Origin of the sequence: Streptomyces sp. NBC_01446 (genome assembly GCF_026340095.1) — a bacterium.
In the GTDB taxonomy this organism is placed as follows: Bacteria; Actinomycetota; Actinomycetes; order Streptomycetales; family Streptomycetaceae; genus Streptomyces; species Streptomyces aureus.
The window spans coordinates 7,354,242-7,410,742 of the sequence record NZ_JAPEPO010000001.1 but is presented as its reverse complement, the minus strand read 5'-3'; the positions used below and the strand labels follow the sequence as shown (position 1 = coordinate 7,410,742).

The 56,501-nt window shown below is 72.3% G+C and carries 52 protein-coding genes (2 of these 52 cut by a window edge); 25 read left to right on the top strand and 27 right to left on the bottom strand.

What is annotated here, in order from left to right:
• Window positions 1-1,249, top strand: partial view of an MFS transporter gene (locus OG456_RS33430; RefSeq protein WP_266567589.1) — the 3' portion only. 143 nt of this gene lie to the left of the window's left edge; only the last 1,249 of its 1,392 coding nucleotides appear in the window; the start codon falls outside the window, past its left edge; the stop codon is at window positions 1,247-1,249.
• Between the two features lie 95 nt (window positions 1,250-1,344).
• On the opposite strand, the gene OG456_RS33425 is transcribed toward OG456_RS33430, so the two are convergent.
• The 4 genes from OG456_RS33425 to lnt all read right to left on the bottom strand — a co-directional run bounded on the left by OG456_RS33425 (window position 1,345) and on the right by lnt (window position 6,314).
• Window positions 1,345-3,288 (bottom strand): helix-turn-helix domain-containing protein, encoded by a 1,944-nt coding sequence (locus OG456_RS33425; protein WP_266567587.1) that lies wholly within the window; start codon window positions 3,286-3,288, stop codon window positions 1,345-1,347.
• 90 nt (window positions 3,289-3,378) lie between these two features.
• Window positions 3,379-4,170, bottom strand: a complete 792-nt coding sequence (locus OG456_RS33420; RefSeq protein ID WP_266567585.1) for a 3-hydroxybutyrate dehydrogenase — start codon at window positions 4,168-4,170, stop codon at window positions 3,379-3,381.
• 55 nt (window positions 4,171-4,225) lie between these two features.
• A complete protein-coding gene (locus tag OG456_RS33415) occupies window positions 4,226-4,705 on the bottom strand; it encodes an NUDIX domain-containing protein (protein WP_266567583.1) in 480 nt (159 codons plus the stop codon).
• A 10-nt stretch (window positions 4,706-4,715) separates the two neighbouring features.
• Window positions 4,716-6,314, bottom strand: coding sequence for an apolipoprotein N-acyltransferase (lnt, locus tag OG456_RS33410; protein WP_266567581.1), 1,599 nt, complete (start codon window positions 6,312-6,314; stop codon window positions 4,716-4,718).
• 225 nt (window positions 6,315-6,539) lie between these two features.
• On the opposite strand from lnt, the gene OG456_RS33405 reads away from it, so the two are divergent.
• Entirely contained in the window at window positions 6,540-7,610 is a 1,071-nt protein-coding gene (locus OG456_RS33405; protein WP_266567579.1) for an O-antigen ligase, read from the top strand.
• A gap of 15 nt (window positions 7,611-7,625) precedes the next feature.
• Here OG456_RS33405 and OG456_RS33400 read toward each other — a convergent pair whose 3' ends face one another.
• Window positions 7,626-8,180: a hypothetical protein gene (locus tag OG456_RS33400; protein WP_266567577.1), complete on the bottom strand. Its 555-nt coding sequence runs from the start codon at window positions 8,178-8,180 to the stop codon at window positions 7,626-7,628.
• 105 nt (window positions 8,181-8,285) lie between these two features.
• Window positions 8,286-9,074, bottom strand: a complete 789-nt coding sequence (locus OG456_RS33395; RefSeq protein WP_266567575.1) for a glutamate racemase — start codon at window positions 9,072-9,074, stop codon at window positions 8,286-8,288.
• Between the two features lie 58 nt (window positions 9,075-9,132).
• Here OG456_RS33395 and OG456_RS33390 point away from each other — a divergent pair, with 58 nt between their 5' ends.
• A complete protein-coding gene (locus OG456_RS33390; RefSeq protein ID WP_266567573.1) occupies window positions 9,133-10,308 on the top strand; it encodes a glycosyltransferase in 1,176 nt (391 codons plus the stop codon).
• Between the two features lie 12 nt (window positions 10,309-10,320).
• On the opposite strand, the gene OG456_RS33385 is transcribed toward OG456_RS33390, so the two are convergent.
• Window positions 10,321-11,622: a TerD family protein gene (locus OG456_RS33385; RefSeq protein WP_266567566.1), complete on the bottom strand. Its 1,302-nt coding sequence runs from the start codon at window positions 11,620-11,622 to the stop codon at window positions 10,321-10,323.
• Between the two features lie 260 nt (window positions 11,623-11,882).
• On the opposite strand from OG456_RS33385, the gene OG456_RS33380 reads away from it, so the two are divergent.
• From OG456_RS33380 to OG456_RS33365, 4 genes are all read left to right on the top strand, one after another.
• Entirely contained in the window at window positions 11,883-12,323 is a 441-nt protein-coding gene (locus OG456_RS33380) for a DUF6643 family protein (protein ID WP_100598554.1), read from the top strand.
• Window positions 12,324-12,368: 45 nt separating this feature from the next.
• A complete protein-coding gene (locus OG456_RS33375) occupies window positions 12,369-13,193 on the top strand; it encodes an MOSC domain-containing protein (RefSeq protein WP_266567561.1) in 825 nt (274 codons plus the stop codon).
• Between the two features lie 184 nt (window positions 13,194-13,377).
• Window positions 13,378-13,983: a hypothetical protein gene (locus tag OG456_RS33370; protein ID WP_266567559.1), complete on the top strand. Its 606-nt coding sequence runs from the start codon at window positions 13,378-13,380 to the stop codon at window positions 13,981-13,983.
• A 115-nt stretch (window positions 13,984-14,098) separates the two neighbouring features.
• On the top strand, window positions 14,099-16,507 hold the full coding sequence (locus tag OG456_RS33365) for a right-handed parallel beta-helix repeat-containing protein (RefSeq protein WP_266567557.1): 2,409 nt from the start codon (window positions 14,099-14,101) through the stop codon (window positions 16,505-16,507).
• On the opposite strand, the gene OG456_RS33360 is transcribed toward OG456_RS33365, so the two are convergent.
• Window positions 16,477-18,816 (bottom strand): hypothetical protein, encoded by a 2,340-nt coding sequence (locus tag OG456_RS33360; RefSeq protein ID WP_266567555.1) that lies wholly within the window; start codon window positions 18,814-18,816, stop codon window positions 16,477-16,479. The genes OG456_RS33365 and OG456_RS33360 overlap by 31 nt on opposite strands.
• Window positions 18,817-19,032: 216 nt before the next feature.
• Here OG456_RS33360 and OG456_RS33355 point away from each other — a divergent pair, with 216 nt between their 5' ends.
• Together OG456_RS33355 and OG456_RS33350 are read left to right on the top strand one after the other, a co-directional pair.
• On the top strand, window positions 19,033-19,860 hold the full coding sequence (locus OG456_RS33355) for a DeoR/GlpR family DNA-binding transcription regulator (RefSeq protein ID WP_116500454.1): 828 nt from the start codon (window positions 19,033-19,035) through the stop codon (window positions 19,858-19,860).
• A gap of 66 nt (window positions 19,861-19,926) precedes the next feature.
• On the top strand, window positions 19,927-20,424 hold the full coding sequence (locus OG456_RS33350) for an SRPBCC family protein (RefSeq protein ID WP_266567552.1): 498 nt from the start codon (window positions 19,927-19,929) through the stop codon (window positions 20,422-20,424).
• Window positions 20,425-20,439: 15 nt separating this feature from the next.
• Here the strand turns inward: OG456_RS33350 and OG456_RS33345 are convergent, their stop codons facing one another.
• Entirely contained in the window at window positions 20,440-21,597 is a 1,158-nt protein-coding gene (locus OG456_RS33345) for a PLP-dependent cysteine synthase family protein (RefSeq protein ID WP_323136370.1), read from the bottom strand.
• Between the two features lie 306 nt (window positions 21,598-21,903).
• Here OG456_RS33345 and OG456_RS33340 point away from each other — a divergent pair, with 306 nt between their 5' ends.
• Both OG456_RS33340 and OG456_RS33335 read left to right on the top strand, forming a co-directional pair.
• A complete protein-coding gene (locus OG456_RS33340) occupies window positions 21,904-22,248 on the top strand; it encodes a hypothetical protein (RefSeq protein WP_116500449.1) in 345 nt (114 codons plus the stop codon).
• A 212-nt stretch (window positions 22,249-22,460) separates the two neighbouring features.
• A complete protein-coding gene (locus OG456_RS33335) occupies window positions 22,461-22,964 on the top strand; it encodes an ATP-binding protein (RefSeq protein ID WP_266567549.1) in 504 nt (167 codons plus the stop codon).
• Between the two features lie 35 nt (window positions 22,965-22,999).
• On the opposite strand, the gene OG456_RS33330 is transcribed toward OG456_RS33335, so the two are convergent.
• The 3 genes from OG456_RS33330 to OG456_RS33320 are packed head-to-tail and all read right to left on the bottom strand — an operon-like array spanning window position 23,000 to window position 26,633.
• Window positions 23,000-25,561: an ABC transporter permease gene (locus tag OG456_RS33330; RefSeq protein ID WP_266569514.1), complete on the bottom strand. Its 2,562-nt coding sequence runs from the start codon at window positions 25,559-25,561 to the stop codon at window positions 23,000-23,002.
• Window positions 25,562-25,566: 5 nt separating this feature from the next.
• The gene (locus OG456_RS33325) at window positions 25,567-26,355 is read right to left on the bottom strand and encodes an ABC transporter ATP-binding protein (RefSeq protein WP_266567546.1); all 789 of its coding nucleotides are present in this window, start codon (window positions 26,353-26,355) and stop codon (window positions 25,567-25,569) included.
• Window positions 26,352-26,633 (bottom strand): SHOCT domain-containing protein, encoded by a 282-nt coding sequence (locus OG456_RS33320; protein WP_266567544.1) that lies wholly within the window; start codon window positions 26,631-26,633, stop codon window positions 26,352-26,354. Before OG456_RS33320 ends, OG456_RS33325 begins: the two co-directional genes overlap by 4 nt.
• A 182-nt stretch (window positions 26,634-26,815) precedes the next feature.
• On the opposite strand from OG456_RS33320, the gene OG456_RS33315 reads away from it, so the two are divergent.
• From OG456_RS33315 to OG456_RS33305, 3 genes are read left to right on the top strand one after another with little or no spacing between them, the layout of a single operon-like run.
• On the top strand, window positions 26,816-27,376 hold the full coding sequence (locus OG456_RS33315; protein WP_266567542.1) for a TetR/AcrR family transcriptional regulator: 561 nt from the start codon (window positions 26,816-26,818) through the stop codon (window positions 27,374-27,376).
• Window positions 27,377-27,395: 19 nt separating this feature from the next.
• Window positions 27,396-27,980, top strand: a complete 585-nt coding sequence (locus tag OG456_RS33310; protein ID WP_266567540.1) for a DUF4865 family protein — start codon at window positions 27,396-27,398, stop codon at window positions 27,978-27,980.
• Entirely contained in the window at window positions 27,977-28,897 is a 921-nt protein-coding gene (locus OG456_RS33305; protein WP_266567538.1) for a phosphotriesterase, read from the top strand. Before OG456_RS33310 ends, OG456_RS33305 begins: the two co-directional genes overlap by 4 nt.
• A 9-nt stretch (window positions 28,898-28,906) precedes the next feature.
• Here the strand turns inward: OG456_RS33305 and OG456_RS33300 are convergent, their stop codons facing one another.
• The 4 genes from OG456_RS33300 to OG456_RS33285 all read right to left on the bottom strand — a co-directional run bounded on the left by OG456_RS33300 (window position 28,907) and on the right by OG456_RS33285 (window position 33,032).
• Window positions 28,907-29,497 (bottom strand): DUF1097 domain-containing protein, encoded by a 591-nt coding sequence (locus tag OG456_RS33300; RefSeq protein WP_266567536.1) that lies wholly within the window; start codon window positions 29,495-29,497, stop codon window positions 28,907-28,909.
• Between the two features lie 84 nt (window positions 29,498-29,581).
• A complete protein-coding gene (locus OG456_RS33295) occupies window positions 29,582-30,832 on the bottom strand; it encodes an amidohydrolase family protein (RefSeq protein WP_266567534.1) in 1,251 nt (416 codons plus the stop codon).
• 107 nt (window positions 30,833-30,939) lie between these two features.
• Window positions 30,940-32,004, bottom strand: a complete 1,065-nt coding sequence (locus tag OG456_RS33290; protein ID WP_266567532.1) for an acetamidase/formamidase family protein — start codon at window positions 32,002-32,004, stop codon at window positions 30,940-30,942.
• Complete coding sequence (locus OG456_RS33285) at window positions 32,001-33,032, bottom strand: carbamate kinase (protein ID WP_266567530.1); 1,032 nt, start codon at window positions 33,030-33,032, stop codon at window positions 32,001-32,003. Before OG456_RS33285 ends, OG456_RS33290 begins: the two co-directional genes overlap by 4 nt.
• 171 nt (window positions 33,033-33,203) lie before the next feature.
• Between OG456_RS33285 and OG456_RS33280 the strand changes: the two genes are divergently transcribed.
• The 4 genes from OG456_RS33280 (at window position 33,204) to OG456_RS33265 (ending at window position 38,913) form a co-directional block, all read left to right on the top strand.
• Window positions 33,204-34,820, top strand: a complete 1,617-nt coding sequence (locus OG456_RS33280; RefSeq protein ID WP_266567528.1) for a PucR family transcriptional regulator — start codon at window positions 33,204-33,206, stop codon at window positions 34,818-34,820.
• A gap of 132 nt (window positions 34,821-34,952) precedes the next feature.
• Window positions 34,953-36,551, top strand: a complete 1,599-nt coding sequence (gene fdrA, locus OG456_RS33275; protein WP_266567526.1) for an acyl-CoA synthetase FdrA — start codon at window positions 34,953-34,955, stop codon at window positions 36,549-36,551.
• Window positions 36,548-37,981: a DUF1116 domain-containing protein gene (locus OG456_RS33270; protein WP_266567524.1), complete on the top strand. Its 1,434-nt coding sequence runs from the start codon at window positions 36,548-36,550 to the stop codon at window positions 37,979-37,981. The genes fdrA and OG456_RS33270 overlap by 4 nt, the downstream gene beginning before the upstream one ends.
• 104 nt (window positions 37,982-38,085) lie before the next feature.
• Complete coding sequence (locus OG456_RS33265; protein ID WP_266567523.1) at window positions 38,086-38,913, top strand: DUF2877 domain-containing protein; 828 nt, start codon at window positions 38,086-38,088, stop codon at window positions 38,911-38,913.
• Here OG456_RS33265 and OG456_RS33260 read toward each other — a convergent pair.
• The 5 genes from OG456_RS33260 to OG456_RS33240 form a co-directional block, all read right to left on the bottom strand.
• Window positions 38,898-39,392 carry a levansucrase gene (locus OG456_RS33260; RefSeq protein ID WP_266567521.1) on the bottom strand — a complete coding sequence of 165 codons (495 nt, stop codon included), beginning with the start codon at window positions 39,390-39,392 and terminating at the stop codon, window positions 38,898-38,900. The genes OG456_RS33265 and OG456_RS33260 overlap by 16 nt on opposite strands.
• 63 nt (window positions 39,393-39,455) lie before the next feature.
• Window positions 39,456-40,718, bottom strand: a complete 1,263-nt coding sequence (locus OG456_RS33255; RefSeq protein ID WP_266567519.1) for an ROK family protein — start codon at window positions 40,716-40,718, stop codon at window positions 39,456-39,458.
• A 69-nt stretch (window positions 40,719-40,787) separates the two neighbouring features.
• Window positions 40,788-41,504 carry an alpha-ketoglutarate-dependent dioxygenase AlkB gene (locus OG456_RS33250; protein ID WP_266567518.1) on the bottom strand — a complete coding sequence of 239 codons (717 nt, stop codon included), beginning with the start codon at window positions 41,502-41,504 and terminating at the stop codon, window positions 40,788-40,790.
• Window positions 41,505-41,585: 81 nt separating this feature from the next.
• On the bottom strand, window positions 41,586-42,437 hold the full coding sequence (locus tag OG456_RS33245; RefSeq protein WP_266567517.1) for a class II fructose-bisphosphate aldolase: 852 nt from the start codon (window positions 42,435-42,437) through the stop codon (window positions 41,586-41,588).
• A 39-nt stretch (window positions 42,438-42,476) separates the two neighbouring features.
• Window positions 42,477-43,361 (bottom strand): SIS domain-containing protein, encoded by an 885-nt coding sequence (locus tag OG456_RS33240; protein ID WP_266567510.1) that lies wholly within the window; start codon window positions 43,359-43,361, stop codon window positions 42,477-42,479.
• 179 nt (window positions 43,362-43,540) lie between these two features.
• On the opposite strand from OG456_RS33240, the gene OG456_RS33235 reads away from it, so the two are divergent.
• From OG456_RS33235 to OG456_RS33225, 3 genes are all read left to right on the top strand, one after another.
• Complete coding sequence (locus tag OG456_RS33235) at window positions 43,541-44,320, top strand: DeoR/GlpR family DNA-binding transcription regulator (protein ID WP_266567508.1); 780 nt, start codon at window positions 43,541-43,543, stop codon at window positions 44,318-44,320.
• Between the two features lie 152 nt (window positions 44,321-44,472).
• Window positions 44,473-45,690 (top strand): MFS transporter, encoded by a 1,218-nt coding sequence (locus OG456_RS33230; RefSeq protein ID WP_266567506.1) that lies wholly within the window; start codon window positions 44,473-44,475, stop codon window positions 45,688-45,690.
• Between the two features lie 64 nt (window positions 45,691-45,754).
• Window positions 45,755-46,492 carry a maleylpyruvate isomerase family mycothiol-dependent enzyme gene (locus OG456_RS33225; protein WP_266567504.1) on the top strand — a complete coding sequence of 246 codons (738 nt, stop codon included), beginning with the start codon at window positions 45,755-45,757 and terminating at the stop codon, window positions 46,490-46,492.
• 25 nt (window positions 46,493-46,517) lie between these two features.
• On the opposite strand, the gene OG456_RS33220 is transcribed toward OG456_RS33225, so the two are convergent.
• On the bottom strand, window positions 46,518-46,922 hold the full coding sequence (locus tag OG456_RS33220) for a MarR family winged helix-turn-helix transcriptional regulator (RefSeq protein ID WP_266567502.1): 405 nt from the start codon (window positions 46,920-46,922) through the stop codon (window positions 46,518-46,520).
• A gap of 87 nt (window positions 46,923-47,009) precedes the next feature.
• On the opposite strand from OG456_RS33220, the gene OG456_RS33215 reads away from it, so the two are divergent.
• Window positions 47,010-48,551, top strand: a complete 1,542-nt coding sequence (locus OG456_RS33215) for an MFS transporter (RefSeq protein ID WP_266567500.1) — start codon at window positions 47,010-47,012, stop codon at window positions 48,549-48,551.
• Window positions 48,552-48,663: 112 nt separating this feature from the next.
• Here OG456_RS33215 and OG456_RS33210 read toward each other — a convergent pair whose 3' ends face one another.
• From OG456_RS33210 to OG456_RS33200, 3 genes are all read right to left on the bottom strand, one after another.
• Window positions 48,664-49,329, bottom strand: a complete 666-nt coding sequence (locus OG456_RS33210) for a response regulator transcription factor (RefSeq protein ID WP_266567498.1) — start codon at window positions 49,327-49,329, stop codon at window positions 48,664-48,666.
• A complete protein-coding gene (locus OG456_RS33205) occupies window positions 49,326-50,618 on the bottom strand; it encodes a sensor histidine kinase (RefSeq protein ID WP_266567496.1) in 1,293 nt (430 codons plus the stop codon). The genes OG456_RS33210 and OG456_RS33205 overlap by 4 nt, the downstream gene beginning before the upstream one ends.
• Before the next feature lie 142 nt (window positions 50,619-50,760).
• Window positions 50,761-51,495: a TetR/AcrR family transcriptional regulator gene (locus OG456_RS33200; protein ID WP_266567494.1), complete on the bottom strand. Its 735-nt coding sequence runs from the start codon at window positions 51,493-51,495 to the stop codon at window positions 50,761-50,763.
• 264 nt (window positions 51,496-51,759) lie between these two features.
• On the opposite strand from OG456_RS33200, the gene OG456_RS33195 reads away from it, so the two are divergent.
• Window positions 51,760-52,242 (top strand): nitroreductase family deazaflavin-dependent oxidoreductase, encoded by a 483-nt coding sequence (locus OG456_RS33195; RefSeq protein ID WP_266567492.1) that lies wholly within the window; start codon window positions 51,760-51,762, stop codon window positions 52,240-52,242.
• Here the strand turns inward: OG456_RS33195 and OG456_RS33190 are convergent.
• Complete coding sequence (locus tag OG456_RS33190; RefSeq protein ID WP_266569513.1) at window positions 52,226-53,440, bottom strand: geranylgeranyl reductase family protein; 1,215 nt, start codon at window positions 53,438-53,440, stop codon at window positions 52,226-52,228. The two genes, OG456_RS33195 and OG456_RS33190, sit on opposite strands and share 17 nt — an antisense overlap.
• 298 nt (window positions 53,441-53,738) lie before the next feature.
• Between OG456_RS33190 and OG456_RS33185 the strand changes: the two genes are divergently transcribed.
• Together OG456_RS33185 and OG456_RS33180 are read left to right on the top strand one after the other, a co-directional pair.
• Window positions 53,739-55,097: a dipeptidase gene (locus tag OG456_RS33185; protein ID WP_266567490.1), complete on the top strand. Its 1,359-nt coding sequence runs from the start codon at window positions 53,739-53,741 to the stop codon at window positions 55,095-55,097.
• 95 nt (window positions 55,098-55,192) lie between these two features.
• Window positions 55,193-55,930 (top strand): MBL fold metallo-hydrolase, encoded by a 738-nt coding sequence (locus OG456_RS33180; protein WP_266567488.1) that lies wholly within the window; start codon window positions 55,193-55,195, stop codon window positions 55,928-55,930.
• Between the two features lie 16 nt (window positions 55,931-55,946).
• On the opposite strand, the gene OG456_RS33175 is transcribed toward OG456_RS33180, so the two are convergent.
• Window positions 55,947-56,501: the 3' portion of an NUDIX domain-containing protein gene (locus OG456_RS33175; RefSeq protein WP_266567486.1), read on the bottom strand. It continues 486 nt past the right edge of the window; the window shows 555 of its 1,041 coding nt (coding positions 487-1,041); the start codon falls outside the window, past its right edge; it ends in the stop codon at window positions 55,947-55,949.

Below are 56,501 nucleotides of genomic sequence, written 5' to 3'. Positions count from 1 at the left end.
CCCCAACACCGACCCGCTCGTCGGCACGCTCCTCTCGTTCCTGACGTACGCTGTCGGATTCGCGGCGCGGCCGCTCGGCGCGCTCGTCTTCGGGCACTACGGCGACCGGATCGGCCGCAAGAAGCTGCTGGTCCTGAGCCTGCTCATGATGGGCTCGGCGACGTTCGCGATCGGCCTCCTGCCGACGTACGCCACGGTCGGCGTGGCCGCTCCCGTACTGCTCACCGTCCTGCGCCTGATCCAGGGCTTCGCGCTCGGCGGCGAGTGGGGCGGCGCCGTGCTCCTCGTCTCCGAGCACGGGGACGCCAAGCGGCGCGGTTTCTGGGCCTCCTGGCCACAGACCGGAGCGCCCGCGGGACAACTGCTCGCCACCGGCGTGCTCTCCTTGCTGACCGCGCTCATCTCCGACTCCGCCTTCACCGCGTGGGGCTGGCGCATCCCGTTCCTGCTGTCCGGCGTCCTCGTCATGGTCGGACTGTGGATACGTCTGTCCGTCGATGAGTCACCTGTCTTCAAGGAGGCGCTGGCCCGGGCCGAGGCACGCAAGGCCGCATCGGGCGACGCGAGCGAGAAGACGCCGCTCGTCGACGTGCTGCGCCACCACTGGCGCGACGTCCTCGTCGCCATCGGCGCCCGCATGGCCGAGAACATCAGCTACTACGTCATCACCGCCTTCATCCTCGTGTACGCCACCACGTCGGCCGGTGTCTCCAAGCAGACCGCGCTGAACGCCGTACTCATCGCCTCCGCCGTACACTTCGCGGTCATCCCGGCCTGGGGCGCGCTCTCCGACCGGGTCGGACGCAGGCCCGTCTATCTGCTCGGGGCCGCGGGCGTGGGCCTGTGGATGTTCCCGTTCTTCTCGCTCATCGACACCGGGGGCTTCGGGAACCTGATCCTCGCCGTGACCGTGGGCCTCGTCCTGCACGGGGCGATGTACGCACCGCAGGCGGCCTTCTTCTCCGAGATGTTCGCGACGCGGATGCGCTACTCGGGCGCCTCGATCGGCGCGCAGTTCGCCTCGGTCGCCGCCGGAGCGCCCGCGCCGCTCATCGCCACTGCGCTCTTCGTGGACTACGGCAACTCCACCCCGATCGCTCTGTACGTGATCGCCGCCGCCGTCCTGACGCTGATCGCGGTGGGCGTCGCGAAAGAGACCAGGCATCGCGACCTGGCCCAGATCGACGAGGACGACGCCGCCGGCGAGAAGTCGGCCGCGGCCCGAACGGCGGACGCCCACACCGCCTGACCCGGCCACCGCTCCCCCGGCCCCCGTACGCACCCCGCGTGCGGGGGCCTTGCCGTCACACGACACACTGAGCACCGCGACCCGCGACCCGCCCGTCAGCCCGATATCGTCCCGGCCAACCGGTGCAGCCGCAGCGCGAGTTGGATCTCCAGGGCACGCGCGGGCGACTGCCAGTCCGGGCCGAGCAGGCGCCCTATTCGCTCCAGGCGTTGCGCCACCGTGTTCACGTGCACGTGCAGCGCGTCCTTGGTGCGGGCCGGGCTCATGCCCGAGGCGAAGTACGCGTCGAGCGTGCGCACGAGGTCGGTCCCCCTGCGCCGGTCGTACGTCACGACCTCTCCCATGGTGCGTTCGACGAACCCGGAGATGTCCCGGCTCTCCGCGAGGAGCAGACCGAGGAAGCCGAAGTCCTCCGCGGCCGCGCCCTCCCCCACTCTGCCGAGCAGGCGCAGGGCGTCCAGGCAGCGCTGCCCCTCCGCGTAGGCCGCGGCGACGGTGTCGGTGCGGTCGGCCAGGTCCTCCACGGGGGCCGACGCGCCGACCGTCACCTGCTCGTGGACCGCGGAGGACAGGTGCTTGGCGGTGCGGCGGGCGAGGTCGGAGGCCCGGTCCGAGGCGCTCAGGGGAAGCAGCAGGACCGTTCCCCCGTCGCGCGCGGCGGCGAGCCCGTGCCGAGTGGCGGCGAGGTGGGACGCGGCGGACCACAGGCGGCGCCGTGCGGCGGCCTCATGTTCGGCGTCGGCGCCCTGGGTCTCCAGGCGCGCGGCCAGGACCACATGCGTGGCGTCCAGGTCGGCGTGCAGCCGCGCGGCGCGCTCCCGCAGCAGTCGCGGGTCCCGGTCCCGCGCGTCGAGCAGATCGTCCAACAGCTCTCCCCGCACGCGCTGTTCGGCCTCGGAGGCGGAGCGCCGGGCGAGCAACAGGAGCGAGGTGACCATGGCGGCGCGCTCCAGGGTGCGCTGGTCGACGGGGTCGAGCCCCGGGTGGCCGCGCAGCACGAGCGCGCCGAGGAGCTCGCCGCCCGCCGCGACGGCGGCGACCCAGTCGTCCCCGTCCCGCACCGCGTGCCCGTCGGCACGCGAAGCGTCGAGGGGTTTGTCGGGGGCGGTGACCGCGTCGGCGAACTCCACCGTCCCGTCGAGGACTTGGGACACGGCGGCCGCCACGTCGTGGACGCCGCCGCCCCGCAGGACGAGTTCGGCGAGGCGGTCGTGGACGTCGGACGCGCGCTCGATGACGTCGCCACGGTCCCGGATGATCTCGTTGGCGTGCTCCAGCTCGCCGAGCGCCTCCCGGGTCTCGGAGAGCAGGTTCGCGGTGTCGATGGCGGCCGCGGCGAGCGCCGCGAACGAGCCGAGCAGCGCGATCTGCTCCCGCTCGAAGACCCGGGCACGCCGGTCCGCGGCGAACAGCACGCCGATGACATGGGGGCCGAGCATCAGTGGCACGCCCAGGATCGCGACGAGACCCTCGTCATGGACACCCGTGTCGATGGTGCGCGTGTGCTTGAAACGGACGTCCTGGGCGTAGTCCGCGGTGACGTAGGGCCGGGCGGTCTGGGCGACGAGTCCGCCGAGCCCCTCGCCCATGCCGAGCCTGAGCTGCTGGAAGCGCGCGGCGACGGAGCCCTCGGTGACGCGCATGTAGGTGTCGCCCCTGGCCGGGTCGTTCAGCGTCAGATAGGCGACGTCCGTGCCGAGGAGGGAGCGGGCGCGCTGCACGATGGCCTGGAGGACGGCGCCCAGGTCGCGCAGGCCCGCGAGATCGTGCGCGGTCTCGAAGAGCGCGGACAGCTCCGCCTCGCGGCGGCGCCTGCCTTCGAGGTCGGCACGGACGCGCAGGGCGAGCCCCTTGGCGTGTTCGAGGGCGTCGATCCGCCCCGGTGGTTCGCCCTCGGCGCGGGCGACCAGCACGGGCTGTTCGTAGGCGTCGGCGGACGCGCCCCGGGCGAGGAGCTCGAGGAACGGCGCCTCGGCACTCGATGCGGGGCGTTCAGAGCCTGCGGGGCCTGACGGGGACTGTGCTGGATCGTGCGACATGCTCAACAGGATTACCCGTCGTACGGCCGGCCCCGCCAGCCCTGTGGACAACTCAACTGATCAGACAATCGCCGTCACCCGCGAGGGTGATCAGTGTGCGGTCCAGCCGCCGTCCAGGACGAGCGACGTCCCGGTGATGAAGGAGGCCCGCGGGCTGCACAGATACGCGACCGCCTCGGCGACCTCGTCGGGTTCGATGAGTCGCTTGAGCGCGCTGTCCTGGAGCATGACCTCGGCGAGGACCCGCTCCTCGGGGATGCCGTGGGCGGCGGCCTGGTCGGCGATCTGCTTCTCGACCAGCGGCGTGCGGACGTAGGCGGGGTTCACACAGTTCGAGGTGACGCCGTGCGGAGCGCCTTCGAGCGCGGCGGTCTTGGAGAGCCCTTCGAGGCCGTGCTTGGCGGCGACGTACGCGGACTTGAACGCGGACGCGCGCAGGCCGTGGACCGAGGAGAGGTTCACGATGCGCCCCCAGCCCTGCTCGTACATGTGCGGCAGGGCGCCGCGGATCAGGCGGAAGGGTGCCTCCAGCATCACCGTCAGGACGGTGTGGAAGACGTCGGGCGGGAACTCCTCGATGGGGCGCACCAGTTGGATGCCCGCGTTGTTGACCAGGATGTCGGCGCCCGCGGCGCACTCCTCGGCCGCGTCCAGGTCGGTGAGGTCGAGGACGCGCGATTCGATGCCGCCGGGGGTGGCGCCGGCCTGCTCGGCCAGCGCGTCGAGGCCCTCCCGGTCCCGGTCGACCGCTCTCACCTTGGCCCCGGCCGCGGCGAGCCGCAGCGCGCAGGCGCGGCCGATGCCGCCTGCGGCGCCGGTGACGAGTGCGATGCGGCCGCCGAGATCGAGCGGCGCGGTGAGGGGTGCGTTGGGCGCGGTCATGCCCCGCACCCTAGGCAGCGCTCGCGCCCCGCCCGATGTGGTCAGCACCCATACTTCAGCGCTCGGACATGGTCTCGAACCATGTCGGCCCGTCGGAGGCCGCCTGCTTGATCCGGAGCAGGCAGAAGTCGCCCAGGGGCGGCAGCGAGTCCAGCTCGAACCAACTCACTTCGAGGGACTCGTCGTCGTTCACGCGCGCCTCGCCGCCGGTCGCCCGGCAGCGGAAGGAGATGTCGGTGAACTGGCACCGGTCCCCGTTCGGGTACCTCACCGGCTTGAGGGTCTTCACCAGGACGACCCGCTCGGGCACGCACTCGACGCCCGTCTCCTCGTACACCTCGCGTACGGCGGCTTCGGCGGGCTGCTCCCCCGGCTCCGGGATTCCGGCCAGGACCGCCCACTTCCCGGTGTCGGCGCGGCGCCCGAGAAGGACCCTGCCGTCGTCGTCGAAGACGACGGCGCTGACGCCGGGCAGCACCAGGAGCTGGTGGCCGACGCTGGCCCGGATCTTGCGGATGAAGTCTGGAGTAGCCATGCCTGCGACCCTATCCGGCGGCGGACACGCTCCGGCGGGAGCGCACCACGGCCCAGCCGAGACCGCCCACGCCGATGGCCACGAGCAGCAGCTCCGGCCATCCGCCCAGTCGGGTGGCAAGGGTCAGCGAGGTCCGCTTCGGCACGTCGGCGACCAGGGTGTCGGCGACGAACATGCCGGTGTGCTGGGCGACGGATCCGTCGGGCCTGATGATCGCGCTGACGCCGCTCGTCACCGGCACCATCACGGCGCGGCCGTGCTCGACGGCGCGCACCCGGTCCATGGCGAGCTGCTGGTAGGTCATCTGGCTGCGGTCGAAGGTGGCGTTGTTGCTGGGCACGGAGAGGATCTGTGCGCCCGCCTCCACCTGGTCTCGCACGACGGAGTCGAACGCGGCCTCGTAGCAGGTCACCGGACCGATCCTGGTGCCCGCCATGTCGAAGACGACCGGCTTCTTGCCGGCCACGAAGCTGCCCGCGCGGTCGACGTCCTTGCTGAAGATGCGGAAGAAGCTCCGGTAGGGCATGAACTCGCCGAACGGCTGGAGCTGCCGCTTGTCGTAGACGGCGCCGGGGCCCGTCTTCGGGTCCCAGAGGATCTGCCGGTTGCGGGGCGTGCCGTCCTTGGCGGTGACGACCGCGCCGACGGAGATGGGAGCGCCGACGGCCTTGGCCGCCTTGTCGATCTCGGCGTACGCGTCGGCGTTGACGTAGGGGTCGATGTCGGAGGAGTTCTCGGGCCACAGCACGAGGTCGGGCTTCTTGACCTGGCCCGCCTCGATCTTCGTGGCGAGCTTCATCGTCTCCCGTACGTGGTAGTCGAGCACGGCCCGGCGCTGGGAGTTGAAGTCGAGGCCCATACGCGGCACGTTGCCCTGGATGACGGCCACGCGCGCGGTGCCTTCCTCTGCCGCGGTGGAGACGAGGGGCGCCGCGACGGCTCCCGCGATGACGGGCGCGAGGGTGAACGCGGCGGCGACGGCCACGCCGCGGTCACGTACACCGCGTACGTCCTTGAGGCGCAGCGCGAGAGCGGCGAGGCCGAAGCCGCACAGGACGACCGCGAAGCCCAGGAGCGGGGTGCCGCCCAGTGAGGCGAGCGGCAGGAACAAGCCACTGGGCTGACCGAACGCGACCTTGCCCCAGGGGAAGCCTCCGAACGGGAAGCGGGCCCGCAGCGCCTCGTCCGCGATCCACACGCCGGCGGCCCACAGCGGCCACAGCGGCAGCCGTGAGACATAGGCGATGCCGAGTCCGGCCAGGGCCATGACGAGCGATTCCGCGAGGGCGAGGGCCAGCCACGGCAGCGGCCCGACGTCGACGCCGGTCCACGACAGGAGCGGCACGAGGAAGCCGAGGCTCATGAGGAAGCCGAGGCCGAAACCCGCGCGCATCCGCCGCCCGTGAACGGACGCTCCGAAGAGCGCGAGAGCCAGGGGCGCGAGCCACCACAGTTCACGGGGCGGGAAGCCGACGTACAGCAGCACTCCGGAGAGCACCGCGGCGGCGGCCGGAGCGATCCGTCGGGACAGGCGGGCCCGGCGCGAGGCGGGCGCCGACTGCGGATCGAGCTGTTCCGGCTCGTCTACGGAGGTTGCGGTGGCGGTCACTCGGGGAGTGTACGGCGGGTCAGCTGCCGGGCGACACGGCGGTCTGCGGGGGTCGCGGCGACCACGCGGACCACCCCGTGCAGCATCGTTCCTGCGCAACCCGTGCACAAACTGGTGCATCAGCCGTTACGGTGTGCCCCGAGTCCCCGAGGAACGGCCGTATCCGGCCATGGCGCTCGGGGCCCGTCACAGTCGGGGGGCGACGGGGTGGTGGGGACCACGGGTATGCCGTCGACGGCCGGTCCGTCGGCGGAGTACGAGCGGCGCAATGTCGCCGACGCGGCGGGCATCTTCGCGCTCGGGGCGTGCGCCGTCTGGTCGCTGATCACCGCGACCGCCCGCGCGGGCAGGCCTGAGGGCGTGCTCCTGGCGGTGCTCGCCGTGGCTGCGGGCTATGCGTGCGGCCGGATCTCCGGCGCGCTGCTGCCCGTGGCGGCGCCCTGCGCGGCGGCTTTGGCGGGACTCGGGCTCGCGCTCGCGTCCCCGCACGCGGTGCCCGCGCCCGACACGGGCGCTCCGCTCGGCCGCACCGGCGCGACGGCCGCGCTCCTGGCGCTGTCCACCGGGGCGGCGTGCTGTGCGGGCTGGGCGGCGCGGCGCCCGCCCGTGCGCGCGGCCCTGTTCCTGCTGGCGGGCGGCACGGTCGCGGCTGCCGCCGCCGTCGGGTCGATCGCCGGTGTCACCGCGTGCACGGGAGTGCTGCTGTGCTCCCTCGCCTCGGTGAGGATGCGGCACCACAGGGGCCTCGGCCTCGCCGGCCTCGGCGTCATGACGGGGCTGGTGACCGGACTCTCCCTGGCACTGCTGAGGGGCGTACTGCCCTCGGGGCTCTCGGCTTCCCTGGAGGGGCAGCTCTCGCAGCACCGGATCCTGCTGTGGCAGGACGCGCTGCGCCAGGCCGAGTCCGATCCGGGCCTCGGCGTGGGCCCCGGCCGTTTCGGGGAGCTCAGCCCCACGGTCGGCGAGACGCTGCTGCCCGACGGCAAGCCGCACTCCGCCCCGCTCCAGCAGGCCGCCGAGCAGGGACTCGTAGGCGTCTGCCTGCTGGCCGCGGTGTTCTGCTGGCTCCTGTACGTCCTGTGGCGGTCGGCGCGCTCCACGCCTGTGGTCCTGACGGCGGGCGCGGCACTGACCGCTCTCGCCGGTCTGGCGACCCTCGGCAATGCCCTGAGTTTCACCACCGTCACCGCGGGCGCGGGCCTGCTCGCGGGGGTGGCGACGGCGAGACCCTGGGGCGACGAGCCCTTGGACAGCGCTACGGCCGCCCCGGTACGTGTCCGGGGCGGCCGTGTGTAAGTGTGCGGGGTGCCGTCAGGCGGCGGGGCCGACAGAGGTCGGCTTGAGCCGGTCGTGGATGGCGCGCACCGCGGACTCGGCGTTGTCCACGGTCACCGTGAACTTCCTGCCGTCGCCCATGATCACCACGATGCCCTCACCGCGCCGGACGATGACGGCCGTGCCCTGCTCGGGGCGCCAGCGGTATCCCCAGCCGCCCCACTGGCGGGGCGTGACACGGGGTTCGAACTCGGCTCCCACCACATGGGCGAGCAGGATGCGGCGGCGTGGCACTCCTATGTGGCCGCACCGCACTTCCAGGTAGTCCTTGTCGACCTTCACGGCCACATGGACGAAGGCAAGGGTGCCGAACAGGATCAGAAGACCCGCGGCGATGCAGCCGACCACCGACATCACCAGCGCGGCGACACCGGAAGTCCACTGGGATACCACGGCGAGCTCGATGCCGAGCGCCACACACGCGGCGCCGCCCAGCGCTGCCAGCCACTGCACGCGATTGTGTGCACGGCCTGTCCAGATCTCGGGGGCGACGGAGGACGCGCGCCGCTCACTACCGGAGTGGTCCCTCATGGAACTGAGACTACTCATGTTCCGCAGCGAAGGCACTGTGCCGCGGAGAGTGATTGCGCACGGCCCCGGGACGCCGGGGCCGTGCCCGAAATCCGGGCGCCGCCGTCACTGTGCGTGGATGACGGCGGCCTGGAGCAGCCGGCCCTCCGCGTAGGCGAGCGCGGCGGGCGGCAGTGCGGACGTGCGGCCGCTGAGGATGACGGTGAGGGCGCCCTGCGCACCGCTCTCGGCGTCGGGCCCCGCCCCGATCCTGCGCAGTGCCTGCGCGGCGACGGCGCCGGCGCTGCCATGCAGGACGAGCGGCGGCATGCCCGGCTGCTGGACGGCGGCGCGGATGCGTTCCGCCACGAGTTCGTAATGGGTGCAGCCCAGGACCACGGCCCTTACATTGGTCGGGGTGAGCGCAGCGGCGGCCGCGATCGTCCTGTCGATGGCGTCCTCGTCCGCGTGCTGCACGGCGTCGGCGAGGCCCGGGCAGGGCACCTCGGTGACCTCGACCCCGTCCGCGAAGTCCCGGATCAGTCCCCGCTGGTAGGGGCTTCCGGTGGTGGCGGGAGTGGCCCAGATGGCGACGGGTCCGGTGCCGGCGGCGGCCGGCTTGATCGCGGGGACCGTACCGATGACCGGGATGCCGGGTTCGAGGCGGGCCCGCAGGGCCGGCAGGGCATGGACCGAGGCGGTGTTGCAGGCCACGATCAGCGCCTCGGGACGGTGCTCCGCGGCGGCCTCGGCGACGGCCAGGGCCCGCTCGGTGACGTCCCGCACGCTGCGCGGCCCCCAGGGCATCCCGTCGGGGTCGGAGGACAGGACGAGATCGGCGTCGGGCCGCAGGCGCCGTACCGCGGCAGCGGCCGCGATGAGTCCGATTCCCGAGTCCATCAGCGCGATCTTCACCCGGAAACCATAGACGATGCCCCTCACACCAAGGGTGCGGTGGGGCAGACTGCGGCGGATGGACGCCGTTGTGTGGATCACCGCAGCATCACTGGCCGCGTGGGTGTGGCTGCTGGTCGGACAGGGCTTCTTCTGGCGCACGGATCTGCGTCTGCCCCCGCGCACGGACCCTTCGGAGTGGCCGTCGGTGTGTGTCGTCGTCCCCGCGCGGGACGAGGCGGCCGTGCTTGGGGAGAGCCTGCCCTCGCTCCTCGCGCAGGACTATCCGGGGCGCGCCGAGATCTTCCTGATCGACGACGGCAGCACGGACGGCACCGGATCCCTGGCCGGGGAGCTGGCCCTGCGGCACGGCGGGCTGCCGCTCACGGTCGACTCGCCGGGCGAACCGCCGGCGGGCTGGACCGGCAAGCTGTGGGCGGTGCGGCACGGTATCGGCCTGGCACGCGCGCGTGACCCCGAGTTCCTGCTTCTCACCGACGCCGACATCGCGCATGAGCCTGGCAGCCTGAGGGAACTGGTGGCCGCGGCCCGTACAGGCGGGTTCGACCTCGTCTCGCTGATGGCGCGCCTGCGCGTGGAGAGCGTGTGGGAGCGGCTCGTCGTCCCGGCCTTCGTGTACTTCTTCGCCCAGCTGTACCCGTTCCGCTGGATCGCGCGGAAGGGCTCGCGCACGGCGGCCGCGGCCGGCGGCTGCGTGCTGCTGAGCGCCGAAGCCGCCGACCGCGCCGCGATCCCCGACTCGATCCGGCACGCCGTCATCGACGACGTCGCGCTCGCCCGGGCGGTGAAGGGCTCCGGGGGTCACATCTGGCTGGGCCTCGCCGACCGCGTCGACAGCGTGCGCCCCTACCCGCGGCTCGGCGACCTGTGGCGCATGGTGTCCCGCAGCGCCTACGCCCAGCTCCGGCACAACCCGCTGCTCCTCGCCGGGACCGTGGCCGGGCTTGCGCTCGTCTACCTGGCGCCACCGGTCGCGCTCGTCGCCGGACTCGCCACAGGCCATGGGCTCACCGCGCTGCTCGGCGGGCTCGCCTGGCTGCTGATGACAGCGACGTACCTCCCGATGCTGCGTTACTACGCGCTATCGCCCTGGCTGGCGCCGCTGTTGCCGGGTACCGCGTTCCTGTATCTCCTCATGACGGTCGACTCCGCCGTGCAGCACTACAGGGGACGGGGTGCGGCCTGGAAGGGGCGAACGTATTCCAGGCCTGACCCCGCGCCGGAGCGGCAGTAGCCGATGGGGCGGCTACTTTCTGCCGGGCGTCCAGTTCATGCCCCACCCGTAGGCGTAGTCGACGGTGCGCTGCGGGCTCACGCCGCGCTCGGGAACGAGGTAGCGGGCCTCGCGCTGCACGGTCAGGTCGCTGCCCGTATTGGTGATCAGCGCGAGCGCGCACACCGTCGACGGGACCGTGCACTCGTCCAGGGAGAAGTCGACGGCCGCACCGAACTGGGGCTGGAGCGTGACGGTCGCGTGCAGGTCGGCGAAGCTGCGGGCGCCTTCGTAGATGGTGACGAAGATGAGGACGCGCCGCAGTTCGTTCTTGTGGTCGAGGTTGATCGTCAGGTTCTCGCCGCTGGAGACGGCACCCGTGCGGTCGTCGCCGTCGAGGTGGATGTACGGCGGGCGGTTCAGAGCTCCGAAGGCGTTACCCAGTGCCTGGACGACACCCTTGCGGCCGTCGGTGAGTTCGTAGAGGGCGCACAGGTCCAGGTCGAGGTCCGCGTGCTGCGCGACGGCTCGGCCCAGCTTGCTGCCCCACCCCTTGAACTGCTTGCGCACCTCCCAGTTGAGGTTCACGCGCATCGCGCCCGATGTACCGCCCTGCTTGGCCAGGGAGACGGACGGCGCCGCCTTGGTGAGCGTCACCTTGGTCAGGCGGACGGGCTGCTGCGGGGGTGCGGCCGGGGGCGGCGGCGCGGTCACTGGGGTCGCGACCGGCGCTGCGGGGGCGGGCGTGACCTCGGGCTTGGGTGCGGGCGTGGGTGCAGGTGCGGGTGCAGGTGTCGGCGCGGGTGTCTGGGGTTCGTCGACCGTGATCCCGTAGTCGCCGGCCAGGCCCGCCAGACCGGTGCCGTACCCCTGGCCGACGGCGCGGAACTTCCAGGCGCCCTGGCGACGGTAGAGCTCACCGAGGACGAAGGCGGTCTCCACGCTCGCGTCGGCGCTGTCGTAGCGCGCGATCTCGGCGCCGTCCGCCGCGTCGAGGACTCTGATGTACAGCCCGGGGACCTGCCCGAACGAGCCGCCGTCCGCCGACGCGGCGAGCACCACGTTCTCGATCGCGGGCTCCACGCGCGCGAGGTCGACCGAGATCGTGTCGGTCACCTGGCCGTCCGCGCTCCTCTTGCCCTCGTGACGTACGGCCCCCGAGGCGTGCGCCGGCTGGTTGTAAAAGACGAAGTCCGCGTCCGACCGGACCTTTCCGGCGACGAGCAACAGCGCGGAGGCGTCCGCGTCGGGCACCCCCGCGCCTGAACGCCACCCCAATTCGATCCGCACGGCCGGCGCCGGCACGACGACATTCGAACCTTTAGACATTGGCATGTCCGCCCCCAACAGAGATCTCCGGCTTCCTGGTCAACCTATTCCCCGCGACCGAAAGCGGCACAGGGACACGCGTTCGATGATCACTGGCCAACCGCCGGTAACCCACCGAGAACATGCCATTACACGATCCGAACGCTCAACGACGACCGATTTTGCCAAGTTCGCTCGCATTGGGGATCTCAAGTCACTGCCGACACGCAAAACAACCCTCTTATCGGTCTCCCCAACCAGCACATCGTGGGCTTAACTTATGTGCCATGACCTCCCCCCGCTCCACCTATGGCGGCGGTTACTACTCCGCGCCGTCCTTCCCGGACACTCCGATCTACGACTCCCTCGTCGCAGAGCGGGGCACACCCCAGATCGCCCCGATCCGGGTTCCTGCCATGTACGACACCGGCAGTCATCTGCCCGCGCTCCCGTCCGCGCTTCCCGCGCTGCCGGCCGCGCCCTCCGCACCCATGCCCCAGTACGGTTACGCGACCCCGCAGCAGGCGCCTCTCCAGCACGCGCCGGCGCCGTACATCCCGCAGCAGGCCTCCGGGCCCCGCGGCTACGCAGGCATGCAGCAGCCGCAACAACAGCAGCAGCAGCGCCCGGCGCCCGGCACCGGCTACGAGGCCATGCGCCCCGCGGCACCCCGCCCTGCCGCGCCCTACGAGGATCCGTACAACCGTCAGCAGTACCGCGGTTATTGATCTCCCGGAGATGGGGCTGTCCGTGCCTGCTGGCAGGATGGCCCCATGCCGAATGCCTCGCTTCGTTCGATCCACATCCACCCACTGAAGTCGGTTCGGGGGCACGCGCCGCGCGAGGCGGCCGTGGAACCGTGGGGTCTTGCAGGAGACCGCCGGTGGGTGCTCATCGATACCTCGGGCAAGGTCGTCACCCAGCGCCAGCACCCGCGTCTCGCGCTCACTTCGGCCGAGACCCCGGACGGCGACGGTCTGCGTATGTCGGCCCCCGGCCGCACGCCCCTGACCGTGCCGGTGCCCCGGCCCGCCGGGACGACCACGGTGAACATCTTCGGCGACAAGGTCGAGGCCGTGCTCGCCGACGACGCGGCGCACGCCTGGTGGAGCGCGTACCTGGAGGCCGACGTGCGGCTCCTCCACCTCGACGACCCGGCGACTCGACGCCCCATCGACCCCGAGTACGCCAAGTCCGGCGAGACGGTCAGCTTCGCCGACGGGTATCCGCTGCTGCTCACCACCCTGTCCTCCCTGGACGCCCTCAACTCCCTCATCGCGCAGGGTGATCACGCGGACGAGGGCCCGCTGCCCATGAACCGCTTCCGGCCGAACGTCGTGGTGGACGGCTCCGCGCCCTGGGCGGAGGACGACTGGTCACGCATCGCGATCGGCGCCGTCACGTTCCGTATCACCAAGAAGTGCGGCCGCTGCGTGGTGACCACCACGAACCAGTCGACTTCGGAGCGTGGCAAGGAGCCGCTGCGGACTCTCGCCCGCCACCGCCGCTTCGGTGACCAGCTGTGTTTCGGGACGAACCTGGTCCCGGAGACGACCGGGACGGTCCGGATCGGTGACGCGATCACGATCCTGGCCTGACGCCTGGCCTGACTCCTGGCCGCGCGGGGAACCCCGCGCCGGATCACGGTCGTTGGAGCACAATGGAAAGGCGGGGACAGGCGGAGAGCTTCGTCGAGTGGGGTGATTTCGCTCTCTCTTCGCCTCACCTGCGCGTGAGCCGTGCCGTTCACGGTTAAGACGGACGCGGAAGGGGGTGCTGGCTGTGCGGGCAATCGCCGGACTCTGGCGGTGGCGGCACAATCCGCTGCGCCGCGCGACCGACCTCGCCGAGGCCTGGGTCGCGCTGGTGGCGGCGCTGCTCATCGTCGTTGTCGCACCGATCATCGGCGTCGCGACGGGATCCCTGGCACAGGGCGCCTTGATGCAGTCGGTCCAGGAACAGCACAAGAACCGCCGGGAAGTTCCCGCCACGGTCGTCCGGAAGCTGGCTCAGCCGCCGCTGGACTCCGACCCCGAGACATCCACGGCGAGAGACGCGCACAGCAGGGTCGTCGCCAACTGGAAGGCACCCGACGGCGCCCACCGCACGGGCCGCGTCCTGTCGAGCCTCACGACCCCGCATCCGGGCGACCGGTTCATGCTGTGGGTCGACGGCACGGGTCAGGTCGTGGGCCGCCCGCTGGACAACGCGACGGCGACAACTCACGCCGCGCTGGCCGGATTCGGGACCGCGGCGGCCACGGCGGGGCTCGTCGAGGGCGCCCGGCGCCTGATCGTGTGGCGCATGGTCCGCCGCCGGTACGACCGTTGGGAACGCGCCTGGGACAAGGCGGGCCCGGACTGGGGCAGGACAGGGACCGGCAGCTGAGCGGCCTTCCGCTCCGGTCAACTCAGCGGCTGCGCGCACGCTACGGTTGACCCACCTTCGCCGCGGGGATCGCAGCGAGGACCCGCGTACGACGAGGTGGGGGCACGGCAAAGCCATGGCACAGGGCACGGTCCAGGTGACGCACACCGGCACGTCGCGGTGGCGGCGCCGCACTGGGGAGTACGCATCGCTCGCCGCGGCCCTGGAGGCCGCGGGTGACGGCGACGTGCTGACCGTGGCGTCGGGCACGTACAGAGAGAACCTCGTCGTGGAGCGCGCGGTGACGCTGCGTGGTCCGGAGGGCTCGCCCGGGTCCGTGCGGATCGCGCCGGTCGACGGGGTGCCGCTCACGGTGCGCGCGTCCGCGACCGTCCTCGATCTGCATGTCGAGGGGCAGGACTCGGCGGCCCCCGCACTCCTGGTGGAGGAAGGCGCTCCCGAGCTCTGCGATCTGCGCATCGTCACGCGCTCCGCCGCCGGCATAGAGGTGCGGGGCGGCGCGCGGCCCACCGTGCGCCGCTGCACCGTCGACAACCCCGGAGGGATCGGCATCGCCGTACTCGACGGCGGGGGCGGTGTCTTCGAGGAGTGCGAGGTCGTCTCGGCGGGCCAGGCCGGAGTGGCCGTACGCGGTGGCGCGCACCCTCGGCTGGAGCGCTGCCGGGTGCATCACGCGTCGGGTTCCGGACTGTCCGTCACCGGCGAGCACAGCGGCCTGGAGGCCGTCGGCTGCGAGGTGTACGAGGTCAAGGGCACCGGCGTGCAGATCACGGGGCGCGCCACCGCGCACCTCACGGACTGCGATGTGCACCGCACCACGGCGGACGGCGTCACGCTCGACACGGACGCGGTGCTCACCCTCGCCGACTGCCGTATCCACGACGTCCCGGAGAACGCGATCGATCTGCGCTCCCGGTCGGTCCTGACGCTGACGCGCTCGACGGTCCGCCGGTTCGGGCGCAACGGCCTGTCCGTGTGGGACCCGGGCACGCGCGTGGACGCCAACCAGTGCGAGATCCACGACAGCACGGGCGACTACCCGGCGGTGTGGGTGAGCGACGGCGCGACCGTCGTGCTCGACGCGTGCCGGGTGCACGACGTGCCGGACGCGCTGTTCGTCCTGGACCGGGGCTCTCGCGTGGACGTCGTCGACAGCGATCTCTCCCAAGTCCGCAACACGGCCGTGTCGGTGAGCGACGGCGCCACGGCCCAGCTGGACGACTGCCGGATCCGGGAGGCCGCGACGGGTGCCTGGTTCCGTGATCACGGGAGCGGCGGCACCCTCGCCAACTGCACGGTGGACGCCGTGCAGACCGGCGTGATCGTCACCAAGGGCGCCGACCCGACGATCGAACGCTGCACGGTCACCTCCCCTGCCGAGGCCGGCTTCTATGTGTCGGCCGGGGGCCGGGGCAGCTTCCACGGCTGCCGTGTCACGGGCAGTGAGGGCTACGGCTTCCACATCATCGACGGCTGCCGTACGACCCTCAAGAAGTGCCGTACGGAACGGTGTTCGCGCGGGGGTTACGAATTCGCCGAGGACGGCCCCGTGGTCGAGGACTGCACCAGCGACGAGAGCGGCGGGGTGCGCTCCGCCGGGCAGGCCGCCGCTCCGGCGCCGGGCGTCCAGAAGGCCACGCAGACCGTGGGGCTGCTCAGCGCGCTGCCCGACCAGCGTGCCGTGGCGCCCGACACCCAGACACCGGCCACGACCCGTACGTCGACGGATGTCCTCGGTGAACTCGACACCCTGGTGGGCCTGGAGAGCGTCAAGCGCGAGGTGCGTGCCCTCACGGACATGATCGAGGTCGGCCGTCGCCGGCAGCAGGCGGGTCTCAAGGCGGCTTCCGTCAGGCGCCACTTGGTGTTCACGGGCTCCCCCGGCACCGGCAAGACGACCGTGGCACGCCTGTACGGGGAGATCCTCGCCTCGCTGGGCGTCCTGGAGAAGGGCCATCTCGTCGAGGTGTCCCGGGTCGACCTGGTCGGCGAGCACATCGGCTCGACCGCCATCCGCACGCAAGAGGCCTTTCAACGGGCCACCGGGGGCGTGCTGTTCATCGACGAGGCGTACGCCCTGTCACCCGAGGACTCCGGCCGCGACTTCGGGCGTGAGGCGATCGACACGCTGGTGAAGCTGATGGAGGACCAGCGCGACTCCGTCGTGGTGATCGTCGCGGGCTACACCTCCGAGATGGAGCGTTTCCTCTCGGTCAACCCCGGTGTGGCGTCCCGTTTCTCACGGACCATCACGTTCTCCGACTACCTGCCCGAGGAGCTGCTGCGGATCGTGGAGCAGCAGGCCGACGAGCACGAGTACCGGCTCGGCGAAGGCGCGTCCGAAGCACTTCTGAAGCACTTCACCGCGCTCCCGAAGGGGCCCGCGTTCGGCAACGGCCGCACGGCGCGGCAGACCTTCGAGTCGATGGTGGAGCGCCACGCGGGCCGGGTCGCCCAGCTCGCCGAACCGAGCACGGACGACCTGACCCTGCTCTACGAGGACGACTTGCCCGAGCTGCCCTGAGGCGCTGCGGGCTCGCCGTCCGGGCGTGGCCCAGGGACCTCGGGGCGCAGCCTGGCGAGGAGGCGGGCCCGTTCCTCGGCGAAGACGGGGTCGGCCTGGTAGTCGGAGTGGCCCAGGATCGGTGCGGGCAGCGGGTGTTGCTCGGTACGGCCGTAGGCGAGCGGGTCCTTCAGAGCCGGGTGGTCGACCTGGGGGCCGTCCTCGCCGGGCAGCCGGACGGGTCCGCCGATCGGGTCGGTGGTGCGGTGCAGGTTGCGCCAGCAGTCGACCTGGCGATGCAGGGCGCCGAGCGCGGCGGGACCGAAGTGGGCCGGGAACCAGCGCCCGTAGAGCCGCTCCAGAGGCGAGCCGTAGGTGAGCAGGGCGACGCGTCGGCGGACGGTGGGATGCAGCTGCCATGCGGCCGCGGCGGCGAGGACGCTGCCCTGGGAGTGTCCCGACAGGACGAGGCGGCCGCCCGTGGCGCGGGTCCAGGTGGCCATGCGCCAGGTCAGGTCGGGCACGGCGCGCTCGGCGTAACAGGGCGGCGCGAAGGGGTGCGCGGCGCGCGGCCAGAACGTGCCGACGTCCCACAGGATGCCGATCGTTCGGCGGGCCGACGCGTCGCGGTAGGCGCGCCTTCCCCAGGTGACGAAGAGTATGAAGCCGAGTCCGATGAGCCAGGAGCCCATCGCCTGCGCGGTCTGCGCGGCGCCTTCCACGATGTCGTACGTGCCCTGTGCGGCCTGGCCCGGGACCTGATGGGTCGCCCACGCGCCGATGAGCGCTCCCGCGCCGAGGAGGAGCGTCACCGTCGAGACCGCGCCGATGATCATGGGCGCCTGGTCGGTGAGGGCGGCACGCGCGCGCGTGCCCGCGATGGCGCTGGTGCGGGCGGCGTCCTCGGGCTCCCCCGGGTAGTCGGTCGCGACAGTGGCCGTCTCACGGCGCTTGAGCCGGATGGTGCGCTGGGCAAGTACGGCGCACACCACGGCGACGACGATCAGCAGGGGCGGGATCACGGAGGCCTGCCAGGACAGCAGGACGGGTGGTCCTTCGATGGTGCCGTCGGCTCCCGGCGTGCCGGAGCCGTCCAGCCAGTCGGCGACGCGCTGGGAGACTCCCCCGGACATCACACCGCCCAGGGCGCAGGCGAGCATCGCGGTCGCGGGTCCGCCGAGGCCGCGCAGGGCCGCACGGGAGTCGCGGGCGCGGCGGTGGATGGCGCGGGCGACCACGGCGAGTGCCACGACCACCGCGCCCTGGACGAGGACGATCCCGCCGAACGTCGCGTCTCCGGGCAGGCGCCCGTGCGACCGCCACTCGGGGCGTGACCAGCCCGCGTACAGGAACGTGAGCAGCAGGAGGGCCAGGGCGGATGCGGGCAGGAGGCGGACGACGGTCCGGTCGAGGGTGCGGTCGACGGTGTTCTCGCTGCGGCCCCTGCGGCACACCACCCAGACGACGATGCCGGTGCCCACGACGAGCGCGCCGTCGAGGATCCGGCCGAGCACGTCGAGGAGCGCGGGGCCGCCGCTCCCGCGGTCGAAGCGGGCGGCCGAGGTTCCGACGGCGGCCGCCACCGTGAGCAGGCCCGCGGCGGTGTGCGCGGCGCGCAGCCGGGCGACAAGACGGCGGCCGTACCAGAACCCCGGCCGGCCCAGCGCGTTGGTCGGGGCCTCCTCCTCCGGGTCGGGCTGGTGGGGCAGCGGCTGCTGGGACTCGTACGCGCCCCAGGTGCGGTGGGAGAGGTACCAGAGGAGGCCGACGAGGGCGGCCGGGACGGCCGCGGTGAGGGCGAGGCGGCGGCCGGGCTGGCTCCACCAGCCGCCGTGTCCGTGCGCGTCGACCGACAGGAAGCCCAGCCAGGAACGTCCCTCGCCGCACGCGTGCGTGCCGGCGCACTGCCAGGCCACCAGATCGAGCGCCACCTCGCAGGCGGCGGCGACCAGGAGGACGGTGAGGCTGAGCCCCACGAGGCGCACCAGAAGGCCGTAGGCGCGCACGGTCCGCGTGCGGCGGTGGGCGTTGGGACGCATCCAGTGGGCGAGGTTGACCACCATGAACGGCAGGAGCAACAGCCATAAGGCGCGCGAGCCGTTGCCGGACGTGAGGTTGCACCAGACGTACGCCTCCGGGACGGGCTTGCCCCGGTAGTCGTCGGGGCGTTCCTCCGCGTCGGCGTCGTCGGCGCGGCGGTACACCGCGGCCGTGTCATCGCCGGAGACCCGGACCGTGCGCGGGTCGCCCAGCATCGCCTCGGGGGTGGTGCCCCCTACGCCGTGGACCAGAAGTTCGAGGGCGGTCTCGTCCGCCGTGTCCCGCTCCACCGTTCAGCATCCCCCGATTGACGTGCGCGTGTGGTGCCGGAATCAGAATCCCCGCTCACGACCGCGCTACGCATCCCTCATCACCGAATCTCCTCCATCCGTGCGACCGCGCGTCATACGGCGGGCGCGAGCGGGCAGTGGCACGGCTGTCGGCGGCGCGTGCGAGGATGTGGCGACCATGGACGGCTGTGCCGAGGCGAAGGGATCCGACAGGACGTGAGCGAGAATCAGAACCTGCTCGCGGAGCAGCGCCGGGCCCTGATCCTCGACGAGGTCAGGCGCCGTGGGGGCGTCAGGGTCAACGAGCTCACTCGTAAGCTGGGCGTCTCCGACATGACGGTCCGCCGTGATCTCGACGCGCTCGCCCGGCAGGGTGTCCTGGAGAAGGTGCACGGCGGCGCGGTCCCCGTGGTCGAGGCGAGCACGCACGAGCCGGGCTTCGAGGCGAAGTCGGGTCTGGAGCTCAGCGCCAAGGAGGACATCGCGCGGACCGCCGCCGCCCTGGCGGTGCCGGGCACGGCCATCGCGCTGTCCGGCGGCACCACGACGTACGCGCTGGCCCACCACCTCCTCGAAGTGCCGGACCTGACCGTGGTGACCAACTCGGTACGGGTGGCGGACGTGTTCCACGGCGCCCAGCGCTCGTCGGGACAGCGGCAGGGCGCGGCGACCGTCGTCCTCACGGGCGGCGTGCGGACCCCCTCGGACTCGCTCGTGGGGCCCGTCGCGGACCAGGCCATCGCGGCGCTCCACTTCGACGTGCTGTTCCTCGGCGTGCACGGCATATCGCTGGAAGCCGGCCTGTCGACGCCGAACCTGGCGGAGGCGGAGACGAACCGGCGCCTCGTGCAGTCCGCACGCCGGGTCGTCGTGGTCGCCGACCACACCAAGTGGGGCACGGTGGGCCTGAGTTCGTTCGCCTCGCTCGACCAGGTGGACACGCTCGTCACCGACGCGGGGCTGCCCGCGGACGCGCGCGCGGAGATCTCCGAGGAGCTGCGGCTCGTCATCGCGGGCGAGCCCGGAACAGGTACAGACATCTGACGGTTCGCCAGCTATGGTGACCCCTGCCCGGCCAACCGCCCGATTCCGCTTGGGGGCTGAACGTCCATGGCACGCCGACTGAAGCCCGTAGGGCTTGAGTTCACCGAGTCCGCGCCGCTGCGCCTGGTCTTCGCCCGAGAGGTGTCCGCGCCTCCGCAGGCGGTGTTCAGGGCGCTCTCCGAAGACGTGGCAGGCTGGCCCGAGTGGTTCTCCGCCGTGACGCTCGCCCGCCCGACGGACGACGGGGCGGGGCGCGAGGTACGGCTCAGGGGCGGTACGCGCATGCGGGAGACCATCCTTGCGGCCGACCCCGACGCGGTGTACGCGTACCGGGTGGACGAGACCAACGCGCCGGGGATACGCGCCCTGGTCGAGGAGTGGCGGCTCACGCCGTCGGGCATCGGCGGGACGCGGGTGCAGTGGACGTTCGCCGCGGACGGGGTCGCCGCGTTCCGGGTGGGCCTGCGCCTCGGCCGGGCCGGACTCGGCCGCGCGTTCCGTGACGCGGTGGCCGCGCTCGACCGCAGGATCGCGGCGAACTCCCGGGATTCCAGGGCGAGTTGACAGCAGCCCGGGTCCTCAGTCGGCGCTCGGCCAGACTCCCGTCGCGAGCAGCGTCTCGATGGCCCGCGTGTACGGCGCGATGTCCAGGCCCTGGTGGGCCAGCCACTGGTCGGAGTAGTACTTGTCGAGGTAACGGTCCCCCGGGTCGCACAGCAGCGTGACGACGCTGCCGGTCCTGCCCTCGGCCACCATCTCGGCGACGATCTTCAGCGCGCTCCACAGGCCCGTACCGGTCGAGCCGCCCGCCTTGCGGCCGATGGCCCCCTCCAGGGCGCGCACGGCGGCGACGCTCGCCGCGTCCGGCACCTTCATCATGCGGTCGATCGCGCCGGGCACGAAGCTCGGCTCCATGCGGGGCCTGCCGATGCCCTCGATGCGGGAGCCGCAGTCGCAGGTGACGTCCGGGTCCCCGGTCGTCCAGCCCTCGAAGAAACAGGAGTTCTCCGGGTCCGCGACGCAGATGCGGGTGTCGTGCTGCATGTAGTGGACGTATCGGGCGATGGTCGCGGAGGTGCCTCCGGTGCCGGCGGTGGCGACGATCCAGGTGGGCTCCGGGTAGCGCTCCAGCTCCAGCTGCCGGTAGATCGACTCCGCGATGTTGTTGTTGCCGCGCCAGTCCGTGGCCCGCTCCGCGTACGTGAACTGGTCCATGTAGTGCCCGCCCGTGTCGACCGCGAGCGCCGCCGACTCCTCGTACATCGTGCGCGAGTCGTCGACGAAGTGGCACCGGCCGCCGTGGAATTCGATCAGGCGGATCTTCTCGGGGCTGGTGGTGCGCGGCATCACGGCGATGAAGGGCACCCCGATGAGCTTCGCGAAGTAGGCCTCGGAGACGGCGGTCGAGCCGCTGGACGCCTCGATGACGGGGCGGCCGGGCCGGATCCATCCGTTGCACAGGCCGTAGAGGAACAGCGAGCGGGCGAGCCGGTGCTTGAGGCTTCCCGTGATGTGCGTCGACTCGTCCTTCAGATAGAGGTCGATGCCCCACTCCTCGGGGAGCGGGAAACGCAGGAGGTGGGTGTCGGCCGACCGGTTGGCGTCGGCCTGCACCTTTCGTACGGCGTCTTTGAGCCAGCTTCGGTACGCGGCGTCCGTGTGGTCAACGTCCAGCGTGGCCACGGGGTCCGGCCCTTGGGGGGTCCCGGCTGACTGGTCCTGCTGGGGGGTGCTCACCGCATGGCTCCTTGGCGTCGTTCCGAGCGTCGGTCCGACGCCGTCCACACCCGGCCGTCGCCTTTACGACCGGTCGGACGCCCCGATCATAAACACCTTCCACACGCTTCTCACCTGCATAAACACCCCTTTGAGCAACTCAAAGGAACGCCTGCCCCAGGACAGGAACAGGCGTGCGGAGGAACAAAGGCGTGAGTCGGCCCTTCCCCTGCCGGGCGCACTGCCTCACGCACTGGTGCGGATGCCCTCGTGCGGGCAGACTGCACCGCGGGGCCGGTGAGAGCTCACACCAAGGGGGCGGACGACATGGCGGAGCCGGAGTTCACGGCGACGGGTGTGCGCATAGGGCGACTCCTTCGCTCGCTCACCAGGGCGGGCGAGGTCCGCATCAAGGGCGGCCGCCTGGAACTGCTCACCAGCTACGGCAGCGAGATCGACAGCGCGCCACTCCAGGAAGTCCGCGCAGGCAAGGCCTGGTTCGCGCCCGGCGACCGGGCCCTCGCCGATGTCGGCGGTAGGCGCTACCTGCTGAAACTCGGCGCCGATCATGAACCCGGCGACGCGGTGCCCCGTCTCGTCGGCGAGAGCGGGCCGCCCACGACGCGTCGGTTCCTCGAGGCGGTGCGTAGGGCGCGCGGCCGGCTGACGTAGCCGGCCGCGTACTTGGGGGACGGCGTGCGCGAGTTGCAGGCTCGCACCCCCTGAGTCACTCTGGTCACACATCACTACTCAGGGTTTACCGGCGATAACGCTGCGAACCAGCCCGCCGGACACGCAGCAGGCGGGTCTCGGCTGTCTACGCGGCCCACTGCTGGATCGGTACTCCGCCTTCTTCCGGACCTTCAATTCGGGGAGTCGCAGCCGTGATCACCCACCCAAGCAGGCATTGCACGGTGGAGCTCCAAGCCCTGCCGTCGCGGATCCGCCAGGTCCGCAGAATCGTATCGGCGCAGTTGCGCTACTGGCATCTGGACCCGCTGATAGACGAGGCGATGCTCGGCGTGACCGAGTTGCTGACCAACGTCCACCGGCACGCGGGTCCCGACAAGATGTGCACCGTCGAGATCGAGCTGCTGCTCGACCGCCTCACGGTGTCGGTGCACGACCACGACCCGCACCTGCCGCAACCGTGCGAGGCCGACCCGCTCGCGACCTGCGGCCGGGGCCTCGCCCTGGTCGCCGCGGTCAGCGAGAGCTGGGGCGCGCGGCCGCAGGGCGAGCACGGCAAGGTCGTGTGGTTCACGCTCCCCGCGCCGTCGGCGCCGCTGCCCGAGTACCGGGTGGGGGACGCCTTCCCCGAGCTGGACTCCCCGGTGGACCGCCGCGTGGCCCGACATGCTCCCGCCCGGTCGGCCGTTGTCGGCTGACCGGGCGGTGACCACCTCTTACGGCACGGGCCACGTCACTCGGTGGCGATGGCGCGCAGCACGTCGAGGCGTGCGGCGCGGCGGGCCGGGCGCAGGCCCGCGAGCGCTCCGGCGGCGAGGCCCACCAAGGCCACGACGACGAGCTGGAGCGGGGGCAGGGCGAACGCGAACGCGCTGTCGCTCGCGCCGTCCGACGCCTCGACCAGGACCCAGCCGAGGAATCCGCCGAGCACCAGGCCACCCGCGGTACCGAACGCGGCGACCAGGACGGACTCCCACCGCACCATGGCCCGCAGCTGGGCGCGGGTCTGGCCGACGGCCCTCAACAGCCCCAGTTCGCGCGTGCGTTCGTGGACGGCCAGGGTGAGGGTGTTGGCGATGCCGAGCAGAGCGATCAGCACCGCGAGGGCCAGCAGCGCGTAGACCAGGGTCAGCATCATGTCGATGCCGCCGGCGGACGACTGCGCGTACTCGTCGCGGGTCTGCACCTCGGGATGCCCGTACGCCGCAGCGACCTTGGAGACGGCGGCCTTGCCGTCGTCCGTGCTCACGCCGTCCTTGAAGGTGACGGCGATCAGGGTGTCGGAGTCCTGGGCGCGGTGCGGGGCCCAGGCCTGGCGCGTGATGACGTAGTCCCCGGCGAGCTCCGACCGGCCGTAGACCGCGCGGACGGTGAAGTTCTGCTGCTTGCCGTCGGTGAAGGCCAGGCGGGCGGTGCTGCCCGGTTGGAGGTGCTGCTTGTCGGCCTCCTTGCGGGTGACGGCGATGCCGTCCGTGCCGAGGTCGTCGAGCGAGCCGCGGACGGTGCCCAGGTCGAAGGACCTGGCGAGCGCGGCCGGGTCGGTGACGGTGAGGGCGCGGCCCTCGCCGTCGACGTCCGCGACGCCCTTGCCCAGGCCGACGGCGGTCGCGACCTGCGGCTGTCCGGCGATGGCCGGGGCGAGCTTCGGGCTGAGGCCGCTGCCGCCCGCGCCGAACGACGGGGCGGACACGGCGATGTCACCGGCGAAGGAGCGGGACACCGTCTGGTCCATGGTCGCCTTCAGCGAGGCGCCGAAGACGGTGAACAGGGAGACGACGGCGACACCGATCATCAGGGCGCTCGCGGTGGCCGCGGTGCGCCTGGGGCTGCGCAGGGCGTTGCGCCGGGCGAGGCCGCCCGTGACGCCGCGCAGCTTGTCGAGGGGGCTGCCGAGGACACGTACGGCGTGCGACGAGGCGACCGGACCGAGCACCACGAACGCGATGAGGATCAGCACGCTGCCGAGGCCCGCGAGCCAGATGGACGGCGAGGCGAGGACTCCGACCAGGGTGACGGCGACCGCTGCGACGCCGAGCGCCGTGCCGATGACGGCGCGGCGGCGCGAGCCACCGGACTGGTCGACGGCCGTCTCGCGCAGGGCCGCGAGGGGTGCGGTGCGTCCGGCCCGTACGGCGGGCAGGAGCGCGGAGCCGAGACAGACGAGGATGCCTACGCCGAGCGGGAGCAGCATGGACAGGCCGCTGATCACGAGGGCGCCGTCGGGGAACGGGAAGCCGATCGCGGGGAACAGCGCCTGGAGCCCGGCCGCGATGCCGATGCCGCCGGCGAGACCGGCGGCCGACGCGAGAACGGCGACGGCGCTCGCCTCGACGAGCGTCGTGGCGGTGACCTGACGGCGGGAGGCGCCGAGCGCGCGCAGGAGCGCGTTCTCACGGGTGCGCTGGGCGACGACGATCGCGAACGTGTTGTGGATCGAGAAGGTCGCCACGAGCAGGGCGATGCCGGAGAACACGAGGAGGAAGGTGGTGAAGAGGGTCAGGAACTGGCCGGAGATCATGTCGGTGTTCTCCTGCGCCGACGCCTCGCCGGTGATGGCCTCGACTCCCTTGGGCAGTACGGGAGTCAGCTCGTCGACGAGTTCCCGCTGGCTGGTGCCGGGGCCGGCCCGCACCTGGATGGACGCGGCCTCGCCGGGCCTCGGCGTGAGGTACTTCTCCGCGTCGGCCTGCGTCATGCCGGTGTACGTCACCTGCGCCATGCCGTCCTCGCCGCCGAAGGTCGCGAGGCCGACGATCGTCACCTCGACGGGGTCGGGGGTGCGCAGGGTCGTGGTGTCGCCGATCTTGAGGTCGCCCTTCTTGGCGGCTCCCCGGTTGACGACGACCTCGCCGGTCTTCGAAGGGGTGCGTCCTTCGGCCAGGCGATAGGGGTTGAGTTCGGGGTCGTTGATCCAGTTGCCCGCGAGGGTGGGCGGGCCCTGGCCGCCGATCGCCTTGCCGTTGTCGCCGACGAGCTGGCCCGCGCCCTGGATGCCGGGCACGGCGGCGGCGACGCCCGGGATGTCCGCCAGTGTCTTCGCGAGCGACGCGGCGACGGGCTGCCGGGTGCCCTGGCTCTCGCCGGGGGTCGTGATCACGTTCGTGCTGCGGACGACGGCGTCCGTGCCGCTCGACGCGTTGCCGAACATGGTGTCGAAGCTGGCGCGCAGGGTGTCCCCCATGACGAGCGTGCCGGCGAGGAACGCGACGCCGAGCAGGACGGCCAGGAAGGTGCCGGCGAAGCGCCGCTTGTGGGCGCGCAGCGACGACAGGCTCAGGCGCGCGGAGGTGCTCAGGGAGCTCATGACGGCGCCTGCCCCGCATGCCGTGCGCCACCGGCCGCGTCGAAGGCCTTCATGCGGTCGAGGACTTTGTCCGGGGTCGGGGCCTGCATCCGGTCGACGAGGCGGCCGTCGGCGAGGAAGACGACCTCGTCGGCGTGGGCGGCGGCCACCGGGTCATGGGTGACCATGACGACCGTGCGGTCCATCTGCCGTACGGCGCGGCCGAGGAGCCCGAGCACCTCCTCACCGGAGCGCGAGTCGAGGTTGCCGGTGGGCTCGTCGGCGAAGACGACGTCGGGGCGGCCCGCGAAGGCCCGGGCCACGGCGACGCGCTGCTGCTGTCCGCCGGAGAGTTCGGACGGCCGGTGGTGCAGCCGGTCGCGCAGGCCGACGATGTCGACCAGGGCGTCGATCCACTCCTTGGAAGCGGCGTCGTCCTTCGCGCCCGCGAGGTCCATCGGCAGGGTGATGTTCTCCGCGACCGTCAGCGTCGGCACCAGGTTGAAGGCCTGGAACACGAAGCCGATCCGGTCGCGGCGCAGCAGGGTCAGGCGGCGGTCGTCGAGGTCGCTCAGGTCGGTGTCGCCGATGAAGGCGGAGCCGGCGCTGAGGGTGTCGAGGCCCGCCGCGCAGTGCATCAGCGTGGACTTGCCGGAGCCGGAAGGACCCATGATCGCGGTGAACCTCCCGGCCCCGAAGCCGACGCTCACGCCGTCCAGGGCCCGGACCGCGGTGTCGCCACTGCCGTAGACCTTCATGGCGTCGACGACGCGGGCCGCGGTCCGGGTGAGCGTGGCGGTGGTCATGCCGCACCGCCCTTGGAACGGCCGAACTCCTCGTTCAGGACGGAGCTCCGGCGCCAGTACTCGTCCTCGTCGATCTCGCCCGCGGCGAAGCGCCGGCCGAGCACGGTGAGGGGCGAGTTCTCGTCGGCGGCGGGTCGCCAGGGGCCGCCACGGCGGCGTCCGCGCCACACGGTGCGGCGCAGCAGCGTGACGACGCCGATGACGACGGCCGCCCAGATCAGGGGGAAGAACAGGATCCACGGGCCGGGCCCGCCGTCCCAGTCGGCCAGGGTCTGCATGAGACTCATCTCCTCGGAACATGTGCTCACGTTTCTCGATGACTTGAGACTCGCTCCGAAGGGGGGTCGAAGTCGTCGTACAGCCAGCGGCAGCGCGCGTACCCCCACGGGAGTACGGGGCCCGCTTCCGCCTACTCTCCCCGCCATCGACTTCTGTACCTACTAGTATGTACAGTGCCTTCATGAGCACTTCGGACCGGTTGATCGAGTCCACTCGTGAGCTCCTGTGGGAGCGGGGTTACGTGGGCACGAGCCCCAAGGCGATCCAGCAGCGCGCCGACGCGGGGCAGGGCAGCATGTACCACCACTTCGGCGGGAAGCAGGACCTCGCGCTCGCCGCGATCGAGCGCACGGCGCAGGAGATGCGGGCCACCGCCGCGAAGTCGTTCGGCGGCGGCGGTTCCGCGTACGCCCGCATCGAGGCGTATCTGCGGCGCGAGCGCGATGTGCTGCGGGGCTGCCCGATCGGCCGGCTCACGATGGACCCGGACGTGATCGCGAGCGACGCGCTGCGCGCCCCGGTCGACGAGACGATCGACTGGCTGCGCGAGCAGCTCGCGGGGATCGCCGAAGAGGGCAAGGAACAGGGCGAGTTCGCGCCCTCGCTGGACGCCGAGGAGATCGCGGCGACGATCGTCGCGACGGTCCAGGGCGGCTATGTCCTCGCCCGCGCGTCGGGCTCGCCCGCCGCCTTCGACGCGGGGGTGCGCGGACTGCTTTCGCTGCTCGCACCCGCCGCCTGAGCCGAGGAGAGACACGACCGTGCACGCGATGCAGTACGAGATCACGCTGCCCGCCGACTACGACATGGGCGTCATCCGCAAGCGGGTGGAGAGCAGGGGGCATCTCCTCGACGCCTTCGCCGGACTCGGCCTCAAGGCCTATCTGATGCGGGAGCGCGGTGTCGCCGGGTCGCCCGTGAACCAGTACGCGCCGTGCTACCTGTGGAACACCCCTCAGGGCATGAACTCGTTCCTGTGGGGGCCCGGATTCCAGGGGATCGTGGACGACTTCGGGCGGCCCGAGGTGCAGCACTGGGCCGGACTCGCGTACGAGGAGGGCCCGGCCTCGCAGGCCACCCCGAGGAGCGCGGTACGCCACCGGACACGGCTCACCGGGCAGGCTCCGCTCGCCGAACTGACGGACGCCGCCGTGCGCGACGCGGCCCGCATCGCCGGTCAGGACGGAGCGGTGTGCGCGGCCGTCGCAGTCGACCCGCGCCACTGGGAGCTGCTCACCTTCTCCCTCTGGGACCACGCCTCACCCGACACACCGGGCGACCTCTACGAGGTCCTGCACCTGAGCGCCCCCGAGCGCGATCGGCTCCCCCGGGGGAGGCAGTGGTGACCGCGACCGTTCGGACCGTGCTCGGGGACGTGGCGCCGCAGGAACTCGGCGTGTGCGACGCGCACGACCACCTCTTCTTCCGCAGCCCCCTGCTGCCCGGCCAGGAACTCGACGACACTGCCGCCGCCGAGGCGGAACTGCGCGCCTACCAAGATGCGGGCGGCGGCGCGGTCGTCCAGTGGACACCGCACGGGCTCGGACGCCGGGCCGAGCTGCTGCCCGAACTGTCGACCGCGACGGGCGTACGCATCGTGGCCGCGACAGGACTCCACCAGGCCGCCCACTACGCACCGGAGTTGCTCGCCCGGCTGCGCCCCGTTCTCGCCGACGTGTTCGTGCGGGAACTCACGGAGGGGATCGGCGACAGCGGTGCGCGGGCCGGGCTCATCAAGGTCGCCAGCGGCTTCCACACCCTCGACGACCACGCGGTGTGGACGATGCGGGCCGCCGCCGAGGCCCATCACGCGACGGGCGCACCGATCGCCGTCCACCACGAACTGGGGACGGGCGTACTCGACGTACTCGACCTGCTGTGCGGGGAGTTGGGGGTGGCGCCGGAGCGGCTCGTGCTCGGGCATCTCAACCGCTCCCCCGACTTCGCCGTGCACCGGCAGGCCGCCGAGTCCGGCGCGTACCTCGCCTTCGACGGGCCGTCGCGCGCCAACCACGCGACGGACTGGCGGATGCCGGACGCGATGGCGGCGCTCGCCGACGCGGGGTACGGCGACCGGCTCCTGCTCGGCGGTGACACGACGACCGCCGGAGCGCGCTCGGTGAGCGGCGGGCCCGGGATGCCGTATCTGCTGCGCCGCGTCCGCCCTCGCCTCGAACTGGCCCTGGGCAAAGCGCTGGTGGACCGGATCCTCGTCGACAACCCGGGCAGGGCGTTCGCGGTGGAGCGGCTGCCCGGGAGGTGACGGACGGCCTCACTCGGCCTGTGCGCCTCCGGCCGGCGGTGTGCGGCCGTCGTGGTGCACAGGGCCCGCGGACGCCACGACCGACGTCGGCACCGGCGAGAGGACCGGGTACATGAGCCGGTTGGACAGATAGGCGAAGACCGGACCGAGCGCGTTCATCGCGACCACGCAGACCCACGCCGCCCAGATGTTGCCCGGCTTGTAGCCGAAGCCGCCGAAGAACGTGGCGAAGTAGCTGGCGAAGCCGAGGAACATGCCGGGAATCAGCGAGAACGCCTTGATGCGGCCCGTGTACATCAGGGCGGTGTTGACGACCATGATCACCAGGGCCAGCACCGCGTTCCGGGCGAACTGGCTGTCGCCGAACGCCGTGCCCACGTGCTGGTCGATCAGCACGATGATCAGGGCGAAGGCGGAACCGGCGGGCATCGTGCACCACAGCCTGCGTGCGTTCGCCCAGCTCGGCCCGCCGAGCGCGAAGACGGCCGCCCACGAGATGAAGATCGCCCAGGGCGGGAGATGGAGCGCGGTCCCTCCGATGAACGCCGTCAGACCGGCGAGTACGGAGGCAACGATTTCGTGAGAGAGGCGTTCGCGCATGGGGATTCCTCCGCTGGAGTCGGATGGCAGAGCGCGGTGCCGTGCGGGGGCGCGTGGGGGGCTGTTGGGGGTGCGAGGGGAGGCTCAGTCGACGAGGAGTTCGCTGGTCCGGACCGTGCGGGCCACCACCTTCCCCGCCTTGATGACATGGGCGCGTTCGGGCCGGTCCAGGACGATGTCGTCGTAGACCTGCGTGTCGAGCACGACCAGGTCGGCGCGGGCGCCCGGCCGTACGCCGTAGTCGTCGGCGACGCCCACGACCCGGGCCGCGTCGTGCGTGACCATGCGCAGCACCCGGTGGAGGTCGGTGGGCCCGGACAGATGACCGGTCTGCGCCAGCAGGAGCGCCGTGTCCAGGGGGTCCGCGCGTCCGAACGGGGTGAAGGCGTTGCGGATGTTGTTGGAGGAGCAGGCGGCGAGCACGCCGTGGTCCCACAGTTCGCGGACCGGGGCGACTCCCCGCCGGACCGCCCGGGTGTCCCGTCGCCCGCCGAGGTGCAGGTCGGTCGCCGGGAGCGGCACGACGGCGACGCCCGCGTCGGCGAGTGCGGCCATCGCCCGCGCCCGGTCCGCGGGCTCCCGGCCGCCGAGTGAGGTCATATGACCGAGCGCCACCCGACCGCCCAGGCCCCGGCGCGCGGTCTGGCCTGCGATGAACTCAGCGAGCGCGTACCGGGGGTCGGACGCGTCGTCCGCGAAGTCCGCGTGCAGATCGGCCGGCACTCCGTGCTGTGCGGCGAGGTCGAGCACGAGCTCGACGTGGCGGCGGCAGTCGTCCAGCGTGGCCTCGTTGTAGGCGCAGCCGCCCACCACGTCGGCGCCCGCTGCCAGCGCCGCGATCAGCAGCTTCTCGGTGCCGGGTGACCGCAGGATGCCCTCCTGCGGGAACGCCACGATCTGGAGGTCCACCATGTCCGCGTATTCCTCGCGGAGCTGGAGCAGGACCTCGACGCCGAGCAGCCCCGCTATCGGGTCGACGTCGGGATGGGCGCGGATCAGTGTCGTGCCGTTGAGGACCGCCGCCTCGAGGACGCGCCGCGCACGAGCCAGTACGTCCTCGTGCGTGAACGCGCTCTTCAGTTCGCCGGTCACCGCGATCGCTCCGGCGAGGGTTCCGTCGGGGTTGCTTCGTACGCCGTTCAGGAGGGCCTTGTCGAGATGCAGATGCGGTTCGACGAAGCCGGGCAGGACGACCCGGCCCGCGCAGTCGATCACCTCGTCGGCGTCCTGGCCCGAGGCGTCCCCGACGGCTCGCACCCGGCCGCCGTCGATCACCACGTCACAGGGCGACCGGGCGTCTTCGACGCGTGCTTGACGCAGTATCAGTTGAGGCATACGGGCTCCCGGTGGGTGGATGGGCGGGGGCGGATGCGGGGGTGACTGGCGTACGTGGCAAACGGGGCCGGCCGCGATCGGACGGGATCGAACTGCGTCAGGCTGGATCAGTCAGGGAAGTCCGCCTTGCGGATGAGGCAGTGCACTCCCTGGACCTGGTCGACGACCTGCGAGATCTCGAAGTCCGCCGCCGCGCTCAGATACGCGTACGCGGCCGGCCCGGCCATGCCGAAGCGGTCCGTGAGGAAGCGGACGGCGGCGCGGACCGCTTCCCGCATCGCCTCGTCGAGGTCCTCGTGCAGCCCCACGGGGATCCAGTGCCGGTCGGTCTCGCCGAAGGGGTGCGTGAGGGTCGCGGCCGCCGCGCGGGCCCGTGCGCCCTTGAGGAGGGTGAGCCGGAACGTGGCGCGCAGCGGCGCCTCCAGGGCGGTGAGGGCGACCTCGCCATTGCCCTGGGCGTAGTGCGGATCTCCGGTGTAGAAGCCCGCTCCGGCCGTCTGTACGGGCAGATACAGCGCGGAGCGCGTCTCGAGTTCCTTGATGTCCAGGTTGCCGCCGTGCCGTCCCGGCGGCACCGAGTGCTGCGATCCGTCCGTGTCGGTGGCCACGCCCATGATGCCCATGAAGGGCCGCAGCGGGAACCGGGCCGCCCGGCCCTCGGCATAGCGGATCACGCCGACGTCCCGGCCGTCCGCACGCTCCACGTCGCAGAAGGTGAACTCCGGTGCCGTGCAAGCGAATTCGTCCGGGAGGGCGCCACGGCCGTGCCTGCTGGAGATGACGCCGTAGTCGGCGCGCCGGTGCAGGGACAGCACTTCGGCCTTGAGGAGGTCGCCCGGCTCGGCGCCCCTGATGTGGACGGGTGCACTGACGACATGAGGGCCGTCCCCGTCCGGGTCCCGTGGCGGCGGGGACTTCGCCAGCAGGCGGGCGTCGGAGAGCACTTCGGTCGCGGCGATGCCGTACCGCCCGAAGAAGGCCGTCGGGTCGCGCCCCTGGTCCTCCAGGATGCCCTCGTGCGAGACGGTGTCGAAGGTGACGCTGTCGCCGGAGTCGATCGTGAGCGCCGGCGCTGTGGTGCGGCAGGGCAGCCGCCCCCAGCCGACGGTATCCGGTGTGGCCCGCAGATAGTGCGTGCCGTCGATCGGGCCCTGTCCCGCTTCGAGAATCACTGCGGCCTCCCTGCCGTGACGGTGCCGTTGAGGAGTTCTTCGGTGGTCCGCGCCGGTTCGCTGTCGAGCCAGGTTCCACCGTGTCCGTCGAGGGCGGCACCCAGCTGCTGCGGTGAGGTGATGAGCACCTGGCGGCCGGGCGCGCCGCGCAGGAAGTCGAGGGCCGCGCCGATCTTGGGGCCCATGCTGCCCGGCGGGAACTGCCCCTGGGCCAGGAGCCGTTCGGCCTCGCCGCAGGTCAGCCGGTCCAGGAAGCGCTGCGTGGGCCGGCCGTAGTCGACGGCTACGCGTTCGACTGCGGTGGTGATGACCAGCAGGTCCGCGCCGAGTTCCGCCGCGAGATGCGCCGAGGTCAGATCCTTGTCGATGACGGCTTCGACGCCCTGATAGCCACCGTCGCCGCCTTCCACGAGAGGGATGCCGCCGCCACCGGCCGCGATCACCGTGAATCCTGCCGAGGACAGTGCCCGTACGGACTCCGCCTCAAGGACCCGGCGCGGCCGGGGCGACGGGACCACACGCCGCCATCCCCGCTCGCCCTCCTCCGCCACGATCCAGCCGTGAAGGTCCGCCAACTCCCTTGCGCCGCCTTCCGGATAGAAGGCTCCGATGGGTTTGGTCGGGTGGCTGAACGCCTCGTCGTGCACGTCCACCACGGTGTGGGTGATCAGGGCGGCGACCCGGTCGTCGGCGCGCCCGAGCGACCTGAGGCGGCCCGCGATCGCGGTCGCCAGGATGTATCCGAGGCCACCCTGCGAGTCGGCCACGCACATGTCGAGGCCGAGGGCGGGCAGTTCGGGGGCCACGGCTGCCGCGAGGTCCGCGCGGCGCTTGATGAATCCGACCTGGGGGCCGTTGCCGTGGGTGACCACGACCCGCCACCCCTTGTCGGCCATCGCCACTACGGGGGACGCCAGCCGGCGCGCGGCCTCGACCTGTTCGGCGACGGTGGCGTGGGTGCCACCGCGCAGCAGCGCGTTGCCGCCGATGGCGACCACCGCTGTCCTCGGCACGGCTCGGGGAGTCATGCGGGTCACCGTAAGAGAGGCGGGCCGAGCCGGTCATGGGCACCGGACGCCAGGATGAACGGTCCGCCGTTGACACCCGCTGACAAGGGGCGTCCCCAACCGCGGTGGGAAACATGGAAGTTACGCGCGGGGTATTACAGGTTACTCGCGGCTGTCGCATAGTGACTGTGCATGACAGGCATCGGTATCGGTACCGCCCCGACCGTCCCCTACGGCCTCTCTCCCGGGCTGACCGTGAGCGAGGCGCTGGCCCTGCCCTGCCTCAGCGGCGCGCGACTCGTCGCCGGGACGAGCGGCCGCGGCCGCCGTATCCGCGTCGTCAACATCATGGAAGTCCCCGACATCGTGCGCTGGATGCGCGGCGGTGAGCTGCTGCTGACCACCGCCTACGCCGTCCGTGACGACGCGGAGGCGCTGAGCGACCTGGTCCCTGTACTCGCCGAGCGCGGCCTCGCCGCCCTGGCTGTGAAAGTGGGTCCCTATCTGCCCGCGTTGCCGCCGGTGATGCTGGCCGTGGCTGACGAACTCGGCTTCCCGGTCGTCGAGTTGCCGGGCGCTGTCATGTTCAACGACATCCTGTCCGAGGTGCTGGGCACCGTACTGAACCGTCAGGCCCTGGAGTTGGAGCGTTCGCGCGCCATCCATGAACGGCTCACGGCGGTGGCCCTCGACGGAGGCTCCTACCAGGAGCTCATGAACGTACTGCTCGAACTGTCCGGTTGCGCGGCCGCTGTGCTCGACGAGCACGGGTGGATCCTGGCCTCCGCGGGCTCCCCGCCTCCCGACCGTCCGCCCGCCGCCGAACGTGCCATCGAGACAGGCACGGGCGCGAGCGGTGCCGTGGCCCTGTGGCGGGACGACGCGGCGGCCGCGGACCACGGGACCGGGGCCGCCATGCCTTCCCCTCATGAGCTGGACACTCATCAGCGGATGGCGCTGGAGCACGCCACGACCGTCGCGGCGACCATCGCCGCCCAGGAACGCGCCCTGGCCAGCCGCCAGCAGCGCTACCGCACGCTGCTCCTGATGGAACTGGTCTCACGGCCTCCGCGCGACCGCGCCGAGACCGCGCGCCGTGCGGCGGCCATGGGCTGGAACCTGCGTCTGCCCCGCGCCGTCGTCCTCGTCGAGGTCGCCTCCACGGGCACCGGCGGCCCCACCGACACCGAACTCAGTCTGGAGGAACGGCTGTTGCCCCTCGTGCGGTCGGCGGCCGGGCCCTGCGCGATCATCTGGGGCAGTCAGAGCGGACTCGTCCTGCTGGCGGAACCGGGGCCGTCCCTCAACGGCCGATGTCAGGCCCTGCACGCGGCTGTCACTGCCGCACACCCCGACTGGGACGTGGCGGTCGCCGCCGGAACCGTCCGGGACGACTTCACCGACTACCACCACAGCTACGAGGAAGCGGCGCAGACCCTGACGCTCGGCCGCGAACTGCACGGCCCCGACTTCGTCCGCGGCTATGCGGACCTGGGGGTGTACCGGCTCCTCGGTCAGCTGCCCGCGGCGGAGCTGACGGCCCTCGTCGACGACGCGCTCGGCCCGCTGCTCGCCCATGACGCCGAGCACGAGGGCAGCCTCGTCGAGACCCTCGGCGTCTATCTCCTCCAGGACCGCAACGGCGTGGCCACCGCCGCGCGGCTGCACGTCCACTACAACACCCTGCGCTATCGACTGCGCCAGATCGACCGCCTCACCGGCGGTCTCGAACGCCGGCCGACGACCCGGCTCCAGACCGAACTGGCCGTCCACGCCTACCGGTTGCTCTCCGCGCGCGACCGGCGCTGAGCAAGCCGTCTCTGCGGCTGGCACTGATCCTCGAGGGGCAGGTCACTGTCACCCGTTGCCGGTAATTCCCCGGCCGGTTCTGGCACTTCGAGCCATGCTGCGAGGGGCGGGCCGCTGCCTAGAGTCGGACCCATGGTGCTGCGAAACGCCGTGCACAAGGATCTTTACGCCGACTCCGTCGCCCTCATGAGGGCCGCCGCCCGCCTGGCCGAACCGCCGGGCGTCGAAACCATCAGCCTCGTGATGGGCACACCCGCCAACCGCGACGTCCTCGCGCGGTCGGGGCTGCTGACCACCCCGGGCCACGACGCCGGACCCAACGACCTGCTCGTCGCCGTCCGCGGCGAACCCGACGCCGTGGACACCGCCCTCGCCCTGGTGGTCGATGCCCTGTCCGGTCCCGGGGAGGGACCGGGCGCAGGACCGAAGGCCGGTGCGGACGCCGGGCCCCCGGTGCGCTCGCTCGTCGGCGCCCCCGCCGGCGCGAGTCTCGCGCTGATCTCCACCCCCGGACCGTACGCGGCCGCCGAGGCCCTCAAGGCGCTGCGCCTGGGCATGCACGCCTTCGTCTTCAGCGATCACGTGCCGATCGAGCAGGAGGTGCTCCTGAAGCGCGAGGCCGCCCGCCGCGGGCTGCTCGTCATGGGCCCGGACTGCGGTACCGCCGTCATCGGCGGCATCCCCCTCGGCTTCGCCAACGAGGTGCGGGCGGGCTGCGTCGGCCTGGTCGGGGCCTCCGGTACGGGACTGCAACAGGTGTCGAGTCTGCTGCACTCCATGGGCTCGGGGGTCAGCCACGTGATCGGAACGGGCAGCCGCGACGTGAGCGCGGAAGTGGGCGGGCCGACGATGCGGGCCGGGCTCGACGCCCTGGCCGCGGACCCCGTCACGGAGATCATCGTCCTCGTGTCCAAACCGCCCGCACCACACGTGGCCGAGCAACTGCTGCGGCACGCGGGCGCGTCGGGGAAACCGGTGGTGGCCTGTTTCCTCGGCATGGACGGGACTGTCCCCGCCCCGGCCGGAGTGACGCTCGCGCCCACCCTCCTGGAGGCAGCGCGGGCCGCGGCCTCCCTTGCCGTCGGCGGAACACTGCCGCCTGGCGAAGAGCTGCCCAAGCTGCCCGCCCCCGCTCCGCCGCGCCGCCTGCTGCGGGCCCTGTACGCGGGCGGCACGTTCGCCCATGAGGCGGCCCTGCTCCTCGGCCCGGCGCTCGGTGACATCGCCCGCACCGCTCCTCCGCCCGTGCCGGGCGCCGCCCCGCGCCTGCCGGACCGGCATCTCGTACTCGACCTGGGCGACGACGAGTTCACCGCCGGGCGCCCCCACCCGATGATCGACCCCACGGTCCGCACCGAGTACCTGCGGACGGCCCTCGCGGACCCGCGGAGCGCCGCGGTCGTCCTGGACGTGGTCATCGGACACGGCGCAGCGCCGGATCCGGCGGCGGCTCTCGCCGAGGCCCTGTCCGAGGCTCCTGTCGACACCCCGCCGGTGATCGCGTTCGTCGTGGGCACCGACGACGACCCGCAGGGGCTCACCGCACAGCAGCGGATTCTGCGTGACGCGGGTGCGTACGTCGTCGACAGCAGCACGACCGCCGCGCGGGTGTGCGCCGAACTCCTTTGCGCCGGTGTCGACTTGATGCTCGCCCCCGGCTCCGCCGCTACCTCTACCGCTGCCTCTGCCTCTGCCTCTGCCTCTGCCTCCCGGATCGGAGAGACCGCATGACCGCACAGGCCGCGCCCGCGCAGGGCCTCCTGACCGGCGTACCGCGCGTCGTGAACGTCGGTGTCGACGCGTTCGCCGGGCCCCCGCGGGCCGCGGGCGCGACGGTGACGGCGGTCGACTGGCGCCCCCCGGCCTACGGTGATCCGGAACTCGGCGCCGGACTCGCCCGCCTGGTCGCGCACCCGGCCGTCGAGGCGGCCAACGCCGAAGCCCTCGAGCGGATACTCGGCGTCGTGCCGCTGTGGACCGACGTCCGCCCGGCCGGGGAGCTCATCCCCGAACTGGCCCAGGAGAGGCTCCTGTTGCACGCCGGACCGCCGATCGAGTGGCAGCGCATGTGCGGCCCGATGCGGGCCGCCGTCGTCGGCGCCGCACTCCTGGAGGGCTGGGCGGCGACGGCATCGGACGCGGAAGCACTCGCCGGCGCGGGAGCCATCCGCTTCGCCCCCTGCCATCACCACGACACGGTCGGCCCGATGGCGGGCGTCATCTCCGCGTCCATGCCCCTGCTCGTCGTGGAGGACGAGGCCACGGGGCTGCGGGCCTACTCCAACCTCAACGAGGGGCAGGGCCGCTGCCTGCGCTACGGCGCCCTCGGCGACGACGTGATGATGCGGCTGCGCTGGATGGGAGAGCGCCTCGGCCCCGCGCTGCGCGCGGCGATCGGCTCGCTGGCCGAGCCGGTGAACCTGCGGTCGGTCACCGCGCAGGCCCTGCAGATGGGCGACGAGTGCCACAGCCGCAACACCGCCGCGAGCGCCCTGCTCACGCGCGAGCTCTCCGCCGCGCTCGCCCGGCACGCGGAGCTCGGCGGGATCGAGGCGCTGGACTTCCTGCGCGACAACAACTACTGGTTCCTCAACTTCTCGATGGCCGCGAGCAAGTTGGCGCTGCTGGCCGGGCACGGCGTGCCGCACTCCACGGTCGTGACCGCCTTCGCGCGCAACGGTGTCGACGTCGGCATCCGCGTCAGCGGCCTCGGCGACTCCTGGTTCACGGCGCCCGCCGCCCCCGTGGACGGCCTCTACTTCGCCGGATACGGGCCCGCCGACGCCAACCCGGACATCGGTGACAGCGCCATCACCGAGATGCACGGCCTGGGCGGATTCGCGCTGGCCGCCGCCCCGGCGATCGTCGGCTTCGTGGGCGGCACACCCGAAGGGGCCCGCCGCGTCAGCCAGGAGATGGCCACGCTCACCGTCGGCCGGCACCGCGACTACCGCCTCCCCGGCCTCGACTTCGTCGGCAGCCCCGTCGGCCTGGACATCCGCAAGGTTGTCGACACGGGCCTCGAACCGGTCATCACCACGGGCATCGCCCACCGCGAACCGGGCATCGGCCAGATCGGCGCCGGCCTCACCCACGCCCCGATGCGCTGCTTCACGGACGCGCTGAGCGCCTTCGACGTGCCCCCGGAGCCCGGGGAGTGACGGGCACGGCGGTCGGCGGGGGTGCCGTACGGGCTGGGGCGGCCCGCCCTGAGCACGTACACCCCGGCGCCCTCAGTCACGTACCCCTCGGCACCCTCAGTCACATGCGGCTCGGCACCATCAGCACGGCCGTCGCCCCGCTGCTGCACGGTCCGTCCCGGCCGGCCCGCGTCGTCGCCGCCACCCGCTACGCGGTCCATCTCGCCACCGGTGACCGGGAGTTACCCGCACTCGCCGTGGTGACCCGGGACGCGATCCGCCTGCCGAACGCGCTCGTACTGCCCTTCTCGTCGGCGGACCGGCCGCTGGACCTGAACACACGATGGGGCGGCTTCGGGGCAGGGCGCGTCGTCATCGGGCCCGTTCGCTTCGAGCCGGAGGCGTCCTGGACACCGCCCCGTGTCCGGGGCGCCTCCTCCCCACCGGACCCCGTCCGCGTCAGGCAGGTGACGGTGCTGCTCGACGCGCTGGCGCAACCCCTGCCGCCCCCGCTGGCTCCCCGCCTGACCGACCTGCGCCACGCCCTGCACGCCGATGACGCGAGCGAAGTCCGGCGGGCCGCCCGCGCGCTGGTCGGCCTCGGCCCCGGGCTCACCCCGTCCGGTGACGACATCCTGTGCGGCGCGCTGCTGGCGCGCCGAGCGTGGGGAGGCCCTCTCACACCCCTCTCGGAGGCGCTCGCGGACGCGCCCCTGCGCACCCCGCTGCTCTCGGCGGCACTCCTGCGGCACGCGGTGCGCGGCGAATGCGTGCCGCAGGCCCACGCGTTCCTGCGGGCGCTGAGCGGGGACGGTGCCCTGGAACCCGCTCTACGCGAACTGCTCGCCGTCGGACACCACTCGGGAGGCGATCTGGCGCGTGGGGTGCTCGCGGTGGGCCTCGGCAGAGCGGGCGCGACGCCCGGTGACCGTGACGACTACCCGTGGAAGTAGCGGTTGCCCTTGTCGATGAGGTGGGAGGCGTAGACGCGGCCGAGAGCCGGCTTGCCGCGGTAGAAGCCGACGTAGCGCTGTGCGCTGTCCACGACGACGGGGCGCGCGAAGCAGGCGAAGCGGTTGCGCTGCTGCTGTTCGGCCCAGGCCATGGCGGCCGGGTCGACGCGCTCGCTGACGAGGACGGGGAAGGCCGCGACGCCGGTCTGCAGGCCGACCGGGAGGCCGCCCTTGTTCTTCTTCGCGTACGTCAGGACCTGCGAGGTGAACACGTCGACGCTCTGCGGGGTGATCTCGGGCACGGCGGCGGCGACGGTGAACAGGTGCAGGTTGGTGGCCATCCAGCGCATCCGGAAGTCGGCCCGCCGCCCCACGAGGACGGGCACACCGAACCAGTCCTCCCAGCGCGTCGCGCAGCCGTCCGCCTGGAGGCGGCTCTCCACCGAGGCCAGGTAGTTCCGGGCCGATTCACCGATCATGGCGGTGATTGTGCACGGTCAAGCCCCTCCAGGACCAGCCGGGGTGCGACGGTTTCCCGCGCGTCAGGCGAGGCCCAGCGCCGAGAGCGGGTCGTCGAGGACCGGCTGCCACGCCAACTCGGCTGCTCCGACCAGGCTGTTGTGGTCGAGCGTGCACGCCAGGATGGGGACGCCCCCGCTGCGGCCCCACAGGCTGCGGTCCGCGACGACGGCCCGCAGGCGGTCCGGGTCCGCGTCGAGGAGCGCCCGGTGCAGGCCGCCCAGGATGATGCGGTCGGGGTTGAGGATGTTCACCAGGCCCGCGAGGCCGAGTCCGAGACGGTCGATCAGGGCCTCGGTGGCCATCCGCACCTTCGGGTCGTCGAGGCTGCCGACGATCAGGTCGCGGGCCTGCTGGAGCAGGGAGCCGTCGGGGCCCGGTTCGCGGCCCGCCGCGTCGAGCAGAGCCAGCGGGTCGGTCTCCACGTCGAGGCAGCCGCGGCTGCCGCAGTAGCAGGGCCGGCCCTCGGGGTTCACGGTGAGGTGCCCGACCTCCAGGGCGAGGCCCGAACTGCCGGTGTGCAGACGCCCGTCGAGGACGAGCGCGCCGCCGACGCCGCGGTGGCCGGTGGCGACGCACAGCAGGTCGCGCGCGCCGCGGCCCGCGCCGTGGCGGTGCTCGGCGAGGGCGGCGAGGTTGACGTCGTTCGCGGCGAACGCCGGCCGCCCGATGCCCGCCTCCCGTACGCGCTCGGCGAAGATCTCGCGGACGGGCGAGCCCGCGGGCCAGGCGAGGTGGAGCGGATTGAGGGCGGTGCCGTCGGGCTCGGCCACCGCCGACGGCACGGCGAGGCCCGCGCCGACGCAGTGGCGGCCGGTCTCCCGCAGGAGTTCGGCGCCGGCCTCCACGACCGAGCCGAGTACCTGCGCCGGATCCGCGTCGATGATCTCGCAGCCGGGCGTGGTCGCGACGATCCGGCCGCCGAGGCCTACGAGGGCCGCGCGATAGCCGTCCGCGTGTACCTGCGCGGCGAGCGCCACGGGTCCGTCCTCGGCGACGGACAGCCGGTGCGAGGGACGCCCCTGCGACCCCGCCGCGGCACTCGGCTTCGCGTCGATCCTGATCAGCCCGAGCGCTTCCAGCTCGGCGGCGACCGCGCCCGCCGTGGCCCGGGTCACCCCCAGTTCGGCGGTGAGGACGGCGCGGGTCGGCGCGCGGCCGGTGTGCACGAGTTCGAGCGCCGGGCCGAGAGCACCACGGCCCCGCTCGAGACGGGGCGCACGCGCGGAACCCTCCGCCTCGCCCGCCGTCTGCCCCCCGGCCCCGGAGGCCGCCTTGCCACGCATCAGCAACTCCTCGCCCTGATCACCGTGTCGCATCGTATCCGGTGAACGCCGCAGCCCCCGCGGGTGAACTCACCCCTGGGGGGAGGGTGCGGAGGGCGGTCCGGTGAGTCCGGTGACGCGCATCGTGAGATTCAGGCGGCCCCGGGAGAGCCCGGTGGCAGGGTCGCCGGTGCCGGGGTACACCTTCGGCACCCCGTGGAAGGCGAGCCGCGACGGTCCTCCGAAGACCAGCAGGTCTCCGGAGACCAGCTCCACGTCCTCGTACGGTTTGCCGCGGTTCTCGGTGTTGCCCAGCCGGAAGACGCAGGTGTCGCCGATGCTGAGCGAGACGACGGGGTTCCGGGCGCGCTCGTCCTTGTCCTGGTGCATGCCCATGGTGGCGGCGCCGTCGTAGAAGTTGATCAGTGCCGTGTCGGGGTCGTAGCCGTCACCGGCCGCGTCGTCCTCGTACGCGTCGACGAGCGCGCGTCTGCCCAACTCCCGTAGCCAGTCGGGGAAGGGGGCCACCTGCGCGCCGTTCACGTCGGATGCCGTACGCGTGTAGCGGTAGGGCTGCCAGTGCCATCCGACGCACACGGTCTGGACGGACATCACGCCGCCGCCCGGCAGTCGTGTGTGGCGCATCGGCACGGGCCCGGCGGCCCAGCCGCGGCAGGCTTCGACGAGTGCGCGCTGGGCCCCGGCGTCGAGCCAGCCGGGCACGTGCACGGCGCCGGGGGTGATCTCCCGGCGCTCCCGGTCCACCGGGAAGAGCGGGGGCGCGTGGGGTTCGTGCCGGCCGGCCATGGCCCCATTGTCCCCTGTCCCCTGTCCCCTGTCCCCGGTACGAGGTGTCTTGCGCGTACCGGGGCGTGAGCGGGGGACGGGTCAGCGGCGCATCACCTCGACCAGCTCCGTCACCGTGCGGGCCATCGCCTCGCGGCCCACGCTCAGGTACTTGCGGGAGTCGACGGCGTCGGGATGTGCGGCAAGGAACTCCCGGATGGCCGCCGTCATCGCTATGTTCAGGGCGGTGCCGACGTTCACCTTGGCGATGCCGCCCCGGACGGCCTGCGAGAGTTCGTCGTCACCGACACCGGAGGAACCGTGCAGGACCAGCGGTACGTCGAGGCCCTCCGAGAGCTGCTTGAGGAGGTCGTGGTCGAGCGTCGCGGTGCGGGTGGTCATGGCGTGCGAGGAGCCGATCGCGACGGCGAGGGCGTCGACGCCCGAGTCCGTCACGTAGGCGCGGGCCTCTCCCGGGTCCGTGCGAGCGCCCGGCGCGTGGGCGTCGAGCGGCGCCGAACCGTCCTTGCCGCCGACCTCGCCCAGCTCAGCCTCGACCCACAGCCCGTTGGCGTGGCCCCAGTCGGCGGCCGCGCGGGTGGCCGCGAGGTTCTCGTCGTAGGGGAGCCGGGCCGCGTCGTACATCACCGAGCTGAACCCGGCGTCCGCGGCCTGGCGGAGCAGCTCGTCGCTCTGGACGTGGTCGAGGTGGAGCGCCACGGGCACCGAGGACGCCTCCGCGGTATCGGCCGCGGCCCTCGCGAGGGGCAGCAGACGCCCGTAGCGGTAACGCACGGCGTTCTCGCTGACCTGGAGGATCACCGGCGCGTTCGCCGCCTCGGCGCCCGCGACGACGGCCTCGATGTGCTCCAGGGTGATGACGTTGAACGCGGCCACCGCGGTACGCGCCGCGGTGGCCTCGGCGACGAGCGCGCCGGTTGCTGCGAGGGGCACAGCCCCTCCTTTCGGAAGGCTCGGAAGCTCGGTCGACGGTCAGCCGGCGGTGAGGATCACCGAGCGGGTGAGGTGGCGCGGCTGGTCGGGGTCGAGTCCGCGGGCGGCCGCGACGGCCACGGCGAGGCGCTGCGCGCGGACGAGTTCGGCGAGCGGGTCGAGGCCGCCCTCGACCCAGAGCGCGCCGGTGCCTGCCACCTGCTCGGCGAGGCCCTCGGGCGCCGTGCCGATCATCCAGGTGGCGGTGCCCGCGGTGGTGACGCTGATGGGGCCGTGGCGGTACTCCATCGCGGGGTACGCCTCGGTCCACGACAGGGACGCTTCGCGCATCTTCAGGGCGGCCTCGTTCGCGAGGCCGACGGTCCAGCCGCGGCCCAGGAAGCTGAACTGGCCGCACTCCACGAGGCCTTCGGGCAGCGGCGTCTCCAGCGCGGTGCGCGCGTCGGCGACCGCCTGCTCGGTGTGCAGGCCGAGGTGGGCGCGCAGGAGCGTGAGCGCCGTCGTCGCGAAGCGGGTCTGGACGACGGACCGCTCGTCGGCGAAGTCCAGGACGATCACGTCGTCGGCCGCGGAGACGATCGGTGTGTTCGGGTCGCCGATGACGGCGGTCGTCCGGATGCGGCCCTTGACCGCGGCCAGCAGCTCGACGACCTCGGTCGTCGTGCCGGACCGGGACAGCGCGATGAGGCGGTCGTACGGGCGCCCGGCCGGGAACTCCGAGGCCGCGAACGCGTCGGTCTCGCCCTGCCCGGACTGCTCGCGCAGCGCGGCGAAGGCCTGTGCCATGAACCACGAGGTGCCGCAGCCCACGATCGCGACGCGCTCCCCCGGCGCGGGCAGCTTGGCGGCCTCGCCCGCGGCCAGGCCCGCCGCGCGCGTCCAGCACTCCGGCTGGCTGTTCAGCTCGTTCTCGACATGGCTCATGCCGTGCCCACTCCCTGATGTGTCGTGTCCGTGGGCCGGTCGAACACGTCGCATGCGTCGCGCTCGAACGGCCCCGCCGAGCGTATGCTCGTTCCTGCAAGAATTCGATACCTTTCGAGCATAACCAAGCATCAGGTAGTGCGCTAGGGTCACCGGAGAACGACGATTGGAGGCCGCGGATGTCCCGCGACGCCCGCTGGAAGTCCCTGCTGGAACTGCTCGTGGAGCGGGGGCGCCTGGATGTCGAGGAAGCGGCGGCCGAACTGGGGGTGTCCGCGGCCACGATCCGGCGCGACTTCGACCAGCTCGCCGAGCAGCAGATGCTCGTACGCACCCGGGGCGGCGCCGTCGTCCACGGCGTCTCCTACGAGTTGCCCCTGCGCTACAAGACCGCGCGCAACGCCTCCGAGAAGGAACGCATCGCCAAGGCCGTCGCCGAGCTGATCACGCCGGGCGAGGCGGTCGGGCTGACCGGCGGCACCACGACGACCGAGGTGGCACGCGCACTCGCGGTCCGCCCCGACCTCGCCTCCGGCTCCCCGGCCCTCACGATCGTCACGAACGCGCTGAACATCGCCAACGAGCTCGCCGTGCGGCCCCAGTTCAAGATCGTGGTGACGGGCGGGGTCGCCCGGCCGCAGTCGTACGAGCTCATCGGCCCGCTCGCGGACGGCGTGCTGAGCCAGATCACGATCGACACGGCCGTGCTCGGTGTCGTCGGTTTCGACGTCGCGCACGGCGCGGCGGCGCACGACGAGGCGGAGGCGGCCATCAACCGGCTGCTGTGCGAGCGGGCGGAGCGCGTCGTCGTCGCGGCGGACTCCAGCAAGCTGGGCCAGCGCGCGTTCGCCCGGATCTGCTCGACGGAGCGGATCGGCACCCTGGTCACCGACAGCGCCGTGGACGCGGCGACCGTGGAGCGCTTCGAGGAGGCGGGGGTCAAGGTCCTCGCGGTGTGACTCCCCGAGCCATACCTACGGTTCTCATGGCTGCGGCCCCTCCCGGACGGGTGGGGCCGCAGCCATTTCCCCGCGCCGGTCCGGCGGATGTCGTGGCCGTCACGCCTCGCACCGTCTTGTCCCCGGCCGGGGTGGCGCCCTACCCTGACTTTGTGCCAACACTAAACAAACTCCGGGCCGTCAAGGACGACAGCCCGCGGACCGCGTCCCTCACCCGCCTGCGTATCGCGCTCACGATCTTCTTCGCACTCGACGGCTTCATCTTCGCGGGATGGGTCGTACGCATCCCCGCCGTGAAGGAACAGACCGGCGCTTCGGCGAGCACGCTCGGGCTCGCGCTCCTCGGCGTCTCCGCGGGGGCCGTGATCACGATGACGCTCACGGGGCGCCTGTGCAGGCGCTTCGGCAGTCATCCGGTGACCGTGGTGAGCGGTGTGCTCCTGGCGCTGAGCGTCGCACTGCCCCCGCTCACCCACTCGGCGCTCACCCTCGGACTGGTCCTGCTCCTGTTCGGCGCCGCCTACGGCGGGATCAACGTGGCGATGAACAGTGCCGCGGTCGATCTCGTCGCCGCCCTGCGCCGCCCCGTCATGCCGAGCTTCCACGCGGCGTTCAGCCTCGGCGGCATGCTCGGCGCCGGGCTCGGCGGCCTGGTCGCGGGCCACGTCTCCCCCACCCGGCACCTCCTCGCCCTCACCGTCATCGGCCTGCTCGTCACGGCCGCTGTCGGCCCCACACTCCTGCGCCACGACGCCCCCACGGCCCCGGACGACCACGGTCGTATACGGAACGAGCCCGCATCGGCGTCCGAGCGGCCCTCCGGGCGCGTGCGCGGGCTCGTCCTCGTCTTCGGCCTCATCGCCCTGTGCACCGCGTACGGGGAGGGCGCGCTCGCGGACTGGGGCGCCCTGCACCTGGAGGAGGACCTGCACGCCCATGCCGGAGTGGCCGCGGCAGGCTATTCCTGCTTCGCCCTGGCCATGACCATCGGCCGGATCAGCGGGACGACGCTGCTCGAACGCCTGGGCAGGACACGCACGTTGGTGTTCGGCGGCGCCACCGGCGCGGCAGGCATGCTGCTCGGCTCGCTCGCCCCGACCGTGTGGCTGGCACTTCTCGGCTTCGCCGTCACAGGTCTCGGCCTCGCCAACATCTTCCCCGTGGCGGTCGAACGCGCGGGCGCCCTGGCAGGACCGACCGGCGTCGCCGCCGCGTCCACGCTGGGCTACGGCGGCATGCTCCTCGGGCCGCCGATGATCGGCTTCATGGCGGACTGGTTCTCGCTCCCCACCGCGCTGACCAGCGTGGCCGTACTGGCGGGCGTCGCCGCTCTGATCGGCTTCGCGACCCGGCGCGCGGCCGTCTCCTGACCCGCACATGACGAGCATCCGCAAGGACGCATTCCAGCCAGGTCCCATCGGGCAGACTCCCGCCATGAAGACTGCGGAACACATCGAGACGCTCGACGAGGAGGGCCGCCTCCTCGCCGACGCCGCCGAGACGGCGGGCACCTCCGCCAAGGTGCCGACCTGCCCAAGCTGGGCCGTACGGGACCTGCTGCGACACGTAGGCATGGTGCATCGCTGGGCCACGGCGTTCGTCGCCGAGGGGCGCACGTCGTACCGCCCCGACGACGGTCTGCCGGACCTGGACGGCGCGGAGCTCATCACCTGGTTCCGTGAGGGCCACGGCCGGCTCGTCGGGACGCTGGCCGGCGCCCGGCCCGACGTGGAGTGCTGGACGTTCCTGCCCGCGCCGTCGCCGCTGGCGTTCTGGGCGCGGCGGCAGGCGCACGAGACGACCGTCCACCGGGTGGACGCGGAGTCCGCGCTGGCCGGGACGCCCGGCGTCATCCCCGCGGAGTTCGCGGTCGACGGCATCGAGGAACTGCTGCTCGGCTTCCACGCGCGCGGCCGGAGCAAGGTGCGGTCGGACACCCCGCGCCTGTTGCGCGTGCGGGCCACCGACGCCGGCCGGTCATGGACCGTACGGATCTCGCAGGAGCCGCCGGTCACCGAGCGGGACGGGGCGGGCGAGGCCGACTGCGAGCTGTCGGGTCCCGCGGCTCGGCTCTATCTGTCGCTGTGGAACCGGCTGCCGTTCCCGAGCCTCACCGGCGACGCCTCACTGGCCGCACTGTGGCGGGAGCGGTCGGGGGTCACCTGGAGCTGACGACAGGCCGGGCAGCCAGGGGAAATCAGCCCTGAGCGCGATCGGCGAGCATCCGCCCCAGTACCGCGCGCTGCAACGGCCGGACCTCCGTGTGCAGGTCGCGGCCCTTCCGCGTGAGGCAGACCCGTACGCCGCGGCGGTCCTCGGGGCACATGCCGCGCTCCAGGAGGCCGTCCTTCTCCAGGCGGCCGATCAGGCGCGACAGGGCGCTCTGGCTGAGATGGACCTGAGCGGCGATCTCCTGCACGCGGAAGGAGGAACTGCCGTCCTCCGCCGTGCTGTCGGCCAGGACGTCGAGCACCTCGAAGTCGCTGGCGCCCAGGCCGTGCTGATGCAGCTCACGATCGAGCTCGCACATGGTGCGCGCATGCACCGCAAGGATGTCCCGCCACTGTTCCACGAGGCCGGGCTCGGCCTTTTTCGCCGCCATAACCGCACCGTAGCAGAAAAGACGGGCATTGTTGCATCGGAATTAAATGCACTTGCAGTCAATGCATATGCATGTAGTCTGCTCCGCATGACCTCTCCGCTCACCAACACCCCTGCGTCCCAGGAGCGTTGGTCCCCCCGTCTGTGGGGCACACTGCTCGTCCTCTGCGCCGCGATGTTCCTCGACGCACTCGATGTGTCGATGGTCGGAGTCGCCCTGCCGTCCATCGGCTCGGAGCTCGACCTGTCGACGTCGACGCTGCAATGGATCGTCAGCGGCTACATCCTCGGCTACGGCGGCCTGCTGCTGCTCGGCGGTCGCGCGGCCGACCTGCTCGGCCGGCGCCGGGTGTTCCTGATCGCCCTCGGCGTCTTCGCCCTCGCGTCCCTGCTCGGCGGGCTCGTCGACTCCGGGCCGCTCCTGATCGCCAGCCGCTTCATCAAGGGCCTCAGCGCCGCGTTCACCGCGCCGGCCGGCCTGTCCATCATCACCACCACGTTCGCCGAGGGCCCGCTGCGCAACCGCGCGCTCTCCATCTACACGACCTGCGCCGCCACCGGCTTCTCCATGGGCCTCGTCCTGTCCGGCCTGCTGACCGAGGCCAGCTGGCGCCTGACCATGCTGCTGCCCGCGCCGATCGCCGTGATCGCGCTGCTCATCGGCATCAAGCTCATCCCGCACAGCGAACGCGAGAAGAACCACCGCGGCTACGACATCCCCGGCGCCATCACCGGCACCGCGTCGATGCTGCTCCTCGTGTTCACCGTCGTCCAGGCACCGGAGGCGGGCTGGGCCTCGGCCCGCACCCTGCTGTCCTTCCTTGCCGTCGCCGTGCTGCTCGCGGTCTTCGTCTCCATCGAGCGCCGCTCCCCCGGCCCGCTGATCCGCCTCGGAGTGCTGCGCTCCGGCTCACAGATCAGGGCGCAGCTCGGCGCGATGGCGTTCTTCGGCTCGTACGTCGGCTTCCAGTTCCTGGTCACCCTGTACATGCAGTCCCTGCTCGGCTGGTCGGCGCTGCACACCGCGCTGGCGTTCCTGCCGGCGGGCGCCCTCGTGGCGCTCTCCTCGACGAAGGTCGGCGCGATCGTCGACCGGTTCGGCACCCCGCGCCTCATCGCGGTCGGCTTCACCTTCATGGTGATCGGCTACGCGCTGTTCCTGCGCATCAACCTCGACCCGGTCTACGCGTCCGTCATCCTGCCGACGATGCTCCTGATCGGCGCGGCCTGCGCCCTGGTGTTCCCCTCGCTCAACATCCAGGCCACGAACGGCGTCCACGACGACGAACAGGGCATGGTCTCGGGCCTGCTCAACACCTCCGTGCAGGTCGGCGGCGCCATCTTCCTCGCCGTCGTGACGGCTGTGGTCACCGCGAACTCCGGCGAGGGCTCGTCCCCGCAGGCCGTACTCGACAGCTTCCGGCCCGGTCTCGTCGTCGTCACCGCGATCGCGCTGGCGGGCCTGCTGATCACCCTCACCGGACTGCGGACGCGGCGTCCGCAGGGCACGGTCCTGATCGCGAAGTCGGTTCCGGAGGAGGAGTCGGTGCGGGAGGAAGCGGCGCAGGAGGGGTTGGCTCAGGAGGGGGCGGACGCCGCGCGCACGGAGCGCGTCGCGGTCCACGACTGACCCACGGATCCTCGACCCGACCTCACACGCTCGACCCGACCACACAAGGGTGCGCCCGGCCGGCAGTCCCCTGCCCGCCGGGTACACCCTTGTGTCAGTGGCGTGGGTCCGCTCAGCCGAGCCAGCCGGGCCGCACGAGGCCGGACTCGTAGGCGAGGACGACCAGTTGGGCCCGGTCACGCGCGCCGAGCTTCACCATGGTGCGGCTCACATGTGTCTTCGCGGTGAGCGGGCTGACGACGAGGCGGCGGGCGATCTCCTCGTTCGACAGGCCGATGCCGACCAGCGCCATCACCTCACGCTCGCGCTCGGTGAGCTGCCCGAGCGACCCGGCCGCCGCGGGCTCCTTGGAACGCGCCGCGAACTCGGCGATCAGACGGCGGGTCACCCCCGGCGAGAGGAGCGCGTCCCCGTGCACCACCGCCCTCACGGCGCGCAGCAGTTCCTCGGGCTCGGTGTCCTTGACGAGGAACCCGGAGGCTCCGGCACGGATCGCCTCGAAGACGTACTCGTCCAGTTCGAAGGTGGTCAGCATGACCACCTTCACGGTTTCCAGCGCGGCGTCGTCGCTGATGCGGCGGGTCGCCGCGAGCCCGTCGAGGACCGGCATCCGGATGTCCATCAGGACGACGTCGGGCCGCAGTTCGCGTACGAGGCGCACCGCCTCGTCGCCGTCGGAGGCCTCCCCCGCGACCTCGATGTCGCTCTGCGCGTCGAGCAGCGCCCGGAATCCGGCGCGGACGAGCGACTGGTCGTCGGCGAGCAGTACGCGGATCAACGGTTCTCCTCCGTCGGCGTGAACGGCAGTTCGGCCAGCACCCGGAAGCCGCCGTCGGGCCGCGGTCCCGCCTCGATCGTGCCACCCAGCGCGGCGGCCCGCTCACGCATTCCCGCGAGGCCGTTCCCGCTGCCGCCGGCCGCCTCATGGCTCGCCGGCCCGTCGTCGTCGATGCGCAGGGACAGCGCGGTCTCCATGTACCGCACCTCTACGCGCGCGTTGCGCGACTCGGAATGCCGTACGACGTTGGTGAGCGCCTCCTGTACGACGCGGAACGCGGCGAGGTCGGCGCCGGGCGGCAGCGCGGCGCGGGATCCTTCCGTGGCGATGTCGACGGTGAGGCCCGCGCTCGCGGCCTGCTCCACCAGTTCCGGGAGCCGGTCGAGACCCGGGGCGGGGGCGCGCGGCGCGTCGCCCGGGGTCCGCAGGGTGTCGAGTACCTGGCGGACCTCGCCCAGCGCCTCCTTGCTCGCGGACTTGATGGTGGTGAGGGCGGTACGCGCCTGCTCGGGGTCGGAGTCGAGCAGCGCCAGACCCACGCCCGCCTGGACGTTGATGACCGAGATGGAGTGCGCGAGCACGTCGTGCAGCTCCCGCGCGATCCGCAGGCGCTCCTCGTCCGCGCGCCGCCCGGCGGCCTTCTCCCGCTCGGCGCGCTCCTTCGCCCACTGCTCGCGACGCGTTCTGACCAGCTCGGAGAAGGCGACGATCGCCAGGACCCACGCGGCGATGAAACCCTCCTGCCCCCAGGACGCGGCGTCGTCCCCCGACGGCGGCAGATACGCGTACAGCCAGTGCGCCACGAGGACATGCCCCACCCAGAACATGCCGACCGCCGCCCACGCGGCTCTGCGGTGCCCCGCGACGATCGCGGCGTAACAGCCCACGGCCACGATGATGAAGACCGGCCCGTACGCGTAGCCCGCGCCGAGGTAGACCGTCGCGCAGCCCGCCGTGCCGAACGCCACGAGGACCGGGTACCGCTGACGCCACAGCAGGAGGACGCCGCCCGCGAGCAGCAGCACGCGGGCGAACACGTCGATGTCGGCCCGATCGGTCTGGGCATGCGCCGCGAAGGTCGAGCCGACGAGGACGAACGCGGTGATCAGGACGGTGGACCGCCAGGGCCAGCGCGGCCCCTGTCCCGCGCCGCCCCACCAGGGCGGCCCGTGGTGACCGCGCCGGGCGGCACCGGCCGCCGTCCAGGGCGGCCCGTAGCGCCTGAGGTGCGGCGGACCCGCCCAGGTCCGGGGCGGGCCGTCGGCCCCGCGTACGTGCTGCTCGTCCATGACCGCAACGCTAGACGCCGCACGCCGTCACGGGCGTCAGCCGGGCGTGGTGACCACACCTACTCCCCGGGGAGTAGGCGACGCGGTTCGGGCGGCGCGCGTCACGCCCGGGCAACGACTTTCACTCTCGGGCCGGGGCATGTCATTCCCGGGGCAGCACCAGGCCCACGCCGTGGGCGAGCTGTGTCGCGGCGTGCGTGAAGAAGGTGGCACGGTCCTCCACGACCCGGTTGAACTGGCCGAACAGCTCGAAGCCGATCAGGCCGAACAGCTGCGCCCAGGCGGCGACGAGCGCGGCCACCACGGCGGGCGGCAGGTCGGGGGCCAGGTCGGCGCCCAGCCGCTCGGCCTCGGGCCGCAGCTCCTCGGGGAGCGGCGGCTCCGCGATCCCGCGGCCCTGATAGGCGTCGCGGACGATGCCGAAGAACAGCAGCCCGATGCGCGACGCGGCCGGGACGGTTGTCATCGGCGCGGTGTATCCGGGTACGGGCGAGCCGTAGATGAGCGCGTACTCGTGCGGGTGGGCGAGCGCCCAGGCGCGGACGGCTTCGCTGACGGTGACCCAGCGGCGCACCGGCGCGATCGCTCCCGCCTTGCTGTCGGCGCTCTTCGCCGCCTTCTTGAGCAGGGCGGCGTCCGCCTGCTCGGCCGCCTTGCCGATGGAGTCGTACGCGTCGATGATGAGCGCCGTCAGGAGGTCGTCGCGGCTGGGGAAGTAGCGGTAGAGCGCCGAGGAGACCATGCCCAGCTCGCGGGCGACGGCGCGCAGGGACAGCTTGGCGGCGCCCTCGGCCGCGAGCTGTCTGCGGGCCTCGTCCTTGATGGCGGCGGTGACTTCTTCCCGTGCCCTGGCCCTGGCTCCTCGTGTGGTGCTCATATGGGCAGTGTCCCACGCATTCGGAGCAGTGCACACGTTCCAGATCGATGCACGCGTTATGGATCGGTGCACTCATCTGGGAGCAGTGCACTCAGTGGCGAGCGGCGCACTCGGCGGCGGCGCAGAGAAAAGAGAGCACCGCTCTTGCTTTGGATCACCGATCTCGTGCACACTGATCTCAAGCGAGAGCAGTGCTCTCGCAACCGAGATCGAGACCGACTCCAGCGGCGCCCGCATCGCGCCACCCACACCCAGGAGAACCCCATGACCGCGAACGCCCAGTCCGGCTCGTCCTCCTCCCCCAGCCCCTACTACCTGAAGGGCAGCCGCCTCAACGTCCGGCTGAACGGCATGATCGGCTGGCTCGCGCGGCACGGCGTCAGCCTGATGGGGTCGGCCGAGCTCTCCGTGCGCGGCCGAAAGAGCGGCCAGATGCAGCGCATCCCGGTCAACCCGTACACGTACGGGGACGCGCAGTACATCGTCTCGGCCCGCGGGCACTCCCAGTGGGTGCGCAACATGCGCGTCGCCGGGAGCGGCGAGCTGCGCGTCGGGCGCAAGGTCCGTACGTTCACCGCGACCGAGGTGCCCGACAGCGAGAAGCTGCCGATCCTGCGCGGCTACCTGGAGAAGTGGGGCTGGGAGGTCAACCAGTACTTCCAGGGCATCACCGCCAAGTCGACCGATGAAGAGCTGACCGCGGCCGCGCCGGACCACCCGGTCTTCCTCATCACGGTCGAGAAGTAGCCTCCGGATCGTCGTCGACCGATGGCGCGGCCGAGGACGCGGCCGCCGGCCGGTCCATACGGCTCAGGACGCGACCCGCCATCGGATACGTCCTGACGATCTCGCCCAGCGTCGTCGAACCACGGGTGATGCGGGCGAACGCCTTCCACGCGGGCCGGAACCCGGTGATCGCCGCATGCAGCACCCCGGGCCTGCGCTCGAAGACCGTCAGCATCCGCTTGCCGACGCTCATCTCGACACCGAGGCCCGCCTTGACCGCGAACGCGTAGTTCAGAGCCTGCCGGCGCGCGTCCACCGCGTCGTGCGCCTCGGAGACGCGGACCGCCCACTCCCCCGCGAGACGACCGGAGCGCAGCGCGAACGAGATGCCCTCGCGGGTCCACGGTTCGAGAAGTCCCGCCGCGTCACCACAGACGAGTACGCGGCCGCGCGAGAGCGGCGAGTCGTCGGCGCGGCAGCGCGTCAGATGGCCGGAGGAGACCGACGGTTCGAAGCCGGCGAGGCCGAGCCGGGCGATGAAGTCCTCCAAGTACCGCTTCGTGGCGGCGCCCTCGCCTCGCGCCGAGATCACTCCGACGGTCAGGGTGTCCCCCTTGGGGAAGACCCAGCCGTAACTCCCGGGCATCGGGCCCCAGTCGATGAGGACGCGGCCCTTCCAGTCCTCGGCGACCGTCTCGGGCACGGGGATCTCCGCCTCGAGGCCGAGGTCGACCTGGTCGAGCTTCACCCCGACATGAGCCCCTATGCGGCTGGCACTGCCGTCCGCCCCGACGACGGCACGGGCCAGGATCGTCTCGCCGCCCTGGAGGATCACGGCGACCGTGCGACGGTCGGGCACGGCCGAACCGTGCTGCTCGACCCGCGCGACCGTCGCCCCCGTGCGCAGTTCGGCGCCCGCCTTCTGGGCGTGCTCGACGAGCTGGTGGTCGAAGTCGGCGCGGTTCACCAGGCCGAAGAGCATGTGCCGGGAGCGCCGGGTGCGGGTGAACCTCCCGTCCAGGGAGAACGTCACCGCGTCGATCCGGTCCCGGAACGGCAGCTCGAACCCCGGGGGCAGCGCGTCCCTGGAGGGACCGATGATGCCGCCGCCACATGTCTTGTACCGGGGCAGTTCCGCCTTCTCCAGAAGGAGGACGCTGCGTCCGGCGACCGCTGCCGCGTAGGCGGCGGAGGCGCCCGCGGGACCGGCGCCCACGATGACGACGTCCCAGACCTGCCCGCCGCCACCGGCGTCCGCCGCATGCCCGCCCGTACCGTTGCCGCCCGCCGAGTTCTCGCTGCTCACGATGGTCTACTGCTCCCGATCCAGCCGCCTGCCGCACCTTTCCCAGGCATCCTACGGCGGTGCCCTGCCAACCCCCTGTGGGAGGATCGGCGCTGCATGCCCTGTGCACGAAACGCTCACGCACACCAGCCGACGGCGGACCCGCACGGACGCGTGCGAAAGCCGCATACGTATACACACGTGCAACGTCGCACCTACGAGGAGCGTTCCCATGTCACCGAATCCGATCGCCGAGACCGTCGCCTCGCTCATGCCCGGGGCCCGGACCGAGCTCGCCGAACTGGTGGCGTTCAAGTCGGTGGCGGACTTCGACCAGTTCCCGAAGAGCGAGAGCGAGGGCGCAGCGAACTGGGTGGCGGACGCGCTGCGCGCCGAGGGCTTCCAGGACGTCGCGCTGCTCGACACCCCGGACGGGACGCAGTCGGTCTACGGCTTCCTGCCGGGCCCCGAGGGCGCGCCGACCGTTCTCCTGTACGCGCACTACGACGTGCAGCCGCCGCTGGACGAGTCGGCGTGGGTCACGCCGCCGTTCGAGCTGACGGAGCGCGAGGACGGCCGCTGGTACGGCCGCGGCGCCGCGGACTGCAAGGGCGGGGTCCTGATGCACCTGCTCGCGGTGCGGGCGCTCAAGGCCAACGGCGGTGTCCCGGTGAACGTCAAGGTGATCGCCGAGGGTTCCGAGGAGCAGGGCACGGGCGGTCTCGAGCGGTACGCCGAGCAGCACCCGGAGCTGCTGAAGGCGGACACGATCGTCATCGGTGACGCGGGCAACTTCCGGGTCGGCCTGCCGACGGCCACGTCGACGCTGCGCGGCATGACGCTCATCAGGGTCCGGGTCGACACGCTCGGGGGCAATCTGCACTCGGGGCAGTTCGGCGGCGCGGCCCCGGACGCGCTCGCGGCGCTGGTAAGGATCCTCGACTCGCTGCGCGCGGAGGACGGCTCGACGACGGTCGACGGGCTCGCGACCGACGCCGCGTGGGACGGTCTCCAGTACGACGAGGGTCAGTTCCGCAAGGACGCCAAGGTCATCGACGGTGTCGAGCTGATCGGTTCGGGCACGGTCGCCGACCGCATCTGGGCCCGCCCCGCCGTCACCGTCCTCGGCATCGACTGCCCGCCGGTCGTCGGCGCGACGCCGTCCGTGCAGGCCGGGGCGCGCGCCCTGATCAGCCTGCGGGTACCGCCGGGCACGGACGCCGCGGAGGCGTCGAAGCTCCTCGTCGCGCACATCGAGTCGCACACCCCGTGGGGCGCCCGCGTCCAGGTCGAGCAGATCGGGCAGGGCCAGGCGTTCCGCGCGAACACCGACAGCCCGGCGTACGCGGCGATGGCGGAGGCGATGAGCGTCGCCTACGACGGTCAGGAGATGCAGTACGCGGGCCAGGGCGGCTCGATCCCGCTGTGCAACACGCTGGCGTCGCTGTACCCGGAGGCGGAGATCCTGCTGATCGGCCTGAGCGAGCCCGAGGCGCAGATCCACGCGGTGAACGAGAGCGTGTCGCCGCAGGAGCTGGAGCGCCTCTCGGTCGCCGAGGCCCTGTTCCTCCAGAAGTACGCCGCGATCTGAGCCGCGCGGTCGTCACCTTCGCCCCGGGCGGAACTCTCTTCTGCCCGGGGCGTAGCCGTGTCCCCCGGACAGCCGCCGGTCCCTACGGTCGGCGTATGAGCATCTACGCCATCACCGATGTGATCGAGGTCGTCCCCCGCCTGCACCTGTTGCGCTTCCCGGTGGGGCAGGCCTATCTGTGGGACGACGGGGACGAGTTGACGCTGGTGGACGCGGGGGCCTCCGGCGCCGGGGCGGCGATCGCCGACGCCGTACGCGCGCTGGGCAGGCATCCGCGCGAGGTGCGCCGGATCGTCCTGACCCACTTCCACGAGGACCACGCGGGCGGCGCGGGTGAGTTCGCGGCGCTCAGCGGGGCGGTGGTGTGGGCGCACCGGCTCGACGCGCCGTTCGTACGCGGTGAGCGTCCGGGGCCTGCCCCGGAGTTCGAGGACTGGGAGCGCCCGCTGCACGCCGAGGCGCTGAAGCTGCTCCCGCCCCCGCCGGCGGACCCTGTACTGCCGTGTGACGTACGGGAGTTGGCGGGCGGTGAGGTGCTCGACTTCGGCGGTGGCGCCCGCGTCGTCGCGGTGCCCGGGCACACGGACGGCAGCATCGCGCTCCATCTGCCCCATCACGGTGTGCTGTTCACGGGTGACGCCGTGGCGGCGTCCCCGCTGGACGGGCAGGTCATGCTGGGCGTGTTGAACCTCGACCGCCGCCGGTCCGTCGAGTCGTTCCGCACCCTGGCCTCGCTCGACTCCGACGTGGCGTGCTTCGGGCACGGCGACCCCGTGACGAGCGGGTCGGCGGCGGTCCTGCGCACGGTGGCCGCACGCCTGGACGCCGCGTAGTCACCCTCGTACGGCGTCAGCCCACCGGCACTCCGGCCTCCAGGTAGAGGGCGGCACCGCGCTCCCGTGCCCGCAGCGCCCAGCGCAGGCGCTCGTACCGCACGGGAGGCAGGAGTCCGGCGGCCTCCTGCTCGGTGACGAACCGCCAGCCGCGCAGTTCCGGGCCCGGAAGGATCACGCGTCGGGCCTCGGCGCCGTCGAGACGCCCACCGTCGAAGAGCAGCCGCAGGCCGCCGTACGCGGGTGGTGCGGGGGCCTCCCAGTCGACGACGAGCAGGCCGGGCAGCTCGGGGAGCTGGATCCCGGTCTCCTCGGCGACCTCCCGTACTCCGGCCCTGGCGGGGGCTTCTCCGGGTTCCACAACGCCGCCGGGGAACTCCCAGCCGGCCTTGTACGTGGGGTCGACGAGCAGGACGCGGTCGTCCTCGTCGAAGAGCAGTACGCCCGCGGCGACGGTCTCCCCGGTGGGCTCGGGTGTCTGCACGATGTCGCAGGGCTCGACGGCGCCGGTGCGCACGGCCTCGGCGATGTGGCCGGCCGCCTCGTACGCATTGAGTGCGCTGGTGTCGAC

Bases quoted from the DNA above. Each gene is read 5' to 3' on its own strand.
- OG456_RS33265 (WP_266567523.1), top strand. From the start codon at position 38,086: ATGCGGCTCGGCACCATCAGCACGGCCGTCGCCCCGCTGCTGCACGGT.
- OG456_RS33195 (WP_266567492.1), top strand. From the start codon at position 51,760: ATGACCGCGAACGCCCAGTCCGGCTCGTCCTCCTCCCCCAGCCCCTAC.
- OG456_RS33205 (WP_266567496.1), bottom strand. From the start codon at position 50,618: ATGGACGAGCAGCACGTACGCGGGGCCGACGGCCCGCCCCGGACCTGG.
- OG456_RS33350 (WP_266567552.1), top strand. From the start codon at position 19,927: ATGGCACGCCGACTGAAGCCCGTAGGGCTTGAGTTCACCGAGTCCGCG.
- OG456_RS33260 (WP_266567521.1), bottom strand. From the start codon at position 39,392: ATGATCGGTGAATCGGCCCGGAACTACCTGGCCTCGGTGGAGAGCCGC.
- OG456_RS33285 (WP_266567530.1), bottom strand. From the start codon at position 33,032: ATGACTCCCCGAGCCGTGCCGAGGACAGCGGTGGTCGCCATCGGCGGC.
- OG456_RS33365 (WP_266567557.1), top strand. From the start codon at position 14,099: ATGGCACAGGGCACGGTCCAGGTGACGCACACCGGCACGTCGCGGTGG.
- OG456_RS33280 (WP_266567528.1), top strand. From the start codon at position 33,204: ATGACAGGCATCGGTATCGGTACCGCCCCGACCGTCCCCTACGGCCTC.
- OG456_RS33180 (WP_266567488.1), top strand. From the start codon at position 55,193: ATGAGCATCTACGCCATCACCGATGTGATCGAGGTCGTCCCCCGCCTG.
- OG456_RS33295 (WP_266567534.1), bottom strand. From the start codon at position 30,832: ATGCCTCAACTGATACTGCGTCAAGCACGCGTCGAAGACGCCCGGTCG.
- OG456_RS33320 (WP_266567544.1), bottom strand. From the start codon at position 26,633: ATGCAGACCCTGGCCGACTGGGACGGCGGGCCCGGCCCGTGGATCCTG.
- fdrA (WP_266567526.1), top strand. From the start codon at position 34,953: ATGGTGCTGCGAAACGCCGTGCACAAGGATCTTTACGCCGACTCCGTC.
- OG456_RS33400 (WP_266567577.1), bottom strand. From the start codon at position 8,180: ATGAGGGACCACTCCGGTAGTGAGCGGCGCGCGTCCTCCGTCGCCCCC.
- OG456_RS33235 (WP_266567508.1), top strand. From the start codon at position 43,541: ATGTCCCGCGACGCCCGCTGGAAGTCCCTGCTGGAACTGCTCGTGGAG.
- OG456_RS33240 (WP_266567510.1), bottom strand. From the start codon at position 43,361: ATGAGCCATGTCGAGAACGAGCTGAACAGCCAGCCGGAGTGCTGGACG.
- OG456_RS33405 (WP_266567579.1), top strand. From the start codon at position 6,540: ATGCCGTCGACGGCCGGTCCGTCGGCGGAGTACGAGCGGCGCAATGTC.
- OG456_RS33415 (WP_266567583.1), bottom strand. From the start codon at position 4,705: ATGGCTACTCCAGACTTCATCCGCAAGATCCGGGCCAGCGTCGGCCAC.
- OG456_RS33380 (WP_100598554.1), top strand. From the start codon at position 11,883: ATGACCTCCCCCCGCTCCACCTATGGCGGCGGTTACTACTCCGCGCCG.
- OG456_RS33250 (WP_266567518.1), bottom strand. From the start codon at position 41,504: ATGGCCGGCCGGCACGAACCCCACGCGCCCCCGCTCTTCCCGGTGGAC.
- OG456_RS33225 (WP_266567504.1), top strand. From the start codon at position 45,755: ATGAAGACTGCGGAACACATCGAGACGCTCGACGAGGAGGGCCGCCTC.
- OG456_RS33425 (WP_266567587.1), bottom strand. From the start codon at position 3,288: ATGTCGCACGATCCAGCACAGTCCCCGTCAGGCCCCGCAGGCTCTGAA.
- OG456_RS33300 (WP_266567536.1), bottom strand. From the start codon at position 29,497: ATGCGCGAACGCCTCTCTCACGAAATCGTTGCCTCCGTACTCGCCGGT.
- OG456_RS33385 (WP_266567566.1), bottom strand. From the start codon at position 11,622: ATGCCAATGTCTAAAGGTTCGAATGTCGTCGTGCCGGCGCCGGCCGTG.
- OG456_RS33340 (WP_116500449.1), top strand. From the start codon at position 21,904: ATGGCGGAGCCGGAGTTCACGGCGACGGGTGTGCGCATAGGGCGACTC.
- OG456_RS33325 (WP_266567546.1), bottom strand. From the start codon at position 26,355: ATGACCACCGCCACGCTCACCCGGACCGCGGCCCGCGTCGTCGACGCC.
- OG456_RS33420 (WP_266567585.1), bottom strand. From the start codon at position 4,170: ATGACCGCGCCCAACGCACCCCTCACCGCGCCGCTCGATCTCGGCGGC.
- OG456_RS33200 (WP_266567494.1), bottom strand. From the start codon at position 51,495: ATGAGCACCACACGAGGAGCCAGGGCCAGGGCACGGGAAGAAGTCACC.
- OG456_RS33215 (WP_266567500.1), top strand. From the start codon at position 47,010: ATGACCTCTCCGCTCACCAACACCCCTGCGTCCCAGGAGCGTTGGTCC.
- OG456_RS33390 (WP_266567573.1), top strand. From the start codon at position 9,133: ATGGACGCCGTTGTGTGGATCACCGCAGCATCACTGGCCGCGTGGGTG.
- OG456_RS33220 (WP_266567502.1), bottom strand. From the start codon at position 46,922: ATGGCGGCGAAAAAGGCCGAGCCCGGCCTCGTGGAACAGTGGCGGGAC.
- OG456_RS33255 (WP_266567519.1), bottom strand. From the start codon at position 40,718: ATGCGTGGCAAGGCGGCCTCCGGGGCCGGGGGGCAGACGGCGGGCGAG.
- OG456_RS33375 (WP_266567561.1), top strand. From the start codon at position 12,369: ATGCCGAATGCCTCGCTTCGTTCGATCCACATCCACCCACTGAAGTCG.
- OG456_RS33270 (WP_266567524.1), top strand. From the start codon at position 36,548: ATGACCGCACAGGCCGCGCCCGCGCAGGGCCTCCTGACCGGCGTACCG.
- OG456_RS33315 (WP_266567542.1), top strand. From the start codon at position 26,816: ATGAGCACTTCGGACCGGTTGATCGAGTCCACTCGTGAGCTCCTGTGG.
- OG456_RS33185 (WP_266567490.1), top strand. From the start codon at position 53,739: ATGTCACCGAATCCGATCGCCGAGACCGTCGCCTCGCTCATGCCCGGG.